We start from the raw sequence: 57,671 nt of genomic DNA on the forward strand, positions 1-57,671 counted from the left end.
GTTCCGGTGTACTCGGTGTGGAGGGACGCATCCCGTCCGGGGTCCGCCGGCGTTGTGACCCCATCCCTTTCCTCTGCTGTCCCCTCGCGAGAAGGACGTTCGTTACGTGGCTCGGTTGTTTGGCACTGACGGGGTCAGGGGGGTCGCCGGGCGCGACCTCACCGCCTCCTTGGCATTGGATCTGTCCGCAGCGGCCGCGCGCGTGCTGTGCGGCGGCGAGCACACCGGCGCCCGGCCGCTGGCCGTCGTCGGCCGCGACCCCCGCGCCTCAGGGGAGTTCCTGGAGGCCGCCGTCACGGCCGGGCTCGCGGGGGCCGGCGTCGACGTGGTCCGGCTCGGCGTGCTGCCGACCCCTGCTGTCGCCTACCTGACCGACGCGCTCGGCGCCGATTTCGGTGTGATGCTGTCCGCCAGCCACAACCCGGCGCCCGACAACGGCATCAAGTTCTTCGCGCGCGGCGGGCACAAGCTGCCCGACGCCGTCGAGGACGAGATCGAGGCCGGGCTGGCGCACTCGGTCGAGGGTGCGGTGGGCGCCGATGTGGGCCGGGTCAGCGAGGCGTCCGACGGCGCCGAGCGCTACATCGCCCACGTGGTCGACTCGCTGCCGAACCGGCTCGACGGGCTGCGCGTGGTGGTCGACTGCGCCAACGGCGCCGCCACCGCCGTGGCGCCCGAGGCCATGCGCCGCGCGGGGGCCGAGGTCATCGCCATCGGCGACCGCCCCGACGGGTTGAACATCAACGAGGGCTGCGGCTCGACCCACCTGGAGACCCTCCAGGCCGCCGTGCGCGAGCACGGCGCCGACGCCGGCATCGCGCACGACGGCGACGCCGACCGCTGCCTCGCCGTCGCGGCCGACGGCACCGTTGTCGACGGCGACCAGATCCTCGCCGTCCTCGCCCTGGAGCTCCAGGAGGCGGGGCGGCTCGTCGACGACACGCTCGTCGTCACCGTCATGTCCAACCTGGGACTCAAGCTCGCCATGCGCGAGGCGGGGGTGACCGTCGTGGAGACCCCGGTGGGCGACCGCTACGTGCTGGAGGCCATGCGGGCCGGCTCGTTCTCGCTCGGCGGCGAGCAGTCCGGCCACGTGGTCCTGCTCGACCACGCGAGTACCGGCGACGGGCTGCTCACCGGCCTGAACCTGCTCGGCGCGATGAACCGGCGCGGCCTGGCGCTGGCGGAGCTGGCGAAGGTCATGACCCGGCTGCCGCAGGTGCTGGTGAACGTCCGCGACGTCGACAAGAACCGGACGAAGTCCTCGGTGGAGCTCGCCGAGGCCGTCACGAAGGCCGAGACCGAGCTCGGCGAGACCGGCCGGGTGCTCATCCGGCCGAGCGGGACCGAGCCCATGGTGCGGGTCATGGTCGAGGCCACGGCGGAGTCCCACGCCCGCGAGGTCGCCGACCGCCTCGCCGGGGTGGTGCGGTCGGCCCTGGGCTGAGCACCCTCCCCGCGCCGAATCCATCGCGTGCCGCCCGCGCTCCTCGGAGCGCGGGCGGCACGATTGTGTCCGCTGCTGTCGATCCGGGTCAGTGCGACCCGTGGGCGTGGATCCGCTCGTGGGTCCGCTGGATGGTGTCCCAGGACTTCGGTTCGGCGGGGGCCGAGCGGCTCTCGACGGCCGTGCGTCCGGCCGCGTTGAGCTCAGGGCGCCCCTTGGTGTACAGCCAGGTGTCGAACAGTGCGTCGAGCTGCTTGCCCGAGACCTTCTCGGACAGGGCGATGAAGTCCGCGACGGTGGCGTTGCCGCCGGCGTTGTCCTCGGTCCAGGTCTGGAGGATCGTGAAGAAGTCGTCGTCGCCGACCTCGTTGCGCAGTGCGTGCACGGCGAGCGCGCCGCGGTCGTAGACGGCCGGGTGGAACACGTTGTCGGCGCCCGGGTCGCCCGGTTCGACCTGCCAGAAGGGGTCGTCGGCCGGGTAGGAGTGGTAGGTGAAGTCGGCGAGTTCCTGCGCCGTGCCCTCGCCTTCGTTCTCCGACCAGAGCCATTCGGCGTAGCTGGCGAAGCCCTCGTTGATCCAGATGTCGTCCCAGCCGGTCACGGAGACGTCGTCGCCGAACCACTGGTGCGCCTGCTCGTGGGCGACGACGTAGGTGTTGGAACCGGCCGCGAAGAAGCCCGGGTCGTAGACCGGCCGGGTCTGGGTCTCCAGCGCGAACCCGATGTCGGCGTCGGGCACGATGCCGCCGAGGGCGTCGAACGGGTACGGCCCGAACTGGGTCTCCTGGAACTCGGTGATCTCGGCGGTGCGCTCCACGCTGGCCCGCGCCGGCCCCGCGGTGTCGCCGAGGCTCTTGCCGTAGGCGCTGAGCACCGGCAGGCCGCCCGTGCTCTCCTCCTGGGTGATCTCGAACGCGCCGATCGCGACGGTCGCGAGGTAGGTCGCCTGCGGTTCGGACTGGCGCCAGGTGTAGATGCTCTTGTCGCCCCGGTGCTGGACGCCGGTCGACCTGCCGACGCTGATGGCCTGGAGGCCCTTGGGCACGGACATCCGCAGGTCGAAGCTTGCCTTGTCGAGCGGGTGGTCGTTGGCCGGATACCACCACCACGACACTTCGGGCTGGCCGAGTGCCACGGCGCCGTCGGCGGTCCGGATCCATCCGCTGATGCCCTTGTACTCGTAGGAGGAGGGCTTGTCGGCGTACTTGACCACCGCGGTCAGCTTTTCGCCTTCGTCCAGGTCCGAGGCCGGTGTGACCTGGACCTTGTGCTCGCCGACGCGCTTGTGCTCGGCCTTTCGGCCGTTGACCCGCACCGAGTCGACGTCCAGGAGGAAGTCGAGGGTGAACGCGTCGATGTCCTCGGTGGCGCGGGCGATGATGGTCGTGGTGCCGCTGAGCACATCGGTCTTGGGCCGGTAGTCGAGCCGCACGTCGTAGTGCGAGACGTTGTAACCGGTGTTGCCGTAGCTGGGGAAGTAGGGGTCGCCGATGCCGTCGCCTGGTGCGGCGGCGGCCTGCGCAGCGGGGAGCGCGACGAGCATGAGGACGAGAGGTGCGGCGGTACCGCACCATCGGAGGCGGTTGGCGGACATTGGGTACGGCCTTTCTGGTGGGCGCCGCATCGGGTAGGCACACGTAGCAAGCTACTGATCAGGTGCGGGAGACCCGCGGCGCGAAACGCGTGTCCCGTGGTTCGGCGGTCGCACAGCGTTGTCAGGGGGACAGGGGATGACAGTACGCCCGGCACGTACCCGGCGGGAAAGATCGTCGAACCCCGGTGTCGTGGCCGGAAACTGACGCGGAGGGGCCGGATCCCGGATCCGGCCCCTCCGCGCGTTCGGGCCTTGGCGGCCCCCTGGTCGGCTACTCCACCGTGACGCTCTTGGCGAGGTTGCGCGGCTGGTCGACGTCGTTGCCCTTGGCGAGGGCCAGTTCGCACGCGAAGACCTGCATGGGCACGGTCGACACCAGCGGTTGCAGCAGGGTCGGCACCGCGGGGATCTCGATGAGCTCGTCGGCGAACGGCCGCACGGCGTCGTCGCCCTTCTCCGCGATTACGATGGTGCGGGCGCCGCGCGCGCGGATCTCCTGGATGTTGGAGAGGATCTTGTCGTGCAGCACGCCGCGCCCCTCGCGGGAGGGGACGACGATGACGACCGGCACGCCGTCCTCGATCAGCGCGATGGAACCGTGCTTGAGCTCGCCGGCGGCGAACGCCTCGGCGTGCATGTAGGCGAGTTCCTTGAGTTTCAGCGCGCCTTCCATCGCCACGGGGTAACCCACGTGGCGGCCGAGGAACAGCACGGTCTTGGCGTCCTTGAGGGAGCGGGCGAGGGTGCGCACCGGTTCGACGGTGTCGAGGACCTGCTGCACCTGCTCCGGCATCTTCGCGAGCTGCTCGATGACCGCGTTGATCTCGTCGCCGAACTTCTGGTTGCGCACCTGCGCGAGGTACAGGCCGACCAGGTAGCAGGCGATGAGCTGGGTGAGGAAGGTCTTGGTCGCGGCCACGCCGACCTCGGGCCCGGCGTGGGTGTAGAGGACGCCGTCGGACTCGCGGGGGATGGTGGAGCCGTTGACGTTGCAGATGGCGAGGACGCGGGCGCGCTGCTCGCGTGCGTAGCGGACCGCCATCAGGGTGTCCATGGACTCGCCGGACTGGGAGATGGCGATGACGAGGGTCTGGCGGTCGAGGATGGGATCGCGGTAGCGGAACTCGCTCGCGACCTCGACCTCGCAGGGGATGCGGCACCAGTGCTCGATGCTGTACTTGGCGATGAGGCCGGCGTGGTAGGACGTGCCGCACGCGATGATGACGATCTTGGAGATGTCGCGCAGGTCGTGCGCCGACAGCCGCATCTCGTCGAGCGTGAGGGTGCCTTCGACGCCGACCCTGCCGAGGAGGGTGTCGGCGACCGCGCGCGGCTGCTCCACGATCTCCTTGAGCATGAAGTACTCGTAGCCGCCCTTCTCGGCGGCCGAGGCGTCCCAGTCGACGTGGTACTCGCGCACCGGGACGGAGGCGCCGTCGTAGTCGGTGACCGTGACGGAGTCGGGCCGCAGCTCCACGACCTGGTCCTGGCCGAGTTCGACGGCGTCGCGGGTGTGGGCGATGAACGCGGCGACGTCGCTCGCGAGGAAGTTCTCGCCCTTGCCGCGGCCGACGACCAGCGGGGAGTTGCGGCGGGCGGCGACGACGAGGTCGGGGTCGTCGATGGAGATGGCGACGAGGGTGAACGCCCCTTCGAGCCGCCGGCAGGCCGCGCGCATGGCGGCGGCGAGGTCGCCGTCGCCCCGCTCCTTGAGCTCGCGGCTGAGCAGGTGGGCCGTCACCTCGGTGTCGGTCTCGGAGGTGAACGCGCAGCCCTGCTCCTCCAGTTCGAGCCGGAGGGCGGCGAAGTTCTCGATGATCCCGTTGTGGATGACGGCGACCCTGGCGTCGTTGTCGACGTGGGGGTGGGCGTTGACGTCGTTGGGCGCGCCATGGGTGGCCCAGCGCGTGTGCCCGATGCCGATGCCGTCGTCGGAGCGCGGCGTGGCCTCAAGGACCGAGCGCAGGTTGACGAGCTTGCCCGCCTTCTTCTCGGTTTCGAGGACGCCCTCGGAGAGGACGGCGACGCCCGCGGAGTCGTACCCGCGGTATTCGAGCCTCGCGAGGCCGTCCACAACGACATCCAGCGCCGGTTGGGGCCCGACGTAGCCAACGATTCCGCACATGGCCGCCAGCGTAGCCCGTGAATCGGGTCGACGCGCCGAACGACGTGCTAGACCATTGCGGATATTCCCAGGTGGCGGTATAGACCACTGGGGTGGCGGCGGGTCGCTGGCGCAGGTCAGGGCCGGGGGCGGGCGCCGGGGGAGCGCCGCGGGCGGCAGCGGGAGAATCACCGGATCGCGCGGAAATGTGACCGGGATTTCCCTCTGGCACCGGGACGCCCCGTACGGCGGCGGACCGGCCGCCGCGCGGCGGCCGCGCCGACCCGGCCCGCGGCGTGGCGCGGGGGCGCCGGGGCCGCTGCCGCGCCGCCTCGTCTAGTGTGGGCGAACGTGTCCCAAGCGATGAAGAACGGGTTATCAACACCCTACGTCGAGCTCGACCGCCCCGCGTGGGCGGCGCTGCGTGCCGCGACCCCGCTGTCGCTCACCGAGTCCGAGCTGGAGGCGCTGCGCGGCACGGCCGACCCCACCTCGCTCGACGAGGTCCGCGACATCTACCTGCCGCTGTCGCGGCTGCTGAACCTGTACGTCAAGGCCACCCGGCAGCGCCACAGCGCGGTCCGCGGGTTCCTCGGCGAGGACGACCGGCCGGCCCCCTTCATCATCGGCATCGCGGGCAGCGTCGCCGTCGGCAAGTCCACCACCGCCCGGCTGCTGCACCGGCTCCTCGCCCAATGGCCGGAGCACCCCAACGTCGAGCTGGTCGGCACCGACAACTTCCTGTACCCCAACGCGGTGCTGGAGCAGCGCGGCATCATGAACCGCAAGGGGTTCCCCGAGAGCTACGACCGGCGCGCCCTGGTGCGATTCGTCTCGGAGATGAAGGCCGGCGCCGCCCAGCTGCGCATCCCTGTGTACTCGCACCTCGCCTACGACATCGTGCCGGGCGCCGTGCAGACGGTCGACCGCCCCGACATCCTCATCGTCGAGGGCATCAACGTGCTCCAGCCGCCGCCGGCGAACCGGCTGGCCGTCGCCGACTTCTTCGACTTCTCCATCTACGTCGACGCCAAGACCGAGCACATCCGCTCCTGGTACCTGGACCGCTTCTCCGAGCTGCGCCGCACCGCGTTCTCCGACCCGCGGTCCTACTTCCACGACATGGCCACCACCGTGCCCGAGGACACCGCGCGCGAGTTCGCGTTGCAGACCTGGCGCGGCATCAACGAGGTCAACCTGGTCGACAACATCCGGCCGACCCGGGCCCGCGCGACCCTCGTCCTCTACAAGGGCGAGGACCACCAGGTCCGCCGGGTCCGGTTGCGCAAGACCTGACCGGGGCGCCCGCGGGGCGCTCCGCGCGGCACCGGCGCCCCGGTGCGATCCTGGAGGACGACGGGGCGGCGCGGGGCCGCCCGGGGTGCGACCGGGGAGGCCGCGTGCGGGACGCATACACGGTGGAAGCCGTGCGCAAGGCCGAGGACGTGCTCATGGCGCGCGGCCCCGAGGGCGCCCTCATGCAGAGGGCCGCCGCCGGGCTCGCCGCCGTGTGCGCGCGGCTGCTGCCCCGGGTCTACGGCGCCCGGGTGGTGCTGCTCGTCGGCAGCGGCGACAACGGCGGCGACGCGCTGTACGCGGGGGCCCGGCTGGCGCGGCGCGGCGCCGCCGTGCTGGCGGTGCTCGCCGCCGACCGGGTCCACGAGGGCGGCCTGGCCGCGCTGCGCGCCGCGGGGGGCCGCGTGTCGGCCGACCGCGCCGATGCGCGGGCGGCGATCGCGGCCGCGGACCTGGTGGTCGACGGGCTGCTCGGTATCGGCGGGCGCGGCGGCCTGCGCGAACCGCACGCGGCGCTCGCCGCGCACGCGGCGGACTCGGCGGCGCTCGTCGTCGCCGTGGACCTGCCGAGCGGGGTGGACGCCGGGACCGGCGCGGTCGAGGGGCCCGCGGTGCGCGCCGATGTGACCGTCACCTTCGGCGGCTACAAGCCGGGCCTGCTCATCGACCCCGGCGCCGGCCGGGCCGGCGTCCTCGAACTCGTCGACATCGGGCTGGGGCCGGAGCTGCCGCCCGCCCACGTGCGGTCGCCGCAGGCCGCCGACATCGCCGCGCTGCTGCCGGGGCCCGGCGCGGAGTCCGACAAGTACCGGCGCGGCGTGCTCGCCATGGCCTCCGGCAGCGACCGATACAGTGGCGCGGCCGTGCTCTCGGTCGGCGGTGCGCTGCGCGGTGGGGTGGGGATGCTCCGCTACGCCGGGCAGGCCGGTGTGGTCGCCAAGGTGCTGGACCGCTGGCCGGAGGTCGTCGCGACGGTGCTCGAACCCACCGACCCGGTGGCCGGCCTCCCGCAGCGGGTCGCCGCCTGGGTCGTCGGGCCGGGCCGCGGCCTGCACCCGGCCGCCGTCGTGGAGCTGCGGACGGTCCTCGGCACCGGGCTGCCGGTGCTGCTCGACGCCGACGCCATCACCCTGCTCGCGGAAGAGCCGGACCTGGTGCGCGACCGCTCAGCGCCCACGCTCCTCACACCGCACGCGGGGGAACTCGCCCGGCTGCTGCCCGGTGTCGACCGCGCCGACATCGAGGCGCGGCGGCTGGCGCACGCCACCAGGGCCGCGGCCGAGTTCGGGTGCACGGTGCTGCTCAAGGGGTCGACGACGATCATCGCGGAGCCCGGCCGCCCCGCGATCGTGAACCCGACCGGGACCCCGCTGCTGGCCACCGCCGGGACGGGCGACGTGCTCGCCGGGCTCATCGGCGCCATGCTCGCGTCCGGCCTGGCGCCCCGCGATGCGGCCGTGTGCGGCGCCTACCTGCACGGCCTCGCGGCGCGGCTCGCCTGCGGGGGCGCGCCGATCTCGGCGTCGGACCTGCTCGGCGCCATCCCCGCGGCATTCCGCGCGCTCCGCTGACAGGGACCGCCCCGAGAGGCGCGCCTCAGGCGCCGAGCCGGCGGGCGGCCCGGAGCGCGCCGGTGTAGATGTCCAGCAGGAACGCGTCGCCGGGGTCGCGGTCGGTTTCGAGCACCCCGAGGCGGGACTCGTCGATCCACGCGTACTCGGTGTGCTTGCCGGGCTCCAGCGCCGGCCGGTCGAGGTCGCCGTCGACCCGGACCAGGTAGTCGACCTCGTGGCGCGCCACCCCGTCGGCGGGGGTCCACACCAGGCGGTGGATCTCGGCGAGGATGTGGGTGAGGGTCCACCCGGTCTCCTCGGCGATCTCCCGGCGCAGAGCGGCGACCATGGTCTCGCCGGGCTCCACGTGCCCGCCGACGGCGTCCCAGCAGCCGGGGAACAGGCGGCGCTGAAGGGAGCGCCGCTGGGTGAAGGCGCGCCCCGCGCCGTCGATGACGACGGCCCCGGCGACCCACGTCCGCCCGTCGTCGACACGCGGGATGTCGACCTCGTCGGCGATGTGCACGCCTTCGCTCACTGTGCCGGACACTCGTGCCTCCTCCTCGGTGCCGCGGGGGCGCCCGCCCCGGGCGCCGCTGTACGACCCGAGTCCCAGTCTGCCCGCGCCGACGCGCTTCCGGGCCGGGCGGGGCGCCGGGTAGTCTGCGCCGGATGTCGCGGTCCGGCGGAGGGGGCGGTGCGGGGTGGGTACGCAGTGAGCGGCCGAACGGCCCGGGGCGGCCGGTGGGTCACGGCGGCGGTGGTGCTCGCCGTTGTGCCGTGGGCGGTGTGGTGCGCCGTGCGGCTCGCCGGTGCGGAGCGCGGCTTCCCGCTGGTCCCGGCGCTGGCCTTCACGCCCTACGCCGCGGCGACCGCGGTGGTGCCGCTGGCGTTCGCGCTGCTGCTGCGGCGCTGGCGGACCGCTGCCGCGGCGGCCGCTGTGGCGCTCGGGCTGGCGTCGGCCGTGGTGCCGCGCGCCGTTGCGGCGGCGGACGCCCCGGGTCCCCAGGGGCCGGAGCTGCGGGTGCTGACCCTCAACATGTTCTACGGGGAGGCCGACCCCGAGGCGGTGGTCGACCTGGTGCGCGCCGAGGACGCCGATGTGCTGAGCCTCCAGGAGGTCACCCCACGGGCCGTCGACCGCCTGGCCGACGCGGGGCTGGGCCGGCTGCTGGGCCACGGGATCGACGAGTCCGCAGAAGGGGCGATGGGCGGCGCGATCTACGCCCGGTACCCGCTGAAGGCGGCCGACCGCCCGCCCGACGAGCACTTCCCCAATCCCCGGGCGCGGCTCACGGTGCCCGGCGGCGCCGCGGTGGAGGTGGTCGCGGCGCACACGGTCCCGCCGTACGCCGCCGACCTCGTGGGACCGTGGACCGACACGGTCGGCGCGCTCCCGCCGGCGACACCGGACGGGCCCCTGCGGGTGATCGCCGGCGACCTCAACGCCACCCTCGACCACGCCGCTCTGCGCGACGTCATCGCCACCGGTTACGTCGACGCCGCCGACACAACCGGCGACGGGTGGCGCGCCACCTGGCCGGTGGACCGCTCGGTGCCGGGGCTGGCGATCGACCACGTCCTGGTCGACCGGCGGGCCGGGGTCGAACGTGTGGGCGTCAGCGAGGTGCCCGGCACCGACCACCGCGCGGTGCTCGCGGTGCTGCGGTTGCCCCCGGCCTGACCGCGCCCGGTACTCAGGCGCCGGCGCCGCGTCCCCTCCCTGTGCCCGGCAGCCGCATGGTGAGCAGTTTCGCGCGGGGCGCCATGCGTCCGGCGAGGGCGAACACGGCCTCGGTGCGGCTGTCGTCCTCGTCCAGGACGGAGAACAGGTTGACCCCGAGGTAGAAGGTGATCGCGCCGTAGGCGACCTCGCGCGCGGGGAGCATCCGGCCGAGGGGCGTACCGCCCGCGACCCGCTCCCAGGTCTGTTCGATGAACTCCAGCCACATGTCCGCGCGGCGGTTGATCTCGGGGCGCAGTTCGGGCTTGTTGACGCTGGCGGCGACGAGCTCGGTGAACAGGGTGAGGTGGCCGCCCTCGACGTCGGCGCGGTAGATCAGCACCGCGGCCTCGACCAGCTGCTCGACGGTGTGCGCGGCGTCCGCCACCGGGCGGTGCATGAGCATGCGCTCTTCGGACGACCGGTCCAGCGCGGCCAGCAGCAGCGGGTCGACCCCGCCGAAGTGGTAGAAGACCAGCGCCGAATTGACCCCCGCCGCGGCGGCGATCGTGCGCGCCGACGCCTTCGCGTAGCCCTCCTGGCGGAGCACCTGCCCGGCGGCGTCGATGAGCCGGTCGCGGGTCTCGGCGCTGGAGCCCCGGGTGTTCGCTGCCGTGGTGCCCATAGCCGTCCGTGTCCTCCCGCGTCGCCCTGGTCCGGCCGGGCCCTTCCCGGTCGGTCCATCCGTATCGTACGGTTTAATCACGTGGTTTAATCAACTGATTAAATCACTTGGTCAATGGAGGCGGGGCGGCGATGGGCGACCCAGAGGACACCGCCGGGCGGCACGGCGGTACGGAGGACGACAGCGGCGGTGCGGACGGGCGGCGGTGGAGGTATCCGCCTGAGGCGCCGCGGTCCCGCAGGCGCCGACTGGTGCTCGCAGGGGTGCTGTTGGCGCTGTTCGCCGGGTACCTCGGATACCGGGTGCTCAGCGAGGGCGGGCTGGAGCAGACCGCGCTGTTCTACGTCGGGCTGCCCGCCGTGATCGCGCTGACGGTCGTTGTCGCGGCCCGGCCCCGCAGCGCGGTCGGAACGGCGATGGCGACCGTCACCGTCGGCCTCGCCCTCGCCGGCCCGCTGCTCGCCGAAGGGGTGGTCTGCCTGCTCATGGCGGCTCCGCTGTTCTACCTCGTGGCGCTGTTCGTCGGCGTCGCAGCGAACGAGCACCGGTCCAAGCGGGGCATGAGCGCCCTGATCACCGTCCCCGTGCTGCTCGCCGCCTGCCTCGAAGGCGTCGCGGGGATCGAGTACCTGCCCCGGCCGAGCGAAGGCGGCGCCGAACGCGTCGTCCCCGCCGCACCGCACGAGGTGGCGGCCGCGCTCGCAGCGGAGCCCGAGTACAGCGAGCCCGAGTCCGCGTTCCTGCGCGTGCTGCCGTTCCCCCGGCCCCGCGCCGCCGAAGGGACCGGCCTGCACGTGGGCGGCCAACGCTCCGTCGCCTTCAATCCGCGCCGCTCACTCGGCATCGGCACCCGGCCCACACCGCGCTCGATGCGCCTGGCCGTCACCGAGAGCGCCGTCGGGCCCGACGGCGGCCGCGTCCTGTTCACCGTGGTCCACGACGACACACTCGCCCGCTGGTTGGACCTGAGGGAGGCGGAGGTGGAGTGGTCGGCGGCCCCCGGCGGGACCAGAGTGGCGTGGACCCTGCGCTACGACCGGACCTTCGACCCGTCCTGGTACTGGGGCCCGATCCAGGACTACGCCGTCGACCGCGCGGCCGGCTACCTGCTCGACACCTTCAGCACCCCCGGCACGGCGAGCCCCTGAGGAGACCGCCGCGGCAGCGCGCCAAGGGCACCGTGGCCGCGAGGAGCGCCACGGCGCGGGGGCCGCGGTCGCAAGGGGCTCTGTGGCGAGGGGGCGGCGGCCGCAAGGGGCGCCGTGGTTGGGGTGTGTGGCGCGGGGGCCGCGGTCGCGTGGGGCGCCGCGGCGCGGGAGCGGTCGCAAAGGGGCGGCGGCCGCACGGGGTGCTGTGGCGCGGGGGTTGGCTGCCGTCGCGGTTGCGAAGCACCCGGCGGCGCGAAGCACCACGCTGAAGATGCCCGCCAGACCTGTACCCCGCACGGACGTCGCACTGGCGACCGCGAGACCCCGACCCATCACCACAACCTGACGCCCACCGATCACCACCAGGGAGACGACCATGGCCGATCCGGCGCTGATCCGCGCGGTCGCGTTCTTCGGGCCGCTCCTCGCCGCGCTGGCGATCGCCGCCGTGCGGCCCCCCGGCCGCGCCGCCGTTGCGGCCGCGATCGTCGGCACCGCGTGGTGCGCCGCATCGCTGTACGCCCTCAACCTGCTCGCCGTCCACGTGGGCTGGTGGACCTTCCACGCGGACGGGGCACTGGCGCGCGGCCTGCCCGTCGACCTCTGGCTGGGCTGGGCCGTGCTGTGGGGCGCCCTCCCCGCGCTCGTCGACCGGGGCGCGACAGCGGGACGCGGCGGGGCCGCCGAGGTCGTACTGACGGTCGCGGCCTTCGGCTGGATCGACGCCGCCGTGATGCCGCTCGGCGCGCCGGTGGTCGTCCTCGGTAAGTCGTGGCTGCTGGGGGAGGCCGTCGCGCTCGCCTGCTGCCTGCTCCCCGCCGTCCTGCTCGCCCGCTGGACCCGCCGGGGGACCCGCGTCACCGCGCGGATGTGGGCGCAGGCCGTCCTCGCCGGTGCCCTGATGCTGGGGCTGCCGCTGCACCTGCTGGAGGTCCGCGTCCCATGGTCCGACGCCGTGGCGGGCGCGGGACTCCAGGTGCTCGGCGCCGTGCTGCTCCCCGGGCTGGCCGCGGCGCGCGAGTTCGCCGCTGTCGGCCGCGGCACCCCACTGCCCTACGACCCCCCTCGCAGGCTCGTCACCGGCGGCCCCTACGCCTACGTGCGCAACCCCATGCAGCTCAGTATGGCGCTCGGCTACGCCTGCTGCGCCGTGCTCTGCGCCGACCCGCGGCTGCTCGTCGGCACCGCCGTCGCCGTCGGCTACGGGGCGGGCTTCGCGGCCTGGCACGAGGGCGCCGAACTCGCCGCGGCGCACGGCGCCCGCTGGGCCCGCTACCGGGCGGGCGTGCGCCCGTGGCTGCCCCGGCTGCGGCCCTGGCCCGGCCGCCCGGACGCGGTGGTCTACCTCGCCGAAGGCTGCACGATGTGCTCGGGGCTGGCGCGGTGGCTGGCCGCGCGGGATCCGGTGGCGCTGCGCATCCGGGCCGCGGAGGACCACCCCGAACCGCTGCGTCGCATGGCCTACGTGGGCGCCGACGGGGTGGCGGCATCGGGGCCCGAGGCGCTCGCGCGCGCACTGGAGCACCTGCACCTGGGGTGGGCGCTGGCAGGGTGGGCGCTCGCCCTGCCGGGCGTCCGGCGCAGTGTCCGGTTCGCCGGGGACGCCTTCGGCGCTGGTCCGATGACGCCGCGCCCGGTGCGCGGCGCCGGGGCGTGAGGACGGGGCGTCCGGGCGTCCGCCACAGCGTCCCGTAGGCACGGGCGGGGTGTACGGACGGGCCGTGCGGGGGAGGCCGGGGAGGGCCGCCCCCGCCGCCGCTGCCCCCGAGGACGGGGTCCGGTACGCGGTGCGGAACCGTACCTCCCCGGTGCCCGGCTGTGCCCGAGAGGCACGCTGGTGCATACTCGGTTCGGCGCACAACGGGCGGAGCGCACCGGGGGCACGGGACATCTGTCGGATCGGGTCACGGAAAATCGAGGGCAATGGACGAACAGGCCATGCTCACGCGCGATCTCGTATTGCGCCTCTGCGCCAACGCGACGGAGTTCGACGAACACTGGTTGCGCACCGACCACAAGGTCGTCGCGCCCTTCACCGCCGCGCGCGACACCACGCTCCTCAGCGCCATCGTCAACGCCGGCCGCGCCGTCGGGGTGGACCACCTGCTGGTCTGCCGCACCCGCGCCGAGCACGCGTACGAGCCGGTCACCCAGGTGCCCACCGACACGGCCGTCCTGATCGAGCTGATCCGCGAGTGGGGCAGCGAACCGACCGACTTCCTCGTGGTCGTCGAGGACACGTCGGCGGCGATCCTGGTGACCGCCTCCATGCTGACCGTCGCTGTCGGTCCGGACGACTTCGTCCGGACCTTCGTGGGCGCCGACATCGCCCGCGCCCGCATCGAGTTCGCCGACGAGGCGCGGCTGAGCCGCGACCCGGACCTGCTGCGCGCCGCCCACCACTACAACTGCCTGGAGCAGGGCGGTCGGCACGCGCGCGGCGCCAGACGCGGCCCAGGACCCGACCTGGCCGAGCGCGTCCACGCGCGCGCGGCCCGCGTCCGCGAGGGCGCGCCCCGCGCCGCGGCCGCGTTCGGCGCCCTGCGCGGCGTGTGGGGGTGGCTCCTGGTCGCGGTGCTGGTCCTCGCCACACTGTTCGCCCCCGGCGTCTCGGCGACGGTCCCGCTGCTGCTGGGGACGCTGTGGCTGCTCGCCCAGCTCGCGCTGCCCGCACGCTCGCGCACCGTGAGCTTCGCGGCGCTGGTCCGGGTGATCGCGTTGGGCGCGCTTATGGCGTGGCCCATCGCGCTGGTGGAACTGGCGTTCGCCGGGGCCGTCGGCTTCGACCCCGAGGACCAGTACGCCTACGCCTACATCGCGGTCCCGGTGGAGGAGATCGCCAAGTTCGCTCCGCTGCTGCTGTGCTGGCTGGTGGCGCGGCGCCAGGTCAAGCGCCTCGCTGCGGTCGACTTCCTGCTGCTCGCCGCCGCCGCCGGAGCGGGGTTCCACCTCGCCGAGCAGCTCATGCTCACGGCCGCGACGATCGGCAGCGGGACGGAGGGCTGGTCGCCGGGCCGGCTCGGCGTGTTCGCCCTGCTGCCCGGCGGTGTGGAACTCCCCGTTGAGGGGATCCGCTTCTCCGGCCACGGGGTGACCGCCGCGCTTGTCGGGGGTGCGGTCGGGCTCGCGGTCGTCGGCCGGCGCATGTACGGGGTGTGGCTCTGGCTGCTCCCTCCGATCGCCATCGGGATCGCGGCGCTGGAGCACCTGAACTACAACGCCGCCATGGCGCAGCTCGACCCCACAGCCGTCACCGCGTTCATGTTCGCCCTGGTCGGCAACGGCTTCGCCACACGCTGGCTGCTCCTCCTGCTGCTCGTCGCGGCGGTCGTCATGGACTTCCGGATCGCCCGGCTCGGCGCCGACACCACACCGCGGCTGCCGGGGCGCGCGCCCTTGACCGGGCTGCTGCGCTGGGCGCGCGGCCGGGCGGTGCGGGCGCGGGTGCGCGTACCCGGCGACATCGCGCCCGGTTTCCGGCGGGTGGCGCTGGGCTGGGCACGGGTTCCGGTGACCCTGGCGGAGGCGGCGTCGTCGATGCTGCACGAGTTCAACGTGACGCTGGTCGCGGCCTCGCGCGGCCCCGACACCCTGTTCACGGCCTGGCGGTTCCTGCGCCAGCGGCGGGGCTTCGCCATGGGCGCGGCGCGCGCCGGGGCGAAGGCGTGGCGCCGCAGCCCGAGCCGCGAGGAGCTCGCCGAGACGGAGACGGAGCTCGCGACCGCCATGGGTGTGGGCCCGCGCGCCGCCGGGGCCGCTGCCGTCGCGGCGGCGGCCGTCATGGTCCCCGTACTGCTCGTCGCGCCGGGACCCGGGCCGGCGGCCGCGCCGGAGAACGGCGCCTACGCCCTGCTCCTCATGCGCGAGGCGACCGACTGGATCGGCACCCTCTCCGCCGCCGAGCGGGCATGGCTGTTCGCCGGGCTGGCGTCGATGCTCGGCCTCCTGGTCAGCGGCTGGAGCGTGCCCTACGCCAAGCCGAGCCTCCGGCACTTCCTGCGCGCGCCCGGCCGCGCCACCGGGTCGTTCCTCGGCGCGCTGGCGCCCGGCCAGGTGCCCTACGGGGTCGCGGCCCTGGTGGGCATGGCGCTCCCGAAGAGCACCGACACCCTGCTGAAGCGCCGAACCCGCCCCTCACCCCCCGGATCGGGCACTACCCAGGCGCGATGATCCGAACGGCCGGACGGTGGCTCCGACAGCGATCGTCGAACCTCGGCTGCCAGGCGTGGTGCACGGACGTGCCCCGTCCACTGAGCGGCCTTGTCCGCAGGCGGCCCACCGTCGTCTTGGGGAAGAGCGGCGCCAAGGGCGGCGGGTGCTCGGGGTGAGCGGTGCGCGGCACGGTTCCCGGGTGGGGGGAGCGGCACCGAGGGCGGCGGATGTCCGGGGCCGCGGTCACCTTCCCGATGTCTGATTCCTCCGCATTCCCCCGCTGATCTTGACGAAAGTGTTCCCTCAATCGCGGTCGAGGGAACGGTTTTTCGTCAAGATCAGCAAGAGAACCGGACGGAAGCGCCCACCCACCGCCCTTGGTGCCGCTTTTCCCGCAGACCACGCGCATGCCGCCCGGAGACAAGGCCGTCCCGCAGAGCTGCGGCCCAAGAACACCGAAGGTCCAGCCGCGGTCACAGGGAACCGGTTCGTCGAGATAGGCGAACAAGTGGGCGTGCGGTGGGCCGCCCTCAACCGCGGAGCAGTGCCATCAGTTCGTCGGTGCTCATCCCCGCGGTGTCCGGCGCTGTTCTGCTGACGCGCAGCCGCCGGACCATCCGCCGTCCACGGGTGTCCCTGCCGGGCACGCGGACGATCCGCGGCGCCTCGCCGTCCGCCACCACGTCGACCTCGTCGCCTTGGCGCGAGCCGAACCTGGACCGCAGCGCCGCGGGAATGGTCACCTGGCCCTTGGCATTGATCCGCATCGTGTCACCCATGGAGTGCGAATACCCGTGGTACCACCCCGCCGGTCTGACGGGCGGTGATTTTCCCGTGCGGGCCCTGGCGGACGGCCTTCGTAGGCGTGGCGGGCGTGCCAGACTTGGCGCATGCCTCATTTCGCCGAAGCCCACATCGACCTGGGCGCCATCAGCGGCAACGTCGCCGCCTTGCGTGCGCGCGCGCCGCACGCCCAGGCCATGGGCGTCGTCAAGGCCGACGGGTACGGCCACGGGATGCTGCCGGCCGCGCGCGCCATGCTCGACGGCGGCGCCACCTGGTTGGGTACGGCGCTCGTCGAGGAGGCGCTGGAGCTGCGCCGCGCCGGGATCACCGTGCCGGTGGTCGCCTGGATCCTGCCGCCGAGCGCGCCCCTGTCCGAGGCCATCGCCGTGGGAATCGACCTGGGGGTGAGCTCCCTCCCCGTCCTCGACGCCGTGATCGCCGCGGCCGGTGCCGCCGGCCGCACCGCCCGCGTCCACCTCAAGGCCGACACCGGGCTGGGCCGCGGCGGGATCATGCCGGCCGAGTGGCCCGCGGCGACCGCGGCGGCGGCCCGCGCGGAGGCGGCGGAGCAGATCGAGGTCATCGGGGTGTTCTCGCACTTCGCCTGCTCCGACGAACCCGGGCACCCGTCCATCGGTGCGCAGATCGCCGCGTTCCACGAGGCACTGGCGCAGGCGGAGAAGGCAGGACTGCGCCCCGAGGTGCGGCACATCGCCAACTCCGCAGCGGCCCTCACCCTGCCCGAGTCGCACTTCGACCTCGTCCGGCTGGGCATCGCGTCCTACGGCCTGAGCCCCATCCCCGGCCTGCCCGACACCGGGCTGCGCCCGGCCATGACACTGCGCTCCGAGATCGCGCTGGTCAAGCGGGTCCCGGCCGGTGCGGGGGTGTCCTACGGGCACCGGTACACCACCGACCGCCCCACCTCGCTCGCCCTCGTGCCGCTCGGCTACGCCGACGGGGTGCCGCGCGCCGCGACCAACAAGGGCCCGGTGCTCGCCGCCGGGCGCCGCCGCACCATCGCGGGGACCGTGTGCATGGACCAGTTCATGCTCGACATCGGCGACGACAACGCCCGGCCCGGCGACCACGCGGTGCTGTTCGGCCCCGGCGACGACGGCGAGGCCACCGCGCAGGACTGGGCCGACGTCCTCGACACGATCCCCTACGAGATCGTCACCCGGATCGGCGCCCGGGTCCCCCGCGGCTACACGCGGCCGGACGGCGCCGGTGCGCGCGGGTGAGCACGGCAGCCGCAACGACTCCGGAAAGTGCCTACCCTGGAGTCGTGCGGCGACACCGGCCGCATGACGCCCTGCGCGCCCCGCGCCCGCACCGACCGGCGGCGTCACCCACGCATACGACCCCGTGAGCGCATGATCGAGACCACCCATGACCCCGCAGCCCGCAGCGACGACGGCGCATACGCCCAGGACGTCGTGGCGGCGACAGACGCCGACATGCGCGCGCTCGGCGGCCGCGTCGCGGCCCTCGCCCGAGCGGGCGACCTGCTGATCCTGTCCGGTCCGCTCGGCGCGGGCAAGACCACCTTCACCCAGGGCCTCGCCGCTGCGCTCGGAGTGCGCGGCCGGGTCACCTCGCCGACGTTCGTCATCGCGCGCACGCACCCGTCGCTCAACGGGGGACCCGACCTCGTCCACGTCGACGCCTACCGCCTGGGCCGCGCCGAGGAACTCGACGACCTCGACCTCGACGCCGGGCTGCCCGACTCCGTGACGGTCGTGGAGTGGGGCGAGAACGTCGCGGAGGAGCTGAGCGAGGCCCGCCTCGAAATCGCGATCGAGCGCCGCCCCGATGACACGCGCGCCGTCAGGCTCACCGCGGTCGGTGCCCGCTGGGTCGGTGCCCTCACAGGAATGGGCTGAACGCCGTGCTGCTGCTCGCCTTCGACACCGCCACCCCCGCCGTCACCATGGCCGTCTGCGAACCCGACGGCGACGGTGCGCGGGTCCGCGCGCAGGCGTCCTCGGTCGACGCCCGCCGCCACGGCGAACTCCTCGCCCCCGGTATCGCGGCGGTGGTCGAGCAGGCCGGGGCGCGCCCCGCCGACCTCACCCACATCGCCGTCGGGATCGGCCCCGGCCCCTACACAGGGCTGCGGGTGGGGCTCGCGACCGCGCACGCCCTCGCCGACGCGCTCGGCATCGCCTGCCACGGCGTGCACACACTCGACGCCCTCGCGCTGGGCTCCGGGCGCGACACCCCCTTCGTGGCGGCGACCGACGCCCGCCGCAAGGAGGTGTTCTGGGCCCGCTACGCCGACGCCCGCACCCGCACCGGCGAGATCCGGGTCGACCGGCCCGCCGAGATCGACACCGGCGGCCTGCCCGCGATCGGGCAGGGCGCGCTGATGTACCCGGCGGAGTTCGGACTCGACGGCGACGCCCCCGCGGCGGCCGAACCCCTCTACCCCTCGGCGGCCCACGTGGGCGGGTTCGCCCTGCGCGCACTGGCAGCGGGCGAACCGCTCCCCGAACCGCGGCCGCTGTACCTGCGCCGCCCCGACGCCGTCGAACCCGGCGGACCGAAGAAGGTGCGGCAGTGGCAGGCGTGAACGCCGCGGCCGCCGTGCGGCCCATGACGGTCGCCGATGTCGCGCCGGTCATGGAGCTGGAGCGGTCCCTGTTCCCCAAGGACGCCTGGAGCGAGGGGATGCTCCGCGACGAGCTGTCCCACGACTCCCGGTACTACCTGGTGGCGGAGGACCCCGCGGGGCCCGGCATCGTGGGCTACGCGGGCCTGCGGTCGGTCCCCCCTGAAGGCGACGTGCAGACCATCGCCGTCGACCCTGCCTGGCAGGGCCGCGGCGTCGGGACGCTGCTGCTGGAGGGCCTGCTCGCCGAAGCAGCGGCGCGCGCGAGCACCGAGGTGTTCCTGGAGGTCCGCGCCGAGAACCGGCGCGCGAAGGACCTCTACACGCGTTTCGGCTTCGTGCAGGTGGGCCTGCGCAAGGGCTACTACGCCGACGAGGACGCCATTGTGATGTGCCGCTCCGCGCCCAAGCCCGGTGACGCGGACGGGGCGTCCGGGTGAGCCCGGGCTCCGCCGCGCACGGCGCCCAGGGCGGGAGTGGCGACCGGCCCCGCCCCGCCGCCGCACACGACGACGCGCCCGCCGATCGGGCGCCTGCGAACGGGAAGACGCGATGAGCACCTATGACCTGCCGCTGATCCTGGGGATCGAGACCTCCTGCGACGAGACCGGGGCCGCCCTGGTGCGCGGCTGCGAACTCCTGGGCGACGACGTGGCGTCCAGCGTCGACGAGCACGCCCGGTTCGGCGGCGTCGTCCCCGAGGTCGCGAGCCGCGCGCACCTGGAGGCCATGACCCCCACCGTGCGGCGGGCGCTCGACTCCGCCGGGGTGCGGCTCGCCGACGTCGACGCGATCGCCGTCACGGCGGGGCCCGGCCTGGCCGGTGCGCTGCTGGTCGGTGTCTCGGCCGCGAAGGCCTACGCCTACGCGGCCGGAAAGCCGCTGTACGGGGTCAACCACCTGGTCGGGCACGTGGCGGTCGACCAGTTGGAGCACGGCCCGGTGCCGAAGCCGGCCGTCGCGCTGCTGGTGTCGGGCGGGCACACGTCGCTGCTGCTGGTCCGCGACCTCGCCACCGACGTCGTCCAGCTCGGCGACACCGTCGACGACGCCGCCGGTGAGGCGTACGACAAGGTGGCGCGGCTGCTGGGGCTGCCCTACCCGGGCGGCCCGCCCATCGACGCCGCTGCCGCCGGGGGCGACCCCTCGGCGATCCGCTTCCCGCGCGGCAAGTGGGGCGACGGCAGCTTCGACTTCTCGTTCTCCGGGCTCAAGACCGCCGTCGCCCGCTGGGTGGAGGACGCCGACCGCAGCGGCGCCGCGTTGTCGGTGCCCGACGTCGCCGCGGCGTTCCAGGAGGCGGTCGTCGACGTGCTCACCGCGAAGGCGGTCGACGCCTGCCGCGCCCACGGGGTGCGGACCCTCATCGTCAGCGGCGGGGTGGCGGCGAACTCCCGGCTGCGCGCCCTCGCCGCGCAGCGGTGCGAGGCGGCGGGGATCGAACTCCGGGTGCCGCGCCCGCGCCTGTGCACCGACAACGGCGCCATGATCGCCGCGCTGGGCGCCGAGGTCGTCGCCGCCGGCCTCCCGCCGTCGCCCCTCTCCCTGGCGACCGACACGTCCCTCCCGGTCGGCCAGCCACTGGCCGGCTGACCAGGCACCCCCGCCCCCACGGCGACACCCGGGGACCCGCACGCCGGCACCGCCCCCAGGCGGTTCCCCGGCGGCCTTTCGATGCCGGCTCGGGGGCCTGAGACAAGGGTGGGGCGGCCCTTGGTGGGCCGCCCCTGGGGCCGGGCCGGCGTCCTCCTCGGGGACTACTCGTCGTCCTCGTCGTCCTCGACGGCGGCGGCGCGCTTCTTCTTCTTGCCGTCGCGGCCGGGGCGCAGGAGGGCCTCGGCCAGGGCGAGCATGGTCTCCTCCAGGGAGGCGAGCCGCTTGGTGACGTCGTCGTGCGAGGTCTCGACGGCCTCGCTGATGGTCTCCTCGAACTCGTGGCGGTCGGGGCGCGCCCGCAGCTCGGTGAGGAGCGGCTCGAGGGCGTCGACCAGGCGCTGATCGATCGCGTCGAGGCGGTCGGAGTTGTCGATCACCGGCCGGTCGACCAGCTCGGTCAGGCGCCGGTGCACCTCGCTGACCTCAAGGGAGGCGGGGAGCTGGCCGAGGCGCTGGTTCAGCGACTCCAGCCGGTCGTCAAGGGCCTCCAGGCGGCCGTCGACACCGTCGAACTGGCCGTCGACCCCCGTGACGCGCCCTTCGATGCCGTCGAGGCGGCCGTTCAGGCCCTCGAACCGGCCTTCGACGCCCTCGAAACTGCCCTCGAAGTGCCCCTCGAAGGTGTCGAAGCGGTCGGCGAGCCGCCCGATGTTGTGCTCGAACCGGTTGTTGACCGCCTCGATGTGCGCGTCGACCTTGCCGGTCAGTTCGCGGTCCTGGCGGTCGAACCGCTCCTCGACGGCGGCGCGGAGCTGCTCCAGGCGTTCGATCTGGGCGGTGTGCCGCTCCTCGCTCTTCGCGGCGCTGGACTCGGCGTTCTCCGCGAGGGAGGCGGCGGCCAGCTCGTGGTTGTGCTCGTCGCGCTCACGCACCTCGGCCCGCTGGAGTTCGAGTTGCTCGTGCAGCTCACTGAGCTGCTGGCGGACGTGCCCGCGCAGTTCGTTCAGCTTCTCGTCGGTGGACTCGCCCATGGTGGCGAGCACTCCGCTGACGTCCGCGACAGCGGCGGTGGCCTCGGCGTGGTTCTCCTCGGCCTGGGTGCCGAGGAACTCGGCGCTCTCGGCGACCTTCGCCGTGAGCTGCTCGCGGTCCGCCTCGGCCCGCTCGCCGAGTGTGCGCACACCGTCGGCGATGGACTCGCCGAGGCCGGTGCGGGCCTCGCCCAGCGCCGCGGTGGCGGCGTCGTGGCGCTCCGCTGCCTTCGCGGCGGATTCGGCGTGCCGCTCGTCGGCGCGGGTGTCGAGCGACCGGACGCCGTCGGCGATCGCGCCGTCGACGCGGGTGCCGGTGTCGTCGAGCTTGGTGGTGAGTTCGTCCTGGGCGGTGTCGATGCGCGCGGTGAGGTCCTGGCCGGCGGTGTCGAGCTTGGTGGTGAGTTCGTCCTGGGCGGTGCCGATGCGCGCGGTGAGGTCCTGGCCGGCCGTATCGATCCGGGCGGCGAGGTCGTCCTGCGCAGTGGTGAGCCCGGCGGTCAGCCCGTCGCGGGTCGTGCCCAGCTCGGCGGTGAGCTCCTCCTTGGCGCTGTCGAGCCGCGCCGTGAGGGTCTCGCTGTTCTCGCCCAGCGTGGCGGCCAGCCCTTCGTGGGCCGCGCCGACCTTGGCCGCCAGCTCCTCCTGCGTGCTGTCGAGCTTCGCGGTGAGTGTGCCGTTCGCCTCGTCGATGCGCGACGTGAGCGCGTCGTGGCGGCCGCCGAACTCGGCGAGGACGGCGTCGCGGTGCTCCTCCGCGAGTGCGGCGAGCGCCTCGCGGTGCTCGCGCCGCTGCCGCTCCGCGGCCTCCCCTGCCTCGGAGATCGCGGTGCCCAGCGACTCGCGCGCCTCGGCGAGGGCAGCGGCCGCGGACTCGGTGCGCTCCTCGGAGCGCTCCATGGTCTCCTTGTGCTGGGCGGCGAGCCGTTCGTTGACGCCGGTGAGCGAGTGCTCCAGCGCCTCGGTGCGCGCCTTCAGCGCCTCCATGGCCGCGTCGATGCCGTTGAACCGGGTCTCCAGGTCGTCGGCGACCTCCTGGACCCGCTCGCCGAGGGCGTCGACCTTCCCTGCGCTGCGGGCCGTGGTGTCGGCGATGCTCTGCAAGCGGTTCAGCACGGTGGGCAGGTCCGAGAGGGGCTTGACCCGGTCGCCGACCTTCTCTATGTGCTCGGCGAGCGTCTCGGCCCACTCGGGCGGGCGCGCGGCGAGGTCGTCGACCTGGCCCTGGACGGCGGTCACGGACTCGGTGAGGGCGGTGAACTCGCGCTCGCGGAACTCCCTGAGCAACCACTCCATGCCTTCGAGCCGCTGCCGCATCTCCTCGCTGACCGCGCCCTGCGACTTCTGCTCGGAGATCTGGTCCTGCGCCGCACGTGAGAGGAGGTCCCGCATGCGGTCGGAGATCCCGGTCTGACCTCCCGCGTTCAGGAAGTTGTGGTTGGTCTGTTCCACCGAGTGCTCCTTTGAAGTGCGATGCCCTCGGTCCGTTCGGGCGGACGGAGGCGGACGGAGGTGAAGGGGTCTCGAAGGGCTCCGGCGGGCGGAGTCGGGGGGTCGGCGGATCGGGGGAACCACGTCGACTCGCGCATTGCTCACGGCAACGGTGCGCCTACGTGGAGTAGGACTGCGGGTCGTGGCGGTCGGTCGTGGATCCGGCGTTCCGCCGACCGGAACCGAGCCCCGATAGAGCCGTCGCCGGGAAAAGGGGATAAGGGCCCAGCGGGCTCAGTGTAACGACAACCCTTCGACAGGCCCGTGGTGATGGGCGAACTCGTGGATTGCGCCCCTTCGGCACGGGTGCGCCGCTGTGCCGCCGATGCGCGGGATGCGGGTCAATCTCCCGGTTCGCCGGCGTCCGCCGGACTCCTCCCCTGGGGGCCTGTGACCTCGGAACACAGCAGGTAGACCGGCCGCTCGGCGATCCGGGTGAGCACCACGACCACCGAGTCGGGGCCGGCGGGCCGGAGATCGCGGCGCAGCTTCTCCACATCGACGGCCGAGCCGCGTTTCTTAATCGTTACGTTCCCGGCCTGCCGTGCGCGCACCGCCGCGCGGAGCCGTTTCAGCGAAAAGGGCGCCGTCTCCTCGATCGCGTAAGCGCGGCTGAACGGAGTGCCGACGAGCGTGTCGGAGGTGATGTAGGCGATCCGCGGGTCGAGCAGGCCGCCGTCGACCTCGGCCGCCGCCTCGGCCACGAGGTGCGCGCGGATCACCGCGCCGTCGGGCTCGTACAGGTAGCGGCCCGGTGCGCGCACTTCGGGTGCGCCGAGCCCGGGGTCGGCGGTCAGGGTCGCGGGCGGCGCCCCGGCGCGCTCGCCGGACTCCGCGGGGAGGAGGGTCGCGCGGCGCCCGGATCCGGCAAGTGAGCCGAACCACAGCGCCGCCTCCTTCACGTCGCCGCCGACCGAGACCCACTCGGCGTCGGCGCCCTCGGGGACGAGGTCGTGCGGGATGCCGGGGGCCGCTTTCACGCACGCGGCGGGGGCGCTCTGCGCGATGTCGACAACGGCGGCCCACGGCGGCGAGTACGCGTGCGGGTCGAAGATCCGGCCGCGCGCCCCCCGCCGCGCGGGGTCGCAGAACACCGCGTCGTAGTCGCCGCGGCCCAGCGCGGCGTCGCCTTCGCGCACCCGCGCGGATCCGGACAGGCCCAGCGCCTCGATGTTCGCCTCGGCGACCGCGACGGTGAAGGGGTCGCGGTCGACGCCTTCGACGGTGAGTCCGGCTTCGGCCAGCGCGACGAGGTCGGCGCCGATGCCGCAGCACAGGTCGGCCACGCGCGCCCCGCGGGGCAGCGCCGCGGCGATGCGCGCGGCGCGGTGGTCGGCGACGCTGCGGCGGGTGGCCTGCTCCAGCCCTGCCGGCGTGAAGTACATGCGCGCCGCGCGCGGGCCGAACTTGCGCGCGGCGCGGCCCCGCAGCCGCGCCTGGGTGAGCGCCGCCGCGACGAGGTCGGCCCGCGGCACCTCCAGGTCGTCCTCGCCGGGGAGCGGGCGGCTCCGCAGCCGGGTCGCGACGGCGAGCGGATCGGCGTCGATCTCGGCCGGATCCGCGGCGTCGAGCAGCCGGTCTCCCGCAGGTGTGCGCAGCGCCCGGAATGCCGGGAGGCTTCCGCCAGTCACCGTTGTGTTCCCCCGTGACCTGTTGTTTGACGACTCGGTTGGGCAAGGCTACTGTTCGGACTGGCACTCTCATTGAGAGAGTGCTAACCGCGACGAGGCCGGTCTGGCACCCGCGACGACAGGCCGCCGTGGTCGCCCCTTTTACCAGCATGCCGTTTCGACATATCGAACCTGAAGGGGGAGGTCACAACCGTGTCGACCGCCACCGAGACCAAGACCGTGCTCAAGCCGCTTGAGGACCGTGTGGTCGTCAAGACCCTCGAAGCCGAGCAGACCACCGCCTCCGGCCTGGTCATCCCCGACACCGCCAAGGAGAAGCCCCAGGAGGGCGAGGTCCTGGCCGTGGGCCCGGGGCGCTGGGACGACGAGGGCGAGAACCGCATCCCGCTCGACGTCAAGGTCGGCGATGTCGTTCTGTACAGCAAGTACGGCGGCACCGAGGTCAAGTACAACAACGAGGAGTACCTCGTCCTCTCCGCCCGCGACCTGCTCGCGGTCATCGAGAAGTAACACCCGGCGCCTCCCGGCGCTCAACCGGCGCGAAACGCCTGCCGGGCGAGACCGAGTCGACGCTTGCGACGCTCCGGCCGGCCTCAGGCCGGCCGGAGCGCTTTTCGTTTCCGGCCGCCGCAGCGGAGAGCGCGGCGCCCCGCGCCGCCGCCGCTCCGCCTCGCGCACGCGCTCCGCGGTGCTTCGCGCCCACCCGATGAACTCTCGCAAGGACTGAGGACTACAAACCGATGCCGAAGATCCTGGAATTCGAGGACGACGCCCGGCGCGCGCTCGAACGCGGTGTTGACCACCTCGCCGACGCCGTGAAGGTCACGCTCGGCCCGCGCGGCCGCAACGTCGTCATCGACAAGAAGTTCGGCGCGCCGACCATCACGAACGACGGCGTGACCGTCGCGCGCGAGATCGAGCTCGACGACCCCTACGAGAACCTTGGCGCGCAGCTCGTCAAGGAGGTCGCCACCAAGACCAACGACGCCGCCGGCGACGGCACCACCACCGCCACCGTGCTCGCGCAGGCGCTGGTCCACCAGGGCCTGCGCAGCGTGGCCGCCGGCGCGTCCCCGATGTCGCTGAAGAAGGGCATCGAGGCCGCCTCGGCGAAGGTGTCCGAGGCGCTGCTCGAACGCGCCCGCGAGGTCGAGGAGCGCGGCGACATCGCCTACGTCGCCACCAACTCCGCCCAGGACGCCCAGATCGGCGACCTGATCGCCGAGGCGTTCGACAAGGTCGGCAAGGACGGTGTCATCACCGTCGAGGAGGCGCCGACCTTCGGGCTGTCCCTGGAGTTCACCGAGGGCATGCAGTTCGACAAGGGCTACGTCTCCCCGCACTTCGTCACCGACGGAGAGCGCCAGGAGGTCGTGCTCGAAGACGCCCTCGTGCTGATCCACCAGGCCAAGATCTCCAGCCTGAACGAGCTGCTGCCGCTGCTGGAGAAGGTCGTCCAGTCGAAGAAGCCGCTGCTGATCATCGCCGAGGACATCGAGGGCGACGCCCTGGGCGCGCTGGTCCTCAACAAGATCCGCGGCGCGCTCAACGTCGCGGCCGTCAAGGCGCCCGGCTTCGGCGAGCGCCGCAAGGCCATGCTGGGCGACATCGCCACCCTCACCGGCGGCCAGGTCATCGCCGAAGAGGTCGGCCTGTCACTCGACAACGCCGAGCTCGACACGCTGGGCAGCGCCCGGCGCATCACGATCACCAAGGACGCCACGACCATCGTCGACGGCAACGGCGAGCAGAGCGAGGTCGACGACCGCGTCCGCCAGATCCGCAAGGAGATCGAGAACTCCGACTCCGACTGGGACCGCGAGAAGCTCCAGGAGCGCCTGGCCAAGCTCGCGGGCGGCGTGTCGGTGCTGAAGGTCGGCGCGGCCACCGAGGTGGAGCTGAAGGAGAAGAAGCACCGCCTGGAGGACGCCATCTCCGCGACCCGCGCGGCGATCGAGGAGGGCATCATCGCCGGCGGCGGTGCCTCGCTCGTGCACGCCGCGGCGGTGCTCGACGACCTCGGCCTCACCGGCGACGAGGCCACCGGGGTCGGCATCATGCGCCGCGCCCTGCCCGAGCCGGCGCGCTGGATCGCCGAGAACGCCGGCGCCGAGGGCTACGTCGTCACCCACCGCATCTCCGAGCTGCCCGTCGGCCACGGCTACAACGCCGCGACCGGCGAGTACGGCGAGCTCATGGGGCAGGGTGTCATCGACCCCGTCAAGGTCACCCGTTCCGCGGTGCAGAACGCCGCGTCCATCGCCGCGATGCTGCTGACCACCGAGGTCCTGGTGGTCGACAAGCCCGAGGAAGAGGACGACGCCGGAGCGGGACACGGCCACGGCCACGGTCACTGATCCGCGGCCCTGAGGGGCCGGTGTACTACCATGCGTGTCCCGGAGCTGTCTCCGGGACACGCATCATTTTTTGCGCCTATGGGGTGAAAATTCCCGAATGTAACCATTCTGTTGCCGGTAATCGTGACGTGTAAGTGTTCGCGTGAGGGCATCATTCGATACGTGACGGATCCACGCGCCGCGGGGGGCGCGCTCGCAGAGCCGCCGAGCGCACAGCGCACAACGGACGACACAGAACTGAATGAGCTGACCACGCTGGCGGTCCAAGGCGACCACGGCGCGGTGGACTCCCTGATCCGCGAGATCCGCCCCATGGTGTTCCGGTACTGCCGGGCCCGCCTGGGGCGCGTATCCGGTTACGTCCACTATTCCGACGACGTCGCCCAAGAGGTCTGCATCGCGCTCCTCGCCGCGCTCCCGCGCTACCAGGACCGCGGCAGGCCCTTCGCCGCGTTCGTGTTCGGCATCGCGGCGCACAAGGTCGCCGACGCCCTCCGCGCTCCGAGCCGGGACGTCCCCACCGACACCGTGCCCGAACGCCCCGACGACGCACCGGGCCCCGAGGACTCCACGGTCCGCACCATCGAGGCCGAGCGCGCCAGGGCGCTGCTCGGCATGCTCCCCGAGCAGCAGCGCCGCCTCCTCGTCATGCGGGTCATCGCCGGGCTCTCCGCCGATGAGACCGGCCACCTGCTGGGCATGACCGCCGGAGCGGTGCGCGTGGCCCAGCACCGCGCGCTGGCGCGGCTGCGCGAGGTCGCGCTCGCGCAGCGGCTGTTCTGAGCGCGGCCGCGGGTCGCGCCGCCGCAACGATCCGCTGTGAACCGGCTCACTCGAACCCGTTGTGACCTGCGTAATCGTGCATCGCTCGATCATGGGGGCGCGCGTCCGCCTAGGATGAAACAACGAGGCCGCGCAGTCAGGGGAAGGGCGTCATGACCCAGCAGGACAACCACGACCACGGCGGCAAGGTGCTCGCACCAGGGCTGACCTACGACGACGTCCTCCTGGTCCCGGCGTATTCGGAACTGATGCCCGGTGACGCCGACACCGCCACGCAGCTCTCGCGCACCATCCGGTTGCGCATCCCGCTGCTCTCCGCGGCCATGGACACCGTGACCGAGGCCCGCATGGCGGTCGCCATGGCCCGCCAGGGCGGCGCGGGCGTCCTGCACCGCAACCTCTCCATCGAGGACCAGGCAGCACAGGCCGACCTGGTGAAACGGTCCGAAGCCGGCATGATCTCCGCGCCCGTCACGTGCGCGCCCGAAGACACCCTCGCCGACGTCGAGGAGCTGAGCGCCCACTACCGCATCTCCGGCGCGCCGGTCACCGACCCCGACGGCACCCTCGTCGGCATCGTCACCAACCGCGACATGTGCTTCGAGGAGGACCGCTCCCGCCGGGTCCGCGAGGTCATGACCCCCATGCCGCTCATCACGGCGCCCGTAGGCGTGTCCCGCGACGACGCGTTCCAGCTGCTGCGCAGCAACAAGATCGAGAAGCTGCCGCTGGTCGACCCGCAGGGCCGCCTCCGCGGGCTCATCACCGTCAAGGACTTCACCAAGAGCGAGCAGTACCCCGACGCCACCAAGGACGCCGACGGCCGCCTGGTCGTGGGCGGTGCCGTGGGCGTCGGGATCGAGTCGGAGCAGCGCGCGCACGCGCTGGTCGAGGCGGGGGCCGACTTCATCGTCGTGGACGTCGCGCACGGGCACTCCAACGGCCTCCTGGAGATGGTCGCCAAGCTCAAGGCGAACACCCGCGCCGACATCATCGCCGGGAACATCGCCACCCGCGCGGGCGCCCAGGCGCTCATCGACGCCGGTGCCGACGCCGTGAAGGTCGGCGTGGGGCCCGGCTCCATCTGCACCACCCGCGTGGTCGCCGGTGTCGGCGCCCCGCAGGTCACGGCGGTCCTCGAAGCGTCGAAGGCGTGCGGCCCCGCGGGGGTCCCCGTCATCGCCGACGGCGGCTTGCAGTACTCCGGCGACATCGCGAAGGCCATCGTCGCGGGCGCGAGCACGGTGATGCTCGGCAGCCTGCTCGCCGGTGTCGAGGAGAGCCCCGGCGAGCTGATCTTCATCAACGGCAAGCAGTTCAAGTCCTACCGCGGCATGGGTTCGCTGGGCGCCATGCGCGGCCGGTCCTTCTCCAAGGACCGCTACTCCCAGGCCGAGGTGTCGTCCGAGGAGAAGCTCATCCCCGAGGGCATCGAGGGGCAGGTCCCCTTCCAGGGGCCGCTGCGCGCGGTGTCCCACCAGCTCACCGGCGGCCTGCGGCAGTCCATGTGGTACGCGGGCACCCGCACCGTCGCCGAGCTCCGCGAGCGCGGGCAGCTCATGCAGATCACCTCGGCCGGCCTCAAGGAGAGCCACCCCCACGACATCCAGATGACGGTGGAGGCCCCGAACTACCACGGGCGGCGGTAGGCGGTACGGGGGTCGAAGGGGGTCGTCCCCCTGGGCGGTGCTGCACGGGCGGCGGTAGACGTTCGGGGGTCGAAGGGGGTCGTCCCCCTGGGCGGTGCTGCACGGTAGGCGGTACGGGGGGTAGGCGGCCGCTCCGCGGGGGGCGGTCCGGCACCGTGCGCGGGGGCGTCCGCGCCGCCCGGCGGTAAACTCGCGGCGGCAGGACCTGCGGGGCCGCCCCGCGATACGGCGACGAGGGGAACGAAGCGTTGGCACAGGTGGAGATCGGGCTTGGCAAGAACGGGCGGCGCGCCTACGAGCTCGACGAGATCGGGATCGTCCCGGCCCGTCGCACGCGCGACCCCGAAGAGGTGTCCATCACCTGGCAGATCGACGCCTACCGCTTCGAGACGCCGCTGATGGTGAGCCCCATGGACAGCGTGGTCTCGCCCAAGACCGCGATCGCGATCGGCGAGCTGGGCGGCCTCGGCGTCCTCGACCTCGAAGGGCTTTGGACCCGCTACGACGACCCCGACCCCCTGCTCGCCGAGATCCGGGAGCTCGACGACGCCGCGGCGACGCGGCGCTTGCAGGAGATCTACGCCGCGCCCATCCGCGAGGAGCTGATCGGCCGCCGCATCGAGGAGATCCGCGCCGCCGGGGTGGTCACGGCCGCGCGGTTGTCGCCGCAGCGCACCGCGCAGTTCCACAAGGCCGTTGTCGACGCGGGCGTCGACCTGTTCGTCATCCGCGGCACGACCGTCTCGGCGGAGCACGTCTCGGGCCGCGCCGAGCCGCTGAACCTCAAGCAGTTCATCTACGACCTCGACATCCCCGTGGTGGTCGGGGGCTGCGCCACCTACACGGCGGCGCTGCACCTGATGCGCACCGGCGCGGCCGGGGTCCTCGTCGGGTTCGGCGGCGGCTCGGGGCACACCACCCGCAGCGTGCTGGGTGTGGCGGTCCCCATGGCCAGTGCCATCGGCGACGTCGCCGCCGCCCGGCGCGATTACCTCGACGAGTCGGGGGGCCGCTACGTGCACGTCATCGCCGATGGCGGCATGACCCACAGCGGCGACATCTCCAAGGCCCTCGCCTGCGGCGCCGACGCGGTGATGGTGGGTTCGCCGCTGGCGCGCGCCAGCGAGGCGCCCGGCCGCGGGTACCACTGGGGCAGTGAGGCGCACCACAACGAGCTGCCGCGCGGGGAGCGGGTGAACGTCGGCACCATCGGCGACCTGTCGGCGGTGCTGCACGGCCCGTCCTCGACCAGCGACGGCTCGATGAACCTGGTGGGTGCGCTGCGCCGCACGATGGCCACCTCCGGGTACACCGAACTCAAGGAGTTCCAGCGGGTCGAGGTCGTCGTCAACCCGCACTGATCGCCGTCGGCCGGGGCGCCGCGCGCATCGGCGCGGGGCGCCCTCCGCCGTCCCGCCACGGCCCTGCCGGGCCGGGCGGCGGGCCGGCTTCGGTCGATATGCCCCCTCGGCCGCCGGGCCGTCGAGTAGGTTGATGCTTCGCCGGACGCGAATGTCTCCCGCGCGATCGAGAGAGGTATCCGTGCCCATTCCCTCCGCATCCTCCCCCGAGGCGACGGCCGCGACCGCGGGGACGCACGGCACCGCCCCCGCCGAGCGGCCCGCGCCGCGTGCGGGCGTCATGGCGGCGGTCGCCGTCGCCTCCGTGCTCGGTCTCACCGGTGCCGTTGCCGGGGCCGTGGCGGTGACCGACCTCTCCGCGGCCCCCGAGACCCTGCCGCCCGGTCCGCGCGACCGCGGCGGCCTGGTCGACCAGGAGCGCCCCGCCGACCAGGAGTCCCCGCCCGCGGGCGGTCGCACCGGCGCGCCCGGCGGAGACGGCGCCGAGGCGCGGCCGTCGCCCGCCGACGCGGCCCCGGCCCCCGCGGCGCAGTGGCTGGAGCGCACGGCCGACGCGACCGGCATCCCGCCGCGTGCGCTGCGCGGTTACGCCGCCGCGCAGCTCCGCATGGAGGCCGACCAGCCCGAGTGCAGCCTCTCGTGGCCCACCATCGCCGGGATCGGATCGGTCGAGTCCAAGCACGGGACGTTCACCGGCGGCGAGATCGGCCCCGACGGCAGGACGACGGTCGACGTGATCGGCATCCCGCTCAACGGGCGCGACAACACCGCGGCCATCCGCGACACCGACAACGGCGCGCTCGACGGCGATTCCGAGTGGGACCGCGCCGTGGGCCCCATGCAGTTCATCCCGTCGACGTGGGAGACCTGGGGCACCGCCGCCGACGGCGGCGAGCCCGATCCGCACAACATCGACGACGCCGCGCTGAGCGCGGGGCGGTACCTGTGCGCCGACGGCCGCGACATGACCACCGACGACGGCTGGTGGGCCGCCCTGATGTCCTACAACCGGTCGACCAGTTACGGCGAGGACGTCCTCCGCACCGCCAAGGGCTACGCCGACGCCGCCGTCCGCTGACGGCACCGGCGCCGGCCGCGGCACACCGGGGAGGGCGGGCCCACCCTCCCCGAGCCGGGTCGACGTCCCGGCTAGCCTGGTGACACTGGGAGAAACCGGGTAAACGTCCGGGTGACAGCTCCGTTGGAGAAAGGCGTGCAATGACCGCAGCGCGGATGGGCCCTGACGAGCGAGCCGATGCGCTCGCAGCCATGGCAGGCAACGAACTCGACCTCCTGGTCGTCGGCGGTGGCATCGTCGGCGCGGGGGTCGCCCTTGACGCGGTGTCGCGGGGCCTCTCCGTGGGCCTGGTCGAGGCCCGCGACTTCGCCGCCGGCACCTCCAGCAAGTCCAGCAAGCTGGTGCACGGCGGGCTCCGCTACCTGGAGCAGCTCGACTTCGGGCTGGTCCGCGAGGCGTTGACGGAACGCGGCCTGCTGCTGAAGACGATCGCCCCGCACCTGGTGCGCCCGGTGCCGTTCCTCTACCCGTTGCAGCACCACGTGTGGGAGCGCGCCTACGTCGCGGCGGGTGTCACGCTGTACGACTCGCTCGCGCTGTCGTCGGGCACCGCGCGGGGGCTGCCGCACCACCGGCACCTGTCCCGCCGCGGAGCCATGCGGGTGTTCCCCGCGCTCAAGCGCGACGCCCTCGTGGGGGCCGTGCAGTACTGGGACGCCCAGGTCGACGACGCCCGCTTCGTGCTGACGGTGCTGCGCACCGCGGCGAACTACGGCGCGCGCATCGCCTCGCGGGTGCAGGCCACCGGGTTCCTGCGCGAAGGCGAGCACGTCACCGGCGCGCGGGTGGTCGACCTGGAGAACGGCGCGGAGTTCCAGATCCGCGCCAAGCAGGTCGTCAACGCGGCGGGGGTGTGGACCGACGACATCCAGGAGATGGTGGGCGGGCGCGGCCAGATCCACGTGCGCGCGTCCAAGGGCATCCACCTGGTGGTGCCGCGCGACCGCATCCAGGCGTCCTCGGGGCTGATCCTGCGCACCGAGAAGAGTGTGCTGTTCGTCATCCCGTGGGGGCGGCACTGGATCATCGGCACCACCGACACCGCCTGGGACCTCGACAAGGCGCACCCGGCGGCGAGCCGCACCGACATCGACTACATCCTCGACCACGTCAACACCGTCCTGCGGGTGCCGCTGAGCCGCGACGACGTCGAGGGCGTGTACGCGGGCCTGCGCCCGCTGCTGTCGGGGGAGTCCGACGAGACCTCGAAGCTATCGCGCGAGCACACGGTGGCGCACCCGGTGCCGGGGCTGGTCCTCATCGCGGGCGGCAAGTACACCACGTACCGCATCATGGCCAAGGACGCCGTGGACGCCGTCGTGCACGGCCTCGGCGGCGGCACGCCGGAGTCCGTCACCGACAGAGTGCCGCTGGTCGGCGCCGACGGCTACGCGGCGCTGTGGAACCAGCGGCGGATGATCGCCCGCGACTCCGGCCTGCACGTGTCGCGGGTGCAGCACCTGCTGCGCCGCTACGGCTCGATGATCGACGAGCTGCTGGCGCTCATCGCCGAGCAGCCCGACCTGAAGGAGCCGCTGACCGGCGCCGACGACTACCTCCGCGCCGAGGTCGTCTACTCGGCGCGCTTCGAGGCGGCCCGGCACCTCGACGACGTCCTGAGCCGCCGCACCCGCATCTCGTTCGAGACGTGGGACCGCGGTATCGCCGTCGCCGAGGAGGCGGCCGCGCTCATGGCCGAGCCGCTGGGGTGGGACAAGAAGCAGGTCGAGCGTGAGGTCGAGTACTACCGCAAGCGCATCGAGGCCGAGCGCGCCGCCCAGGAGCAGATCAACGACCACGAGGCCGACGCCGTCCAGCACGGCGCCCCCGACATCGTCCCGGAGGCCAAGATCGCCGCACGGTGACCGAGGTCACCCCGAGGGGGCGTTCCGGGCTATTATGCCCGGAACGCCCTTTTTTCGCCCTTCCCCCACCGGAATGCGGGCCCTCGTGCAGCAAGCCCCGATGCGGACGATCCGCCGCACCCTCTTCCAGGCCGCAATGACGCTCGTCCTGGCCCTGTTCGTGCTGATGTGCGGCTTCGTCGGTGCCATGAGCACGCCTGTTTCAGGCTTTGGCACGACCGCGCTGGTCGGCCTGCTCCCCAGTGCCGGGACGGCCGTCGTCTGGACGATGGGCTGGTACTGCAAGGTGCGGGTCGGCCCGCAGGGCGTCGTGATCGTCAACTGGCTCCACACGCACACAGTCCCGTGGTCGCAGGTCGCAGGTCGCAGGTCGCAGGTCGCGGACGTACGTCGGGCGGGAGCGTTCGCGCTCGTCCTGCGGTCCGGCGATCGGCTCACGTCCGTGCAGTACGGGGCGGCCCTGGCGGGGGAGCTCACGGGCTACGTGAGCCACCGGCGGCTGCGCGGGATCGTCGCGGAGCACTTCGAGCGCTACCGGGACGGCGATCCGGCGTTCGCCTACGCGCACCCTCTCGACCTGCGGATCGCCCGCCTGAAGCCGCCGGTCCTGCCTCTGCTCGCGGGGCTGTGTGCTGCTGAGGGGGTCGTCGTCGGTGCCGGGGGCTCGTCCTCGCGCTGGGGTAGCGCCGTCAGGGGGCGTCGGGGAGGAAGCGGGCGCGGAGGTCGGGGCGGAGGAACGCGGCGGGCGACGCGATGGACAGGCCGCCGTCGATCGGCAGCACCGTTCCGGTGATGAACGACGCCGCGGCGGAGGAGAGGAACACCACGGCCGCGGCGACCTCCTCCGGGGTGCCGGTCCGCCCCAGCGGGTAGCCCTCGTGGGCGTTCGGCAGGTCGCCGCCGCCGATGAGGCCCGGCGCGACCGCGTTGACCCGGATGCCGCGCGGCCCGTACTCCAGTGCGAGTTGGCGGGTCAGGGCCTCCACCCCGCCCTTGGCCGCGGCGTAGCCGGGCAGGCCGGGCGCCGCGAGGGTCGCGTTGACGGAGCCGACCATGGTGATGGCGGCGCCGCGCGGCAGCAGCGGGAGTGCCGCGCGGCAGGTGGCGAACGCCGAGCCGAGCGTGACGTCGATGGCCGCGCGCCACTGCGCGTCGGTGGTGTCCGCGGCGGCGGCGACCGGCATCACCGCCGCGGCGGGGACCACCGTGTCGAGCCCGCCGAGTTCCGCGTGCGCCCAGTGGACGGCGTCGGCGGCCTGGGCCGGGTCGGCGCAGTCTGCGGCGCGGGTGGCGGCGTAGCCGGGCGCGTCGAAGGGGTCGAGTGCGACGCCCGCGACGGCGGCCCCGGTGTCGGCGAAGGCGCGGGCGGCCGCTGCGGCGATCGCCGAGGAGCCGCCGACGATCAGCACCTTGCGCGCCGTCTCGGGCACCCCCGGCAGCGCCGTCTCAGGTGTTCCCGGCCGCGCCATCTCAGGCACCCCCGGCGGAGCGGGCGAGGACGGTCGCGTAGTCGTCCATCGGGAGGGCGTCGAGGACGGCGTCGAGACCGGCGCGGGTCCCCTCGTCCAGGTCCGCTGCCGGGAGCCGGACCGCCGCGGAGGCGATGACGCCCCGCCGCACCAGCACCTCCTTGTGCACGGCCCAGGCGAGCCCGGCCTGCATTCCGAAGCGGATCAGCGGCAGCAGCCGGGTGAACGACCGGTGCGCCCCGGTGGTGTCGCCCTTGCCGACCAGCACGAGCACCTCGTCGAGCAGGTCGGTGAACTCGCAGGCCGGCATGGTGCCGACGGCGCCGGCGGCGTACTCCTCCAGCATGAAGAACGCGTTCTGCCCGCCCAGGACGGCGAGGTCGCGGCCCGACTCCGCCAGCGCCCGCACGACGGCGGCGACCTTCGGCGCGGTGGGCTGCGCCTCGACCTTGACCGAGGTGACCCGGTCGAACGCCGCGATCTCCGCGATCGCCCCCGGCGGGATGGCCACCCCGGTGACGCCCGGGGCGTCCTGGATCATGACGTCGAGCCCGGTCGCCCCCGCCACCTGCCGGTAGAACTCCACGACCTGCGCCGGTCCGGGCTTGACCAGGAACGGCGGCAGCACCATGAGGCCGTCGGCGCCGTGGTCGGCCGCCTGGCGGGCCTGCTCGATCGCGACCTCGGTGCCGGTCCCGTTCACCCCCGCGGTGATGGTGAACCGGTCGCCGGCCTCGGAGCGGACGGTGTCGAGGATCCGGGCCCGTTCCGCCGCGGTGAGGGCGAAGCCCTCGCTGGCCATCCCGAAGACGGCGACACCGGCGGCGCCGGACGCGCGCTGGAAGCGCACCAGGCGGCGCAGTCCCTCGATGTCGAGGCCGCCGTCGGGGTGGAAGGGGGTGGCGAGGATGGGGTGCAGACCGTTGATCGGTTCCATGGTGGCCTTTCGTCGTGGCGTGCCGGTGGGCAGGCCGGTTCAGCGCGTGGTGCGGTGGCGGACCGCGGCGTCGCGGACGGGCTGTTCGGCGATCGCCAGGCCCAGTCCGGGGCCGTCGGGCAGGGTGAACGCGTCGGCGCGCGCGCCGAGGTCGAATCCGAGGAGCCGGGCCGCGGCGTCGGCGGTCACGGGCTGGTACTCGAAGAACGGGCAGTCTTCGACGGCGGCGCTGAGGTGGAGGCCCGCGGCGAGCGTCGGGCCGAGGCCCACGGAGTGGTGCGGCGCGAGCGGGGCGTGGTGCGCCGCGGCGAGTTCGGCGATCGCCGCCGCCTCGGTGATGCCGGTGCGGCCGACGTCGGGCTGGGCGAGGCCGAGCGCCCCGGCGCGCAGCCACTGGGCGAACTCGTAGCGGTTGCGCAGGGCCTCGCCGACGGCGACGGGGAGTTCCAGCCGGTCGGCGAGGCGGCGGTGCCCCTCGACGTCCTCGGGCGCCATGGGCGCCTCCAGGAACAGGGCGCCGCGTTCGGCGAGGCCGCGGCCCAGCCGGGTCGCCTCGGGCAGGCCGTACCGCCAGTGCGCGTCCACCGCGAAGCCGATGCGGGGGGCGGCGGCCTGGACGGCGTCCACGGTGGCGAGGTCGGCCGCGACGCCGTTGCCGAGGTGCAGCTTGACCCGCTCGGCGCCCTTCTCCTGCCAGGCGGCGGCGAGTTCGGCGCGGCCCGCGTCGGTGGGGCTGGGCAGGCCGGAGACGTAGCAGGGGACCTCGGTCCGGAACGCCCCGCCGAGCAGGGTGGCGACGCTCTGCCCGGTGGCGTGCCCGGCAAGGTCCCACATGGCGATGTCGAGGGCGGCGAGCGCGTCGGCCTGGTGGCCGACCAGGTGGCCGCGTTCGCGCATGAGGGCGCGCAGCGCCGCGAAGGCGACCCGGGGGGCCCGCGCGTCCATGCCGATGACCTGCGGGGCGAGCAGCCGGTCGACGATCTCGGCGACGACCTCGGGGCCGACGGGCGCCAGCGCCTCGCCCCAGCCGGCCGTGCCGTCGTCGGCGGTGACCTTGACCAGCAGGGTCTCGAACCGTGCGGAGTAGAGGCTGCGCCACGGCGCGCGGACCACGTACCCGGCGTCGGCGGTCAGCTCCGAGCCGTCGGCGAGGGCGCCCAGATAGGGCATGTCGCTCTGCACCTTGAGGACGAAGGTCTGCACTTCGCGGACGTGCATCAAATCTCCCAGCCGAGCGGATCTGTTTCGATAATTTTGCATCCATATTGCATTAGTTGCATGGACCATGCAATATCAGCGGTGGCCGACGGAGCCGGCACGCGACGGCGCCGCGGCGACGTCCCTGACCCCGGCCCCGCACACCGCCGGCCGTGTCCGGCACCAGCCCCCCGCACCCGAAAGAACGGCGAGATCGTCATGACCAGCCAGGCAGGACAGCCGCACGGGACGGCGACAGCAGCCCCACCCACCAGGCGGGAGGTCCGCAAGGTCATCCTCACCGCCGGGCTCGGCCATTTCGTCGAATGGTTCGAGATCGGCATCTACGGCGTCATGTCCGGGATCATCGCGGTGAACTTCTTCCCCTCGGCCGACCCGATGGCGGGCCTGCTGTCGACCTTCGCGGTGTTCGCCATCGGTTTCGTGATCCGCCCGATCGGCGGCCTGTTCTGGGGCCCGCTGGGCGACCGGATCGGCCGCAACCGGATCCTCGCGATCATCATCATGCTGACCTCGGGCTCGACCTTCGCGATCGGGCTCATCCCCTCCTACGCCGCGATCGGCGCACTGGCGCCCGCACTGCTCGTCGCGGTGCGGCTGGTGCAGGGCTTCGCCGCGGGCGGGGAGAACTCCAGCTCCATCACGCTGCTGTTCGAGTACGCGGAGCGCGACCGCCGCGCCTACGCGACGAGCTGGCTGACCACGATCGGGTTCGCGGCGTTCGTGTTCGGCTCGGGCCTGGTGCTGGCGATGACGCTGCTCCTCGGCGAGGGCGCCATGAACGACTGGGCGTGGCGCGTCCCGTTCCTCATCGCCCTGCCGCTCGGCCTGATCGGCCTCTACCTCCGGGTGCGGTTGCAGGACAGCCCGGAGTTCCGCTCGATGGAGGCGCGCGGCGAGCTCGCCGAGTCGCCGCTGAAGGAGACCTTCCGCTCCGGCGCGCGGGGGATGCTGGTCCTCGGCGCGCTCGCCATCACCAAGGCCGTCGCGCACTGGACGCTCCAGACGTTCATGTTCTCCTACCTGGAGACGACCATGGGCTTCACCGTTGTGCAGGCGTTCCTCGCGGGGACGATCTGCCTCACCGTGTGCGCGCTGCTCATCCCGCCGATGGCGGTCCTGTCCGACCGGATCGGCCGCAAGCCGCTGCTGATCGCGGGCGCGGCCGGGTTCGTCGTGTTCAGCTACCCGGCGCTGTGGCTCACCTCGCTCGGCGACCCGGTCCTCGCCATCCTCGGCATGATCCTGCTCGGCGTCTGGGTCGCCGCGTTCGACAGCGCCCTCGGCGCCGCAATGGCCGAGCTGTTCCCGCCGCGGACCCGCAACGGCTCGATCTCGATCGCGTACAACGTCGCGGTGGCCCTGTTCGGCGGGACCGCGCCCTACATCGCGACCTGGCTGGTCGTGGCGACCGGGCACGACCTCGCGCCGGCGGGCTACATCGTCGCCATCGCGCTGGTGTCGCTGGTGACGGCGGTCCGCATCAGGGAGACCGCCGGCCCGCGGGCCGCGCCGGCCGCTTGAGAGGGCCGGGTCCGGCGGCGGCGCGGGCGCGGTAGGCCCCGCGCCCCGCTGGATCCGCGTCCTGATTCTGCGCACCATGTTTCCGGATTATTGCATCGCTATTGCGCTCAATGCATTGATCATGCAATATCGACCGTGTGGGATCGCGTACCTGAGCGGCGCGGTCTCGGCACGACAGTCGCCCGGACGGCGGACCGCCCGGGCACCACGCGGAGGAAGAGGGACCCGCCCATGCGCATCGTCGTCACCGGCGCGGCCGGCCGGCTGGGACGCACACTCGTCCAGCGGCTGGCGGCCGACGGACACCGGACCACCGGTGTGGACCTCGCCGCCCCGCGCGACCGGGCCGCCGGGGCCGAGCACGTCGTGCTCGGCCTGGACGACCGGGCGGGGCTCGCCGCGGCCTTCGACGGCGCCGACGCCGTCGTCCACCTCGCCGCCATGATGTCCTGGAACCCGGCCGAACTCACCGACATGTTCCGGGTGAACGTGCTGGGCACCGCGCACGTCGCCGACGCCGCAGCCACCGCCGGCGCGCGGCTGGTCCACGCGAGCAGCGGCGAGGTGTACCCGGAGATCAAGCCCGACTACCAGCCGCTGGACGAGGAGCACCCCCGCAACCCCGCCAGCCTCTACGGCCTCACGAAGAAGCTCGACGAGGACATCGTCGACTTCTACCGGCGCACGCGCGGCCTGCGCGCCGTCGTGCTGCGCTTCTCGCACTTCCAGGACGCCGCCGAGCTGCTGGACGAGCGCGGCTTCTTCTCGGGGCCGCGGTTCTTCCTGCACCGGCGCATCGAGCAGCAGCGCGGGTTCGGCAACGACGCCATGGTCGCCGCCCTGCTGCCGCACGCCGTCGAAGGGGAGACCCGGCTGCTGCTCTCCCGCGGCAGCGACGGCACCCCGTTCCGCATGGGCATCCTCGACACCCGCGACCTCGCGTCCGGGGTCATCGCGGCGATCGGCACCCCCGAGGCCGACGGCGAGGCGATCGGCATCGGCGCCGACGACTCCGTCGGCTTCGACGCCCTCGTCCCCGAGATGGCGAAGCGGACGGGGCTCGGCTACGCCGACGTCGCGCTGCCCGCTCCGGCCGTCCACTACACCACCTCCAACCGCAAGGCCCGCGACCTGCTCGGGTTCGTCCCCGAATGGCCCATCGACCGGATGCTCGACGAGGCGGTCGCCGCGCGCGCCGCCCGGCTGGGCTGACGGCCGCCACCCCTCCGCGGCCGCCACCCCTCCGCGGCCGACGGCGCGCGAGCGGCGCAGCGGCGCAGCGGCGCGGACCGCGGCCCGCGCGTCCTCCGCGACCCTTCGAGAAAGGCGAGTGTCCTGCCATGGCAGAGCAGACCTCCCCGGCGGCGGGAGCCGACCACGGCACGCCCCCCACGCGGCAGGAGACCCGAAAGGTCATGCTCGCGGCGGGGATGGGCCACTTCGTGGAATGGTTCGAGATGGGGATCTACGGCACCCTCTCGACCGTCATCGCACTGAACTTCTTCCCCGCGGGCGACGGCGCGAGCGCGCTGCTGTCGACCTTCGCGGTGTTCGCCGTGGGCTTCCTGATCCGCCCGCTCGGCGGGTTCTTCTTCGGCCCGCTCGCCGACCGGATCGGCCGCAACCGGGTCCTCGCCCTCATCGTGATGCTGACCTCGGGCGCGACCTTCGCCATCGGCGTCATCCCCACCTACGCCTCCATCGGGGCGCTGGCGACCGGCCTGCTGGTGCTCGCGCGGCTGGTCCAGGGCTTCGCCGCCGGCGGCGAGTCGTCCAGCGCCGTCACCCTGCTCTTCGAGTACGCGCCGAAGAACCGGCGCGGCTACCTGACGAGCTGGGTGGACGTCTTCGGGTTCGCGGCGTTCGTGTTCGGATCGGGCCTGGTGCTGGCCATGACCATCGCGCTGGGCGACACCGCGATGCAGGAATGGGCTTGGCGGGTGCCGTTCCTGCTCGCCCTGCCGCTCGGCCTGGTGGGGCTCTACCTGCGGACCAGGCTGGAGGACAGCCCGGAGTTCCGCCGGATGGAGGCGCTGGGCGAGGTCACGGAGTCGCCGGTGCGCGAGACGTTCCGCACGGGGACCAAGGCGATGCTGGTGCTCGCCGGGATGGTCGTCATCAAGGCCGTGGCGCACTGGACGCTCCAGACCTACATGATCAGCTACCTCCAGGACCCGATGGGGTTCACGACGCTCCAGTCGTTCACGGCGGGGACCATCTGCCTGCTGGTCGTCGCCGTACTCGTCCCGTTCATGGGGCGGCTGAGCGACCGGGTCGGCCGCAAGCCGCTGCTCATCGCGGGCGCGGGCGGGTTCGTGCTGTTCAGCTACCCGGCGTTCTGGCTGATGTCGCTGCACAGCACCGTTCTGGCGATCGCCGCGATGGTCCTGCTCGGCGTGCTGATCGCCGCGTTCGACGGCGCCGTAAGCGCCGCCATGGCCGAGCTGTTCCCGCCGCGGGTGCGCAGCGGTGCCATCGCCATCCCGTACAACATCTCGGTGTCGCTGTTCGGCGGCACGGCGCCCTACATCGCGACCTCACTGGTCGTGTCGACCGGCTACGACCTCTCCCCGGCGTTCTACGTGATGGGGGTCGCGCTGATCTCGCTGATCACGGTGCTCCGCATCCGCGAGACCGCCGGGCCGCGCGCCCGCGCCGGGGCGTGAGGTGATCCCGGTCGACCAGGTCACCGCGCCCCTCGCCGATCACGGCGAGGGGCCGGTGTGGTCGCCGGAGAACGGCGGCCTGCTCTGGGTCGACATGCGGGCGGGGGACCTCCTCACGCTGGACCCGGGGAGCGGAGCGGTGCGCCGCCGCAACGTCGCCGGGTTCCTCGCGGCGGTGCGGCCCCGCGCCGGGGGCGGGCTGGTCGCCGCGGTGCGGCGGGGCTTCGCGCTGGTCGAACCGGACGGCTCCGTGCGCGGCCTCGGCGCGCTGTGGTCCGATCCCGCCGTGCGGATGAACGACGGCGGGTGCGACCCCGACGGCCGGTTCTACTGCGGCACCCTCTCCGCGCCCGGGGCTCCGCCCGGCGGGCTGTACCGGCTCGACCCCGGCGGCGGGGCCACCCGGGTGCTCGACGGGGTGCGGGTCTCCAACGGGCTGGGCTTCAGCCCGGACGGCCGCACCTGCTATCACACCGACACGGCGGCCGGCCGGATCGACGCCCTCGACTACGAAGGCGGCGAGCTGCGCGGCCGGCGCCCGTTCGCGCGCATCCCCGCCTCCGACGGCGCCCCCGACGGGCTCGCCGTCGACGCCGAGGGCGGGGTGTGGACCGCACTGTGGGGCGGTGGCGCCGTCCGCCGGTACGCACCCGACGGGGTGCCGGACGCCGTGGTGGCCGTGCCCGTGCGCGCCGCTACGGCATGCGCGTTCGGCGGCCCCGACCTCGGCGACCTGTACATCACCACCTCGCGCCGCGGCGCCGACCCGGGCGAGGCGGGCACCGCCGGCGCGGTGTTCCGCTGCCGGCCGGGGGTGGCCGGCGCGACGGCGGCGCCGTTCCGCGGGTGAGGCCGCCGGGCGGCGCGCGCCGCAGCGGTCCCGCCCGCGGCGGAACCCCGTGATCCGGCGGCCGCGGGACACGTAGAGTGCACTGGAAAATCCGAATCCTGCATGGCTCATGCAGGACCGAGCGGAGAAGGAGGCCGCGTGGCCGTCGAACAGAGCGGCAACCAGTCGGTGGAGCGCGCCGTTGCGGTGCTGCGCGCGTTCCTCGCGGAGCGGCCCGAGCTGCGCGTGTCCGACATCGCCCGGCTCACCGGTATCGGCCAGTCCACGGTGTCGCGGCTGCTCGCCACCCTGGAGGCCGGCGGCCTGGTCGCCCGCGACGAGGCGAGCGGCTTCTTCCGGCTCGGCATGGACCACCTCTCGCTGGCCGCCGTCGCGCTCAACAACCACCCCGTGCACCGCGAGGCCCGCCCGGTGGCGCAGCGCCTCGCCGGCCGGCTGGGGCTGGGCGCCAACGTCGCCGTGCGCGACGGCGCGGCACTGTTCTACCTGTGCAACTTCGAGGGGGAGCTCGCACCGAAGTCGCACGTGCTCATGGGCTCCCGCAACCCGCTGCACGCCACCGGGCTGGGCAAGTGCCTGATGCTCTCGCTCGCACCCGACGGCGTCCGCGCACTGCTCGGGGCGGACCTGCCCTCCTACACCTCGGCCACGCGCACCGACCACGAGAGCCTCGCCGCCGACCTGGAGCAGGGCCGGACCCGCGGCTACACGACCGAGGTCGAGGAGCTGGCGCTCGGCCGCGCCTGCGTCGCCGCGCCCATCCGCGACGGATCGGGCGGGGTCGTCGCCGCGCTGTCGCTGTCGGGCCCGCTCAGCGCGATCGACCTCGCCCGCCGCGAGGCGGTGCTGGCGTCGGAGGTCATCGAGGCGGCCGACCGCATCAGCCTCGCACTGGGCTACCAGGCCCACCGGTTCACCCCGGCCCGGTGACCCCGGGCCAGTGACCCCGGCCCCCGCCGGTCACGCGTCGCGCTCGGGCGCCGCCGGTTCGGGGGCCTCCGGTTCGGGCGGCAGGCCGGCGAGGAGCCGCAGGGCCACGCGGTAGAGGTCCAGCGGGGCGCCCGCGGGATCGGCCATGTTGACCAGCGCGACGCCGAGGTCCAGGGCGTTGAACAGGCGGGTCACCGAGGTGTCGGGCAGCCCGGCCAGCCCGCTGCCCTCGGGGACGAGCCGCCGGATGTACTCGGCGGAGTCCCGCGCGGAGTCGGCGTACAGCTCGGCGAGTTGCGCGCGGACGGCGGGCTGGTGCCGGCCGAGCAGGATGAACTCGATGAGCACCCAGGCGAAGTCGTACCGCTCGCCGCTCGACGCCACCCGCACCCATTCGCGCCCCCAGGCGTCCACACGCTCGGCGGGGCTGAGGCCGCCGTCGGCCAGGATCCCGGCGAACCGGGTCTGCTCGGGCCCGTCCGACCGGTGCCGGATGACCTGGGTGATCAGGTCCTCCTTGCCGTCGAAGTTGGAGTAGACGGCCCCCTTGGTCAGCCCCGCCTCGCGGGCGACGTCGTCGAGCGTGCCCTTGGTGATCCCCTCGCGTGCGAACACGCGCTCCGCGGCGAGCAGCAACCGCACCCGGTTGCGCTCCTGCTGCTCCCGCCGGGTCAGCCGTTCGGCCACCGTCGCCCCCTCGTCCGCCGGACACACGCCCTTGACACGCGGCAGGATATCCGAATACTGAAAAGTATTCGAATACTCAATAGTATTTGAAATGTGGTGTCCCATGGCAGTCCTCGAAGTCGACCATCTGGTCAAGCGCTATCGGCGCGGGCCGCGCGCCAACGACGGTGTGACCCTGCGCGCGGAGGAGGGCGAGGTCCTGGGTCTCCTCGGTCACAACGGCGCCGGCAAGACCACGCTCATCAACCAGGTCGTCGGCCTGGCCCGGCCGACATCCGGCACGATCCGGCTCGCCGGCGGGGACCCCGTCGCCGACCCCGCGTCCGCCCGCGCGGCCTGCGCGCTGATGCCCCAGTCCCAGGTCCCGCTCGACGGGATCACCCCGCGCCAGGCCGTCGAGACGACGGCCCGGATCCGCGGCGCACCCCGGCAACGCGCGCGGGCGCGCACCGGGGACCTGCTCGCGGCGCTCGACATCGAGGAATGGGCCGACACCGCGGGCGAGCACCTGTCCGGGGGAGTGCGGCGCCTCACCGCGTTCGCCATGACCGCGGCCGAACCCGGGCGGCTGGTGATCATGGACGAACCCACCAACGACGTCGACCCGGTACGCCGGCGCCTGCTGTGGGCGCAGGTCCGGGCGCTCGCTGCGGGCGGCCGCGCGGTCCTCCTGGTCACCCACAACGTGGCCGAGGCCGAGCGCAGCGCGGACCGGCTGGCCGTCATGGACTCCGGGCGGGTGGTCGCCGAGGGCACGCCCGCCGGGCTGCGCGCCGGTGTCGCGGGGGACCTGCGGCTCGACCTGCTCATGGCCGATGCCGACGCGCCCGAGGTGGCGTTCGCCGGGGCCGGGCGGCCGCACCGCGTCGGGCGCCGGATCATCGTGCCCCTCCCCGCCGATGCGGCCGACGCCGCACTCGCCTGTGCGCAGCGCCTGCGCGCGGCCGGGCGGATCGAGGAGTTCGCGCTGACGCCCGTCAGCCTGGAGGACGTCTACATCGGGCTGGTCGGCGGCGGCAGCGAGGAGGGGCACCATGGCGCACTGGCTGCGTAGCTACGCCCTGCTGCTGAAGTGGAACGTCCTCGGCCTGCGCCTCATGCTGCCGTTCTTCGTCGCCGTCCAGGTCGTGTTGTCGGTCGGCATCGTGGTCGGGTTCTCGTTCCTCGTGCCCGACCTCGACCGCACCGCGGCCCTGTACCTCTCCACCGGCGCCCCCACTGTCAACCTGGTGCTCGTCGGGATGGTGCTCACTCCCAACGGGATCAGCACGAAGAAGCAGACGGGCGCGTTCGACCACCAGCGGGCGCTGCCGGTCCCGCGCCTGGCGCTGCTCGCCGCCGACACCACCCTGTGGATCGCCGCGGCCGTGCCCGGTGTCGTCGCCGGGCTCGGGGTCGCGGTCCTGCGGTTCGACATCAGCCTCACGATCGGCTGGACCGCCGTCCCCGCGCTGCTCCTGGTGGCGCTGACCTGCACCACGCTGGGCTACGCGCTGGCATACACCGCCACGCCGATGGTCACGGCCCTGGTGGCGCAGATGGTGGTGTTCTTCACACTGATGTTCTCGCCGATCAACTTCCCCGCGGACCGGCTGCCCGAATGGTTCCAGGCGGTCCACGCGGTCCTGCCCTTCGCGCCCATGGCCCAGGCCGTCAGGGAGAGCCTCGCCGTACCGCCCGGCGGGCCGGCGGTCCTCCCGTTCGCCGTGCTCGCGGCCTACTGCGCACTCGGATTCGCGGTCTCCTACGCGGCCATGCTGCGCCGTCCGTGACCGATTGGTACGAAACGGCGGGGACCAGGGGGATTTGAGGTAACAGAGAGGATTCTTCGGACTCGGGGGACAACCGGTCGTTTGTCCCCCGCGTCTTCTTTCCGAGGAAAGACGTTCGCCGCCTTTTGTACGGGCGTCGTTCACCTGTCCGGTCGCGCTCGTCGACCAGGTCCGAATGGGCGCCCGGAGCCGGCGCCGCGAACCCGCGCCGTCCTCGCAACACCCGCGCATACCGCGGGTCCGCCGTGCTGTAGTGCAATTACCGGGAGATGTGTGTGGTCACCCTCAGCGTCGTCGTGCCGATCTACAACGTAGAGCGCTATCTCGAAGAGTGCCTGCGCTCGCTGGCCGGCCAGAGCCTCGCCGACCTCGAAGTGATCATGGTGGACGACGGCTCGCCCGACTCCAGCGCGGCGATCGCCGAGCGGTTCGCCGCCGACGACCCCCGGTTCGTCCTGGTCCGCCAGCCCAACGCCGGCCTCGGCGCCGCGCGCAACCGCGGCATCGACACCGCGGCGGGCGAGTACCTGACCTTCGTCGACAGCGACGACGTCATCCCGCCCTACGCCTTCGGCGCCATGGTCAATCGACTGCGCGAGAGCGGGTCGGACTTCGCCAGCGGCAACGTGCACCGCCTCAACGAGCTGGGCACCCACCAGTCGCCCATGCACCGCAAGATCTTCCGCACCGAGGGCCGCCGCACCCACATCTCCGAGCGCGAGACCCTGCTCATCGACCGCCTCGCCACCAACAAGGTGTGGCGCCGCTCCTTCTGGGACACCCACAAGCTGCGGTTCCCCGAAGGCGTGCTGTACGAGGACGTCTCGGTCGTCATCCCGGCGCACTTCCTCGCCGAGGCGGTCGACGTCCTCACCGTCCCGGTGTACCTGTGGCGCGAGCGGCCCAGCGACGACAAGTCCATCACCCAGGACCGGCTGCACATCAAGGGCTTGCAGGACCGGTTCCGGGCGGTGCGCGAGGTCAGCGACTTCCTCCGCGAGCGGGGGCTCGACGAAGGCCGGCGCAACTGGGACGCAACGGCGCTCGGCAGCGACCTCCGGATCTTCATGCAGGTCCTCGACGACGCGGGCGAGGAGTTCCGCGCGGAGTTCCTCCGACTCGGCAACGACTACCTCGACACCGTCGACCCCGCCACGCTGCCCCGGCTGAAGTCCATCGAGCGGCTGAAGTGGCACCTCGTCCGCCGCAGCATGCTCCCCGAGCTGCTGGAGGTCCTGACCTTCAACAAGAGCGTCGAGCAGCGCAAGGCCAGGGCGGTCCGGCACGGCACCCGGTACTACTCCGAGTACCCGTTCAAGGACGACCCCGCCGCCGCTGTGCCCCGCGAGGTGTACCGCCTCGACGGCGAACTCGTCATCCGGCAGAAGGCCGAGCGCATCGAATGGCGCGACGGCCGCCTCGTCGTCACCGGCCGGGCGTGCCTGCGGTCGCTGCGCCCCAATCGCCGCATCCAGCAGTACATGCGCGCCTGGCTGGTCAACCCCGAGACCGGCGCCCGGGTGCGGGTCCCCGTCACCGCGCACCGCGCCAACGAGTACCTGCTCCCGCCCGACGCCGCCACCGCCCGCCGCGACTGGGGCGGCTACGAGATCTCCATCGACCCCGCGAAGCTGCGGACCTCCGGTGGCTACGCGCCCGGGTCCTGGTTCGTGGAGCTGTGGATGCTCAACCGCGGCATCGTCCGCCGCGCACGGCTCGGCAAACCGCAGCCGGGCGCGCCGCAGCGCCCCGCGGCGCACGAGGTGGCACCGGGCGTGTGGGTGCGCCCCGGCTGGCAGGGCACCGACGGCCTCCGGCTCGACGTCGACCCGCTGCGCGCCCAGCTCACGGGCCACCGCACCGACGGCGGCGAACTGGAGCTCACCGGCGTGCTCGGAACGGGTTCGGGCGACGCGACCGGCCTGCGGCTCACCCGGCTGCCCGGTGACCACTGGATCGACATCGCGCTCGACCCCGCCGAACCCGCGGCAAAGGGCGGTGCCGGGTTCAGCGCCCGCGTCGCACTCGCCGACCTCGCCGACGGCTTCGCCGAGCGCAGCGCCATCGCCGGCGGCCCGGCGGCCTCCGAGCGGTGGGACCTCCGCCTGCTGCACGGCGACCGGGTCGGCGCCCGGCTGTCCCTCGCCGACACCGCCGAGGAGGGCCGCTACCACGGCGCGCACGGCGAGGCCGGAGTGGAGCGCGAGAGCGCCGGCTGGGCCCTCGTCCGCATGGGCAGGGCGCACCCCGTCATCACCGAGGCCGGGTGGGACGGCGACCGGCTGACCGTCGCCGGGGTCTTCCACGACTCCGGCGCCGGGCTGTCGCTCGTGGTCCGCGCCCAGGGCCGCATGGAGGAGCACGTCGTCCCGCTCACGCTCGACGACTCCCGGTTCCGGGTGTCGCTGCGGCCCACGGCGCTGCCGGCGTTCGGCGCCGAGGTCCCGCTGGGCCCGGGCGGCTACCGGTTCTCGGTGCGCCGCACACTGGGGCCCGACACCTTCGAGGACCGCTTCGCGCGGGTCGCCCACGCCCTGCTGCCCGAACTGCCGGCCCGCACCGAGGTCGGCGGCCGCGCCGTGTCGGTCGACGCGGTCCGCTACGACGTCCCGGTCCTGACCGTCGGTTCCGCGCTGCCGCCCGCCGAACAGGGCGCCTACGCCCAGCAGCGGCTCCGCGAACGCGTCTACCCGCGGCTGCGCGAGCAGCCGGTCGCGCCCGGCGCGCTGTTCGAGAGCTACAGCGGCAAGCAGTACTCCGACAGCCCGCGCGGCATCTACGAGGAGCTGCGCAGGCGGTCGCCCGACTTCCCGGCGTCCTGGATCGTCCGCGAACGCCAGATCGCCCTCCCCGAAGGGCTCACCGAGGTCCCGCACACCGGGCGCGGCTACTTCGAGGGCCTGGCCCGCTCGGAGCACGTGGTGACAAACGCCCACCTGCCGACCTGGTTCGCCAAGCGCCCCGGCCAGACCGTCGTGCAGACCTGGCACGGCTCGATGCTCAAGCGCATCGGATTCGACATCGAGCGCGTGCAGTTCGCCAGCCGCGACTACCACGAGCGGCTGGCCCGCGAGGTGGCGCAGTGGGACTACCTCGTCTCGCCGAGCCCCTGGGCCACCCCCATCCTGCGCCGGGCGTTCCGGTTCGAGGGCGAGATCCTCGAAACCGGGTACCCGCGCAACGACCTCTTCCACGCGCCCGAACGCGACGCCCTCACCGAACGGGTGCGCGAACGCCTCGGCCTGCCCGCGGGCAAGAAGGTCGTCCTCTACGCACCCACCTGGCGCGACGACAAGTTCTATTCGCGCGGCAAGTACAAGCTCGACCTGCACCTGGACCTCCAGGCCATGCAGCGGCGGCTCGGCGACGACCACGTGCTGCTGGTCCGGCGGCACCCCAACATCGTCGACCGCGTGCCCAACACCGGGGGCGGGTTCGTCCACGACGTCTCGACCTACCCGGAGATCCAGGAGCTGTTCCTGGTCGCCGACGTCCTCATCACCGACTACTCCTCGCTGATGTTCGACTTCGCCAACACCGGCCGCCCGATGCTGTTCTTCACCTACGACCTGGCGGACTACCGCGACAACCTGCGCGGCTTCTACTTCGACTTCGGCGAGACCGCGCCGGGCCCGCTGCTGGAGACCTCCGACCAGGTCATCGACGCCCTCCGCGACATCGACGCCGTCCACGCCGCGCACGCCGACCGCTACGAGGCGTTCACCGCGCAGTTCTGCCCGCTCGACGACGGCAAGGCGGCGGCCCGGATCGCCGACCGGCTGTTCCCCGGCATCGCCGACCGCTCCGATCGCTCCGACGGCCCGGCGGCCGCCGGTACCCCGAACGCACCGCGACCGACCGAAGAGGACGCGCACCGATGAAGAAGATCCTGATCCGCTCGGGGAAGAGCCCGTTCGAGGCCGTGACGGTCGAGCAGACCATGCAGCAGAGGATCGGCGGCGCCAACGTCGGCAACCTCGTCTTCAGCGACTCCGCGCACAAGATGCTGCTCACCGCCGACACCGAGGTCACCTCGACCCGGTTCACGACCGGGCGCGCGGACATCGCCCACATCAACGAGAACTACGACGTCTTCGTCATGCCCTTCGCCAACGCGTTCCGGCCCAAGTACGAGGCCAGCCTGAAGCGGTGGACGCGGATCATCGAAGGGCTCACCATCCCGGTCGTGGTGCTGGGCATCGGTGCGCAGTCCGACCTCGACTACGACATGGAGCCCATGCGCCCGCTCGACGCCACGGTCAAGCGGTTCGCCAAGGCCGTGCTCGACCGTTCGCCGAGCATCGGCGTCCGCGGCGAGTTCACCGAGCGCTACCTCAACAGCCTCGGGTTCTCCGACGTCGAGGTCATCGGCTGCCCGTCGATGTTCCGCCACGGCGACCAGTTCAGCGTCGCGAAGCGGCGCCCGGAGCTCGACCGCGGCGCCAAGGTCGCGGTGTCGGTCACCGAGGGCCCCGTGGGCGACATCGCGCGCACCGTCGCCGCCACCTACGAGCGCTACCCCGATCTGCTCTACATCGCCCAGGACCTCACCGAGCTGGAGGCCATGTACTGGGGCGACACCTCCGAGGCGACCGCGACGACCGCGTCGCTGCCGCAGCACCGCACGCACCCGCTGTTCCGCGACAACCGGGTCCGCCTCTTCCTCGACCCGGTCACCTGGATCAACGGCCTCGCCGAGTGCGACTTCGCGTTCGGCACCCGCATCCACGGCAACATCGCGGCGCTGCTCGGCGGCACCCCCAGCGTCGTCCTGTGCCACGACTCCCGCACCCTGGAGCTCAGCCGCTACTTCGAGATCCCGCACCGGTCGCTGCGCGACCTGCCGCCCGACATCGACGCGGCCGAGCTCTACGCCGAGGCCGACTACACCGGGCTCGTGAAGGGGCACGCCGAGCGCTTCGACCGCATGACGGGCTTCCTGCGCCGGCACGGCCTCGACAACGTCTACCAGGACGGCGACAAGGGCGCGGCGTTCGAGGCGCGCATGCGCGCGACCGAGTTCGCCCCCGGGGTCGAGGCGTGGGCCGGTGCGGACGACGGCGGCATCGGCTACCGCATCGGCTGGCTGAAGGAGAACGTCCGCCGCCTCAACGACCGCCAGGCAAAGGCCGACAAGCGCATCGACCAGCTGACCAAGCAGGTCGCCGCGTTGCAGAAGGCCGTCCAGCGGTCCCAGAACGGGCCGTACCGCAAGGTCCGCCGCGCTGTGGGCCGCCCGGTGCGCCGCATCCTGAAGGGCCGCGGGTAGGCGCCGGCCGCCGCGGGCCCGCGGCGGCCCGCGCCGCGTGCGGTCCCGGTCGTCCACAGGCGTCCGAAATGCGGTGGTGGGGACCTGTCGGGGTGCAGCACACTGGACCCTGTGCTACTGACGATCTCCACCACCCACCAGCCGGCCACCGATCTCGGGTACCTGCTGCACAAGCACCCCGACCGGGTCCAGGAGTTCACGCAGTCCCATGGGACCGCGCACGTCTTCTACCCCGAGTCGCACGAGCACCGGTGCACCGCCGCGCTGCTGCTGGAGATCGACCCCCAATCCCTGCTGCGCACCCGCAAGAGCGTCAGCAGCCCCGATTTCGCGCTCGCGCAGTACGTCAACGACCGCCCCTTCGCCGCCTCGTCGCTGTTCGCCGTGGCGCTGGGCGACGTCTTCCGCACGGCCCTCAAGGGCCGCTGCACCGCGCGCCCCGAACTGCCCGACCGCCGCCTGCCGCTGACCCTCAGCCTGCCCGCCGTGCCGTGCCGCGGCGGCCCCGAGTACGCCCGCCGGCTCTTCGAGCCGCTGGGCTGGCAGGTGCGGACCGAGCCCGTGCCGCTCGACCCCGGCCTGCCCGACTGGGGCGACTCCCGCTACGTCGGCCTCACCCTCACCGGCGAACACCGCCTCGCCGATGCCCTCAGTCACCTCTACGTCCTGCTCCCGGTGCTCGACGGCGCCAAGCACTACTGGGTCGACGACGACGAGATCGAGAAGCTGCTGCGGGCCGGCGAGGGGTGGCTCGCCGGGCACCCCGAGCGCGCCGGCATCACCCGCCGCTACCTGTCGCGGCGCAACCGGCTGTTCCGGGTCGCGATCGCCCGGCTCGCCGAGGTCGACGACCTCGACCCCGGCGCCGACGACGGCGGCGAGACCCCCGCCATCACCGAGGAGGCCCCCGACAAACCGCCCGCGCTGGCCGAACAGCGCGCCGGGGCGGTGCTCGCCGCGCTCAAGGCCGCCAACGCCCGCAGCGTCCTCGACCTCGGCTGCGGCCCGGGCAAGCTCGTCGGGCGGCTCCTCGACGACCCCCAGTTCACGCAGGTCACCGGCGTCGATGTCAGCCAGGCCGCCATCCAGTTCGCGCACGACCGGCTGCGGGTCGAGACCATGCCCGCGGCACAGCGCTCCCGGCTGACCCTGCTCACCGGCTCGGTGGTGTACCGCGACGACCGGTTCGCGGGCCACGACGCCGCCGTCCTCATGGAGGTCATCGAGCACATCGACCCCTCCCGGCTGCCCGCCATGGAGCAGGTGGTGTTCGGCCGCGCCGCCCCGCGCGCCGTCGTCGTCACCACGCCCAACGCCGAGTACAACGCGCTCTACGAGGGGCTCGACCACGACGCCATGCGGCACACCGACCACCGCTTCGAGTGGGACCGCGCCCGGTTCGAGTCCTGGGCGCGCGAGGTCGCCGCCACGTACGGATACCAGGTGCGGTTCCTGCCCGTCGGGCACGAGGACCCGCAGCACGGCGCATCCACCCAGATGGGGGTTTTCCACCGATGACGCACTCCACCGAGCCGGCACCGGCCGGGCCGCCCCCTGTGCTGAGCATCCCCGAGACCGGCCTGGTGCTGCTCGTCGGCATCTCCGGCTCCGGCAAGTCCACGTTCGCGGCCCAGCACTTCAAGCCCACCCAGGTCATCGCCTCCGACTACTGCCGGGGGCTCGTCAGCGACGACGAGAACGACCAGGGCGCCAGCACCGACGCGTTCGCCCTGCTGCACTACATCGTCAACACCCGGCTGCGGCGCGGCCTGCTCACCGTCGTCGACGCCACCAACGTCCAGCGCAAGGCGCGCGAGCAGCTGGTGCGCATCGCCAAGGACAACGACGTCCTCTGCTCCGCCATCGTGCTCGACGTCACCGAGACCGTCGCCCGGCACCGCAACAAGGCCCGGACCGACCGCGACTTCGGCGACCACGTCATCGCCCGGCAGCGCCGCGACCTCCGCAGCAACCTGCGCCGCCTCGACAAAGAGGGCATCCGCAAGGTCCACATCCTGCGCGGCCCCGAGGAGATCTCCGCGGCGACCATCGCGCTGGAGAAGTCCTGGAACGACAAACGCCACCTCACCGGGCCGTTCGACATCATCGGCGACGTCCACGGCTGCCGGGCCGAACTCGAATCGCTGCTCACCGAACTCGGGTACCGCATCGAGTCCGACCCCTCCGGCCGCGCCGTGGGCGCCCGGCACCCCGAGGGCCGCACCGCGGTGTTCGTCGGCGACCTCGTCGACCGCGGGCCCGACACCCCGGGCGTGCTGCGGCTCGCCATGGGCATGATCGACTCCGGCGACGCCCTGTGCGTCTCGGGCAACCACGAGCAGAAGCTCGCCCGGTCCCTCAAGGGCCGCAAGGTGCGGGTGTCGCACGGACTGGCCGAGTCGCTGGAGCAGCTCGCCGCGCAGGACGACGACTTCCAGCGCCGCGCCACCGCGTTCTGCGACGGCCTCATCAGCCACTACGTCCTCGACGGCGGCGATCTCGTCGTCGCGCACGCCGGGCTCAAGGAGGAGTACCACGGCCGGTCGTCGGGCCGGGTGCGCTCGTTCGCCCTCTACGGCGACACCACCGGCGAGACCGACGAATACGGCCTGCCGGTGCGGCTGCCGTGGGCCGAGCAGTACCGGGGCCGCGCCACCGTGGTCTACGGGCACACGCCCGTCCCCAAGGCCGAGTGGGTCAACAACACCATCTGCCTCGACACCGGCTGCGTGTTCGGCGGGCGGCTCACCGCACTGCGCTACCCCGAACGCGAGATCGTCGACGTCGCCGCCGAGCACACCTGGTACGAGCCCACCAGGCCGTTCCTCGACCCCGGCGACTCCGCCCCCGCCACCGGCACGGTGCGCGACCCCGGCCTCCTCGGCATCTCCGACCTCCCCGCCGGAGCCGACGGCGCCGACCACCCCGGCGGCGCCGTCGAGACCGCGTTCGGCCGGGTGCGCGTCCCGGGGCAGAACGCCCTCGCCGCGCTGGAGGTCATGAGCCGGTTCGCTGTCGACCCGCGCTGGCTGCTGTACCTGCCGCCGACCATGGCGCCCGCGCCCACCTCGGCCGACCCCGCGCTGCTGGAGCGTCCGGCCGAGGCGCTGTCGTACTACCGCGGCGAAGGGGTCGACCGCGTCGTGTGCCAGGAGAAGCACATGGGTTCGCGCGCGGTCGCCGTGGTCTGCCGCGACGAACACGCCGCTGCGCGGCGCTTCGTCCCCGGGACCCTCGGCACCGTCTACACCCGCACCGGGCGCCCGTTCTTCCGCGACCCCGGCACCGAGTCGGCGGTCCTCGCCGAGCTCCGCTCCGCCATCACCGCCGCGGGGCTCTGGGCCGAGCTCGACACCGACTGGCTGGCGCTCGACGGCGAACTCCTGCCGTGGTCCGCCAAGGCCGCCGGCCTCATCCGCGACCAGTACGCCTCCGTCGGCGCGGCCGGCCGCGCGGCGCTCCCGGCGGCGCAGGGCGTGCTGCGCGCGGCGGCCGACCGCGGCCTCGACGTCGCGGCCCTGGCCGGGCGCGTCGACCGCCGCCTCGACGGCATCGAGGCGTTCAGCGCGGTGTACCGCCGCTACACCTGGGACACCGACGGCCCGGCGGGGCTGCGCTACGCCCCGTTCATGGTGCTGGCCGCCGAGGGCGCCGATTTCAGCGGCCGCGACCACCTCTGGCACATGAGCGTGGCCGAGCGCCTGGCCGAGGCCGCGCCCATGGTCCTGCCCACCCGCTACCTCGCGGTCGACACCACCGACCTCCACGAGGCCGACTCCGCCGACTCCTGGTGGCGCGGCCTGGTGTCGACCGGGGGCGAGGGCATGGTGGTCAAGCCCCTCGGTGGGCCGCTCACCAAGGGGCGCAAGAACCTCGTGCAGCCCGGCCTGAAGGTGCGCGGCCCGGAGTACCTGCGCATCATCTACGGTCCCGACTACCTCGACCCCGAGCGCCTCGCCACCCTGCGCGACCGCCGCCTGGGCCGCAAGAGCGGCCTGGCGCTCAGCGAGCACAAGCTGGGGGTCGAGTCGCTGGCCCGCCACGCCCGCGGCGAACCGCTGTGGCGGGTCCACGAACCGGTGTTCGGCGCGCTCGCCCTCGAATCCGAACCCGTCGACCCCCGGCTCTGAACGGATGAACCCGCCGTACCCGCGGCCGAATCCGCTCCGAGAATCGGGCCGCGGCCTAATGTGGAGCATGCCGGACACCCGGGTACCACCCTGGGTAGCCTCTCCACTCCAGGAGGTATGCGTGATATGGGCATTGCGACCGTTGAGCGGACCCCGTGCGCCGATGCTGCGGAGGAGTCCCAAATGACCGCCCATGAGACGTGGGAGCTCCTGTTGCGCGCATGGCAGGAGATCGACGTTCCGCAGGGTTGGCGGGCGGAGATCCATGGAGAGGAAATCGTCGTGGTCCCACCCCCGTCCGGTTCGCATGGCCTGATCGCTTCCGATATCCAATGGGAGCTGCGGAAACTCGCCCCGGAGGGCGGCACGGCCGTGCAGAACCTCGGCGTGCAGATCCCCGCAGTGGGCCGGCTCTACATTCCGGACCTCGTGTTCGCCATGCGGAAGGACATCCCACTCGACTCCACGCCCATCGCGGCCGCCGATCTGCTGCTGGTCGTGGAGATCACCTCCCGGGGCAACGTCGAGGAGGACCGCGACGCCAAGCGTCGCGCCTACGCCTCCGGCGAGGTCCCCCTGTACCTGCTGATCGATTCCTGGGACAAGGCCGGGCCCACTGTCACGCTGTTCTCCGATCCCGGCAGCGGCGACTACGCGAGCGCGCGCAGGGAACCCTTCGGCACGCCCGTGCAGCTCCCCAAGCCGTTCGAGGTCGACCTGGAGACCTTCGAGTTCCCGGTGCACCCCGGCGTCGCGAAGCGTCGTTGATCGGGGCCGTTGATCGGGGCCGTTGATCGGGGCCGTCGATCAGGGCCGTCGATCAGGGCCGTCGAACCGGTCAGCCGACCCAGTCCGCTGACAGCGGCTGTCACCGGCCGCCGGGGGCGTTCTTCACGATGACGTAGCGCATGTGGCGCCAGTGCGGGTCGTTGTCGAACTCCTCGGCGGCGACGACCCGTGCGCCGTTCGCCGCGGCGAGGGCCCGCACGGCGTCGCCCGGCATGGTGTGCATGCGCATCGGGGCGGGGTAGCCCAGTACGTGCCGCTGCACGAGCCGGGCGAGCGGCCGGGGTGTGAAACGCGACAGCAGGCCCACGGCGCTGCGCCGGTACAGGTCGGGGATCCCCACGACCACCGCCCCGCCCGGGCGCAGCACCCGCAGGAACTCCCGCAGGTAGCCGGCCGCCAGTTCGGGCGGCATGTGCTGGAGGACCAGGTTGCTGTAGCAGAAGTCGATCGTCCCGGTCTGGAGGCAGGCGAGGTCGGGGCGGGTGTTGTGCAGGTAGCGCACCTGTCCGGCGCAGTCGAGCCGGCGCGCGTGCACCAGCATGGGTTCGGCGATGTCGATCCCGACCACTTCGGCGAAGTGGTCGGTGAGCGCGATGCTCAGCCGTCCCGCGCCGCACCCGAAGTCGAGCGCCCGTTCCGTGGCGGGGCGCACCCCGAGCCGGTCGAGCCAGGCGACGGCCGCGTCGATCTCGGTGCGGCCGGTCTCCAGGAACTCCCGCTCGTCCCATTGTCCGCCGCGCTTGTCCGCGTGCGACAGGATCGCCCACAAGGGGTCGTCGGTGCCGAGTCGGGTCCAGTCGTCGCGCACTTCGGCAAGGCTCATCGTCGTATGCCCCCTCTGTCGCCCTGCACTGTCGCGGGCGTCCCGTTGTCGCCCTGCGCTGTCGCAGGCGTTCCTTGGTTCGAACGCAAAGCTACGGATCGGGGCGCGGCCGCACAGGAACCCCAGGGTCCCGTCCGAAGGTGGTGCTGGCGCCACCCGCGTTGGCACCCGCGCATGGTGGTGGGAGCCGGACCGGCCGCGTGAGTATGGACCCCTGCAACACGACAGCAGCACGGGAGAGGTGGCACGGGAATGGACGCCAAGGCGGGCACGGCATTCGGGCGCGGACTGCGGTCGGCGGCGCCCATCGCACTGGCCGCGCTGGGGGTGTTCGCCCTGAGCGGCTGCGGGAGTGCGGCACTGGGCGATGCCACCGAGAAGCGCGCGGACGACTCCTACGGCGGGATCACCTCGCTGGACCTGCGCAACACCGACGGAGAGACCAGTGTCACCGGCGCCGACGTCGACGAGGTGCGGGTGGAGCGGGTCCACACCTACAGCGACAAGGCACCGAGCGAGAAGATCACCGACCACGGCGGCACTCTCCGGGTCGACTCCGGCGACTGCGGCGAGGAATGGACGTTCGTCGGCGGCCGGTGCACCACGGACTACACGGTCACCGTCCCCTTCGGCACGAAGGTGACGCTGCGCGGCGACGACGGCGAGATCACCGTCGCCGACCCCCGCGCCGCCGTCGACATCAAGGCGACGGACGGCGACGTCACC

General features: G+C 73.2%; 45 protein-coding genes (1 of these 45 cut by a window edge). 33 read left to right on the top strand and 12 right to left on the bottom strand.

Annotated elements, in window-relative coordinates; translation table 11 throughout:
• Positions 1 to 106 precede the first annotated feature (106 nt).
• Positions 107 to 1,447, top strand: a complete 1,341-nt coding sequence (gene glmM, locus CLV63_RS22605; RefSeq protein WP_106585189.1) for a phosphoglucosamine mutase — start codon at positions 107 to 109, stop codon at positions 1,445 to 1,447.
• A gap of 88 nt (positions 1,448 to 1,535) precedes the next feature.
• Here the strand turns inward: glmM and CLV63_RS22610 are convergent, their stop codons facing one another.
• Positions 1,536 to 3,041 (bottom strand): M1 family metallopeptidase, encoded by a 1,506-nt coding sequence (locus tag CLV63_RS22610; protein WP_211301422.1) that lies wholly within the window; start codon positions 3,039 to 3,041, stop codon positions 1,536 to 1,538.
• 271 nt (positions 3,042 to 3,312) lie between these two features.
• Positions 3,313 to 5,166: a glutamine--fructose-6-phosphate transaminase (isomerizing) gene (glmS, locus tag CLV63_RS22615; RefSeq protein ID WP_106585191.1), complete on the bottom strand. Its 1,854-nt coding sequence runs from the start codon at positions 5,164 to 5,166 to the stop codon at positions 3,313 to 3,315.
• A gap of 342 nt (positions 5,167 to 5,508) precedes the next feature.
• On the opposite strand from glmS, the gene coaA reads away from it, so the two are divergent.
• Positions 5,509 to 6,441 carry a type I pantothenate kinase gene (gene coaA, locus CLV63_RS22620; protein WP_106585192.1) on the top strand — a complete coding sequence of 311 codons (933 nt, stop codon included), beginning with the start codon at positions 5,509 to 5,511 and terminating at the stop codon, positions 6,439 to 6,441.
• A gap of 104 nt (positions 6,442 to 6,545) precedes the next feature.
• Positions 6,546 to 8,012 (top strand): NAD(P)H-hydrate dehydratase, encoded by a 1,467-nt coding sequence (locus tag CLV63_RS22625; protein ID WP_106585193.1) that lies wholly within the window; start codon positions 6,546 to 6,548, stop codon positions 8,010 to 8,012.
• A gap of 25 nt (positions 8,013 to 8,037) precedes the next feature.
• Here CLV63_RS22625 and CLV63_RS22630 read toward each other — a convergent pair whose 3' ends face one another.
• Entirely contained in the window at positions 8,038 to 8,544 is a 507-nt protein-coding gene (locus CLV63_RS22630; RefSeq protein ID WP_394339800.1) for an NUDIX domain-containing protein, read from the bottom strand.
• Positions 8,545 to 8,709: 165 nt separating this feature from the next.
• Between CLV63_RS22630 and CLV63_RS22635 the strand changes: the two genes are divergently transcribed.
• On the top strand, positions 8,710 to 9,678 hold the full coding sequence (locus CLV63_RS22635) for an endonuclease/exonuclease/phosphatase family protein (RefSeq protein WP_106585194.1): 969 nt from the start codon (positions 8,710 to 8,712) through the stop codon (positions 9,676 to 9,678).
• 13 nt (positions 9,679 to 9,691) lie between these two features.
• Here CLV63_RS22635 and CLV63_RS22640 read toward each other — a convergent pair whose 3' ends face one another.
• The gene (locus CLV63_RS22640; RefSeq protein WP_106585195.1) at positions 9,692 to 10,342 is read right to left on the bottom strand and encodes a TetR/AcrR family transcriptional regulator; all 651 of its coding nucleotides are present in this window, start codon (positions 10,340 to 10,342) and stop codon (positions 9,692 to 9,694) included.
• Positions 10,343 to 10,473: 131 nt separating this feature from the next.
• Here CLV63_RS22640 and CLV63_RS22645 point away from each other — a divergent pair, with 131 nt between their 5' ends.
• From CLV63_RS22645 to CLV63_RS22655, 3 genes are all read left to right on the top strand, one after another.
• Positions 10,474 to 11,490, top strand: coding sequence for a hypothetical protein (locus CLV63_RS22645; RefSeq protein WP_245928985.1), 1,017 nt, complete (start codon positions 10,474 to 10,476; stop codon positions 11,488 to 11,490).
• A gap of 376 nt (positions 11,491 to 11,866) precedes the next feature.
• Positions 11,867 to 13,147, top strand: coding sequence for a methyltransferase (locus tag CLV63_RS22650; protein ID WP_106585196.1), 1,281 nt, complete (start codon positions 11,867 to 11,869; stop codon positions 13,145 to 13,147).
• Between the two features lie 266 nt (positions 13,148 to 13,413).
• On the top strand, positions 13,414 to 15,660 hold the full coding sequence (locus CLV63_RS22655; RefSeq protein ID WP_106585197.1) for a PrsW family intramembrane metalloprotease: 2,247 nt from the start codon (positions 13,414 to 13,416) through the stop codon (positions 15,658 to 15,660).
• A 512-nt stretch (positions 15,661 to 16,172) separates the two neighbouring features.
• Here the strand turns inward: CLV63_RS22655 and CLV63_RS22660 are convergent.
• Positions 16,173 to 16,421: an AbrB/MazE/SpoVT family DNA-binding domain-containing protein gene (locus tag CLV63_RS22660; RefSeq protein WP_211301423.1), complete on the bottom strand. Its 249-nt coding sequence runs from the start codon at positions 16,419 to 16,421 to the stop codon at positions 16,173 to 16,175.
• Between the two features lie 111 nt (positions 16,422 to 16,532).
• Here CLV63_RS22660 and alr point away from each other — a divergent pair, with 111 nt between their 5' ends.
• The 5 genes from alr to tsaD all read left to right on the top strand — a co-directional run bounded on the left by alr (position 16,533) and on the right by tsaD (position 20,635).
• Complete coding sequence (gene alr, locus CLV63_RS22665; protein WP_106585198.1) at positions 16,533 to 17,672, top strand: alanine racemase; 1,140 nt, start codon at positions 16,533 to 16,535, stop codon at positions 17,670 to 17,672.
• Positions 17,673 to 17,804: 132 nt separating this feature from the next.
• Positions 17,805 to 18,314 carry a tRNA (adenosine(37)-N6)-threonylcarbamoyltransferase complex ATPase subunit type 1 TsaE gene (gene tsaE, locus CLV63_RS22670; RefSeq protein ID WP_106585199.1) on the top strand — a complete coding sequence of 170 codons (510 nt, stop codon included), beginning with the start codon at positions 17,805 to 17,807 and terminating at the stop codon, positions 18,312 to 18,314.
• A gap of 5 nt (positions 18,315 to 18,319) precedes the next feature.
• Complete coding sequence (tsaB, locus tag CLV63_RS22675) at positions 18,320 to 19,003, top strand: tRNA (adenosine(37)-N6)-threonylcarbamoyltransferase complex dimerization subunit type 1 TsaB (protein ID WP_106585200.1); 684 nt, start codon at positions 18,320 to 18,322, stop codon at positions 19,001 to 19,003.
• Positions 18,991 to 19,482: a ribosomal protein S18-alanine N-acetyltransferase gene (gene rimI / locus CLV63_RS22680; protein ID WP_106585201.1), complete on the top strand. Its 492-nt coding sequence runs from the start codon at positions 18,991 to 18,993 to the stop codon at positions 19,480 to 19,482. The genes tsaB and rimI overlap by 13 nt, the downstream gene beginning before the upstream one ends.
• 112 nt (positions 19,483 to 19,594) lie before the next feature.
• On the top strand, positions 19,595 to 20,635 hold the full coding sequence (gene tsaD / locus CLV63_RS22685) for a tRNA (adenosine(37)-N6)-threonylcarbamoyltransferase complex transferase subunit TsaD (protein ID WP_106585202.1): 1,041 nt from the start codon (positions 19,595 to 19,597) through the stop codon (positions 20,633 to 20,635).
• Between the two features lie 164 nt (positions 20,636 to 20,799).
• On the opposite strand, the gene CLV63_RS22690 is transcribed toward tsaD, so the two are convergent.
• Together CLV63_RS22690 and CLV63_RS22695 are read right to left on the bottom strand one after the other, a co-directional pair.
• Positions 20,800 to 23,118, bottom strand: coding sequence for an apolipoprotein A-IV repeat region-like domain-containing protein (locus CLV63_RS22690; protein ID WP_106585203.1), 2,319 nt, complete (start codon positions 23,116 to 23,118; stop codon positions 20,800 to 20,802).
• 380 nt (positions 23,119 to 23,498) lie between these two features.
• Positions 23,499 to 24,788 (bottom strand): class I SAM-dependent methyltransferase, encoded by a 1,290-nt coding sequence (locus CLV63_RS22695; RefSeq protein WP_106585204.1) that lies wholly within the window; start codon positions 24,786 to 24,788, stop codon positions 23,499 to 23,501.
• 192 nt (positions 24,789 to 24,980) lie between these two features.
• On the opposite strand from CLV63_RS22695, the gene groES reads away from it, so the two are divergent.
• The 8 genes from groES (at position 24,981) to CLV63_RS22735 (ending at position 34,674) form a co-directional block, all read left to right on the top strand.
• Positions 24,981 to 25,298, top strand: a complete 318-nt coding sequence (groES, locus tag CLV63_RS22700) for a co-chaperone GroES (RefSeq protein ID WP_106585205.1) — start codon at positions 24,981 to 24,983, stop codon at positions 25,296 to 25,298.
• Positions 25,299 to 25,528: 230 nt separating this feature from the next.
• Positions 25,529 to 27,145, top strand: coding sequence for a chaperonin GroEL (gene groL, locus CLV63_RS22705; protein WP_106585206.1), 1,617 nt, complete (start codon positions 25,529 to 25,531; stop codon positions 27,143 to 27,145).
• A gap of 162 nt (positions 27,146 to 27,307) precedes the next feature.
• Positions 27,308 to 27,928, top strand: coding sequence for a sigma-70 family RNA polymerase sigma factor (locus CLV63_RS22710; RefSeq protein ID WP_106585207.1), 621 nt, complete (start codon positions 27,308 to 27,310; stop codon positions 27,926 to 27,928).
• A gap of 152 nt (positions 27,929 to 28,080) precedes the next feature.
• On the top strand, positions 28,081 to 29,577 hold the full coding sequence (gene guaB / locus CLV63_RS22715) for an IMP dehydrogenase (RefSeq protein WP_106585208.1): 1,497 nt from the start codon (positions 28,081 to 28,083) through the stop codon (positions 29,575 to 29,577).
• A gap of 257 nt (positions 29,578 to 29,834) precedes the next feature.
• Positions 29,835 to 30,938 carry a GuaB3 family IMP dehydrogenase-related protein gene (locus tag CLV63_RS22720; RefSeq protein ID WP_106585209.1) on the top strand — a complete coding sequence of 368 codons (1,104 nt, stop codon included), beginning with the start codon at positions 29,835 to 29,837 and terminating at the stop codon, positions 30,936 to 30,938.
• Between the two features lie 181 nt (positions 30,939 to 31,119).
• Positions 31,120 to 32,016: a lytic transglycosylase domain-containing protein gene (locus CLV63_RS22725; RefSeq protein ID WP_245928986.1), complete on the top strand. Its 897-nt coding sequence runs from the start codon at positions 31,120 to 31,122 to the stop codon at positions 32,014 to 32,016.
• Positions 32,017 to 32,156: 140 nt separating this feature from the next.
• Positions 32,157 to 33,881 carry a glycerol-3-phosphate dehydrogenase/oxidase gene (locus CLV63_RS22730; protein WP_106585210.1) on the top strand — a complete coding sequence of 575 codons (1,725 nt, stop codon included), beginning with the start codon at positions 32,157 to 32,159 and terminating at the stop codon, positions 33,879 to 33,881.
• A 100-nt stretch (positions 33,882 to 33,981) separates the two neighbouring features.
• Positions 33,982 to 34,674, top strand: coding sequence for a PH domain-containing protein (locus CLV63_RS22735; protein ID WP_170134298.1), 693 nt, complete (start codon positions 33,982 to 33,984; stop codon positions 34,672 to 34,674).
• On the opposite strand, the gene CLV63_RS22740 is transcribed toward CLV63_RS22735, so the two are convergent.
• From CLV63_RS22740 to CLV63_RS22750, 3 genes are read right to left on the bottom strand one after another with little or no spacing between them, the layout of a single operon-like run.
• A complete protein-coding gene (locus CLV63_RS22740) occupies positions 34,571 to 35,350 on the bottom strand; it encodes an SDR family NAD(P)-dependent oxidoreductase (protein WP_106585212.1) in 780 nt (259 codons plus the stop codon). The two genes, CLV63_RS22735 and CLV63_RS22740, sit on opposite strands and share 104 nt — an antisense overlap.
• A gap of 1 nt (position 35,351) precedes the next feature.
• Complete coding sequence (locus CLV63_RS22745; RefSeq protein WP_106585213.1) at positions 35,352 to 36,287, bottom strand: dihydrodipicolinate synthase family protein; 936 nt, start codon at positions 36,285 to 36,287, stop codon at positions 35,352 to 35,354.
• A 39-nt stretch (positions 36,288 to 36,326) separates the two neighbouring features.
• Positions 36,327 to 37,505 carry a mandelate racemase/muconate lactonizing enzyme family protein gene (locus CLV63_RS22750; protein ID WP_106585214.1) on the bottom strand — a complete coding sequence of 393 codons (1,179 nt, stop codon included), beginning with the start codon at positions 37,503 to 37,505 and terminating at the stop codon, positions 36,327 to 36,329.
• A gap of 198 nt (positions 37,506 to 37,703) precedes the next feature.
• On the opposite strand from CLV63_RS22750, the gene CLV63_RS22755 reads away from it, so the two are divergent.
• From CLV63_RS22755 to CLV63_RS22775, 5 genes are all read left to right on the top strand, one after another.
• Positions 37,704 to 39,029 (top strand): MFS transporter, encoded by a 1,326-nt coding sequence (locus CLV63_RS22755; RefSeq protein ID WP_106585215.1) that lies wholly within the window; start codon positions 37,704 to 37,706, stop codon positions 39,027 to 39,029.
• Between the two features lie 231 nt (positions 39,030 to 39,260).
• Complete coding sequence (locus CLV63_RS22760) at positions 39,261 to 40,241, top strand: NAD-dependent epimerase/dehydratase family protein (protein WP_106585216.1); 981 nt, start codon at positions 39,261 to 39,263, stop codon at positions 40,239 to 40,241.
• Between the two features lie 128 nt (positions 40,242 to 40,369).
• Positions 40,370 to 41,695 (top strand): MFS transporter, encoded by a 1,326-nt coding sequence (locus tag CLV63_RS22765; RefSeq protein ID WP_106585217.1) that lies wholly within the window; start codon positions 40,370 to 40,372, stop codon positions 41,693 to 41,695.
• 1 nt (position 41,696) lies between these two features.
• On the top strand, positions 41,697 to 42,545 hold the full coding sequence (locus CLV63_RS22770) for an SMP-30/gluconolactonase/LRE family protein (protein ID WP_211301424.1): 849 nt from the start codon (positions 41,697 to 41,699) through the stop codon (positions 42,543 to 42,545).
• A gap of 138 nt (positions 42,546 to 42,683) precedes the next feature.
• Positions 42,684 to 43,475 (top strand): IclR family transcriptional regulator, encoded by a 792-nt coding sequence (locus CLV63_RS22775; RefSeq protein WP_211301425.1) that lies wholly within the window; start codon positions 42,684 to 42,686, stop codon positions 43,473 to 43,475.
• 30 nt (positions 43,476 to 43,505) lie between these two features.
• On the opposite strand, the gene CLV63_RS22780 is transcribed toward CLV63_RS22775, so the two are convergent.
• Positions 43,506 to 44,162: a TetR/AcrR family transcriptional regulator gene (locus CLV63_RS22780; protein ID WP_170134299.1), complete on the bottom strand. Its 657-nt coding sequence runs from the start codon at positions 44,160 to 44,162 to the stop codon at positions 43,506 to 43,508.
• 103 nt (positions 44,163 to 44,265) lie between these two features.
• On the opposite strand from CLV63_RS22780, the gene CLV63_RS22785 reads away from it, so the two are divergent.
• The 7 genes from CLV63_RS22785 (at position 44,266) to CLV63_RS22815 (ending at position 56,101) form a co-directional block, all read left to right on the top strand.
• Complete coding sequence (locus CLV63_RS22785; protein WP_106585220.1) at positions 44,266 to 45,216, top strand: ABC transporter ATP-binding protein; 951 nt, start codon at positions 44,266 to 44,268, stop codon at positions 45,214 to 45,216.
• Positions 45,197 to 45,934: an ABC transporter permease gene (locus tag CLV63_RS22790; RefSeq protein WP_106585221.1), complete on the top strand. Its 738-nt coding sequence runs from the start codon at positions 45,197 to 45,199 to the stop codon at positions 45,932 to 45,934. Before CLV63_RS22785 ends, CLV63_RS22790 begins: the two co-directional genes overlap by 20 nt.
• Before the next feature lie 275 nt (positions 45,935 to 46,209).
• The gene (locus tag CLV63_RS22795; protein WP_106585222.1) at positions 46,210 to 49,815 is read left to right on the top strand and encodes a bifunctional glycosyltransferase/CDP-glycerol:glycerophosphate glycerophosphotransferase; all 3,606 of its coding nucleotides are present in this window, start codon (positions 46,210 to 46,212) and stop codon (positions 49,813 to 49,815) included.
• The gene (locus CLV63_RS22800; protein WP_106585223.1) at positions 49,812 to 51,203 is read left to right on the top strand and encodes a polysaccharide pyruvyl transferase family protein; all 1,392 of its coding nucleotides are present in this window, start codon (positions 49,812 to 49,814) and stop codon (positions 51,201 to 51,203) included. Before CLV63_RS22795 ends, CLV63_RS22800 begins: the two co-directional genes overlap by 4 nt.
• A 111-nt stretch (positions 51,204 to 51,314) precedes the next feature.
• Complete coding sequence (locus CLV63_RS22805) at positions 51,315 to 52,721, top strand: 3' terminal RNA ribose 2'-O-methyltransferase Hen1 (RefSeq protein WP_106585224.1); 1,407 nt, start codon at positions 51,315 to 51,317, stop codon at positions 52,719 to 52,721.
• Complete coding sequence (locus CLV63_RS22810) at positions 52,718 to 55,333, top strand: polynucleotide kinase-phosphatase (RefSeq protein ID WP_106585225.1); 2,616 nt, start codon at positions 52,718 to 52,720, stop codon at positions 55,331 to 55,333. Before CLV63_RS22805 ends, CLV63_RS22810 begins: the two co-directional genes overlap by 4 nt.
• Before the next feature lie 183 nt (positions 55,334 to 55,516).
• On the top strand, positions 55,517 to 56,101 hold the full coding sequence (locus tag CLV63_RS22815; RefSeq protein ID WP_106585226.1) for a Uma2 family endonuclease: 585 nt from the start codon (positions 55,517 to 55,519) through the stop codon (positions 56,099 to 56,101).
• A gap of 100 nt (positions 56,102 to 56,201) precedes the next feature.
• On the opposite strand, the gene CLV63_RS22820 is transcribed toward CLV63_RS22815, so the two are convergent.
• On the bottom strand, positions 56,202 to 56,945 hold the full coding sequence (locus tag CLV63_RS22820) for a class I SAM-dependent methyltransferase (RefSeq protein WP_106585227.1): 744 nt from the start codon (positions 56,943 to 56,945) through the stop codon (positions 56,202 to 56,204).
• Positions 56,946 to 57,197: 252 nt separating this feature from the next.
• Here CLV63_RS22820 and CLV63_RS22825 point away from each other — a divergent pair, with 252 nt between their 5' ends.
• A protein-coding gene (locus CLV63_RS22825; RefSeq protein ID WP_106585228.1) for a DUF4097 family beta strand repeat-containing protein crosses the window boundary here: on the top strand, positions 57,198 to 57,671 show its start. 501 nt of this gene lie beyond the right edge of the window; 474 of the gene's 975 nt are visible here — the first part of the coding sequence; the start codon lies at positions 57,198 to 57,200; its stop codon lies off the right edge, out of view.

The organism is Murinocardiopsis flavida, assembly GCF_003014485.1.
GTDB lineage: Bacteria > Actinomycetota > Actinomycetes > Streptosporangiales > Streptosporangiaceae > Murinocardiopsis > Murinocardiopsis flavida.

Excerpts from the sequence above, each read along its gene's own strand:
- CLV63_RS22610 (WP_211301422.1), bottom strand. The coding sequence starts at position 3,041 with ATGTCCGCCAACCGCCTCCGATGGTGCGGTACCGCCGCACCTCTCGTC.
- glmS (WP_106585191.1), bottom strand. The coding sequence starts at position 5,166 with ATGTGCGGAATCGTTGGCTACGTCGGGCCCCAACCGGCGCTGGATGTC.
- coaA (WP_106585192.1), top strand. The coding sequence starts at position 5,509 with ATGAAGAACGGGTTATCAACACCCTACGTCGAGCTCGACCGCCCCGCG.
- CLV63_RS22640 (WP_106585195.1), bottom strand. The coding sequence starts at position 10,342 with ATGGGCACCACGGCAGCGAACACCCGGGGCTCCAGCGCCGAGACCCGC.
- CLV63_RS22645 (WP_245928985.1), top strand. The coding sequence starts at position 10,474 with ATGGGCGACCCAGAGGACACCGCCGGGCGGCACGGCGGTACGGAGGAC.
- CLV63_RS22650 (WP_106585196.1), top strand. The coding sequence starts at position 11,867 with ATGGCCGATCCGGCGCTGATCCGCGCGGTCGCGTTCTTCGGGCCGCTC.
- CLV63_RS22655 (WP_106585197.1), top strand. The coding sequence starts at position 13,414 with ATGGACGAACAGGCCATGCTCACGCGCGATCTCGTATTGCGCCTCTGC.
- CLV63_RS22660 (WP_211301423.1), bottom strand. The coding sequence starts at position 16,421 with ATGGGTGACACGATGCGGATCAATGCCAAGGGCCAGGTGACCATTCCC.
- alr (WP_106585198.1), top strand. The coding sequence starts at position 16,533 with ATGCCTCATTTCGCCGAAGCCCACATCGACCTGGGCGCCATCAGCGGC.
- tsaE (WP_106585199.1), top strand. The coding sequence starts at position 17,805 with ATGATCGAGACCACCCATGACCCCGCAGCCCGCAGCGACGACGGCGCA.
- tsaD (WP_106585202.1), top strand. The coding sequence starts at position 19,595 with ATGAGCACCTATGACCTGCCGCTGATCCTGGGGATCGAGACCTCCTGC.
- groL (WP_106585206.1), top strand. The coding sequence starts at position 25,529 with ATGCCGAAGATCCTGGAATTCGAGGACGACGCCCGGCGCGCGCTCGAA.
- guaB (WP_106585208.1), top strand. The coding sequence starts at position 28,081 with ATGACCCAGCAGGACAACCACGACCACGGCGGCAAGGTGCTCGCACCA.
- CLV63_RS22730 (WP_106585210.1), top strand. The coding sequence starts at position 32,157 with ATGACCGCAGCGCGGATGGGCCCTGACGAGCGAGCCGATGCGCTCGCA.
- CLV63_RS22735 (WP_170134298.1), top strand. The coding sequence starts at position 33,982 with ATGCGGACGATCCGCCGCACCCTCTTCCAGGCCGCAATGACGCTCGTC.
- CLV63_RS22740 (WP_106585212.1), bottom strand. The coding sequence starts at position 35,350 with ATGGCGCGGCCGGGAACACCTGAGACGGCGCTGCCGGGGGTGCCCGAG.
- CLV63_RS22745 (WP_106585213.1), bottom strand. The coding sequence starts at position 36,287 with ATGGAACCGATCAACGGTCTGCACCCCATCCTCGCCACCCCCTTCCAC.
- CLV63_RS22750 (WP_106585214.1), bottom strand. The coding sequence starts at position 37,505 with ATGCACGTCCGCGAAGTGCAGACCTTCGTCCTCAAGGTGCAGAGCGAC.
- CLV63_RS22755 (WP_106585215.1), top strand. The coding sequence starts at position 37,704 with ATGACCAGCCAGGCAGGACAGCCGCACGGGACGGCGACAGCAGCCCCA.
- CLV63_RS22760 (WP_106585216.1), top strand. The coding sequence starts at position 39,261 with ATGCGCATCGTCGTCACCGGCGCGGCCGGCCGGCTGGGACGCACACTC.
- CLV63_RS22765 (WP_106585217.1), top strand. The coding sequence starts at position 40,370 with ATGGCAGAGCAGACCTCCCCGGCGGCGGGAGCCGACCACGGCACGCCC.
- CLV63_RS22785 (WP_106585220.1), top strand. The coding sequence starts at position 44,266 with ATGGCAGTCCTCGAAGTCGACCATCTGGTCAAGCGCTATCGGCGCGGG.
- CLV63_RS22790 (WP_106585221.1), top strand. The coding sequence starts at position 45,197 with ATGGCGCACTGGCTGCGTAGCTACGCCCTGCTGCTGAAGTGGAACGTC.
- CLV63_RS22800 (WP_106585223.1), top strand. The coding sequence starts at position 49,812 with ATGAAGAAGATCCTGATCCGCTCGGGGAAGAGCCCGTTCGAGGCCGTG.
- CLV63_RS22810 (WP_106585225.1), top strand. The coding sequence starts at position 52,718 with ATGACGCACTCCACCGAGCCGGCACCGGCCGGGCCGCCCCCTGTGCTG.
- CLV63_RS22815 (WP_106585226.1), top strand. The coding sequence starts at position 55,517 with ATGACCGCCCATGAGACGTGGGAGCTCCTGTTGCGCGCATGGCAGGAG.
- CLV63_RS22820 (WP_106585227.1), bottom strand. The coding sequence starts at position 56,945 with ATGAGCCTTGCCGAAGTGCGCGACGACTGGACCCGACTCGGCACCGAC.